Here is a 57,671-nt window from a genome sequence, read left to right as displayed (position 1 = left end):
TATACCTAAAGAATATCTTCCGTTTAAACTCATTTCTAAAGCAGATCTATATTTCTCCTTTTCCCTGACGAATGATTTCCGGCTCACCGGAAGTAAGATCTACAATCGTGGATGCTATGTTGTCTCCGTAACCGGAATCAATCACAATATCAACCAGATGATCGTACTTTTCAGCTATGAGTTCGGGATCAGTAGAATATTCGATGATTTCATCATCATCCTTAATGGATGTGGAAGCAATAGGATGTCCTAATTTTTCTACAATTAATTGCGGAATAGGATGATCCGGAACTCTTATCCCGATGGTTTTATGGTTTTTGTAAGCTAAAGGTAAACTTTTGTTAGCATCAAGAATAAAAGTAAACGGACCCGGAAGGTGACTCTTCAAAAATCTGAATATAGAAGTATCAATAGGTCTTGTAAAATCTGAAAGATGGCTCAGATCGTTACAGATGATAGAAAATTTTGCTTTTTCCAGCTTTTGTTTTTTCAGCTGGGCAAGTTTTTCCATTGCTTTAATGTCAAAAATATTACAGCCCAAAGCATACACCGTATCTGAAGGATAAATGATCAGTCCACCGTTGTTCAATGTTTTAATGACCTCATTAATAAGATTTTCCTGAGGATTGTCTGGATATATTTTTAAAATTTTTGCCATAAACAAATGTACGAATATTTACACCGAATCAAAGAATATGCCTTATTTAAAAGAAAAACTTGCAATTTTGAGAATTATTCGTATATTTGCAGTCCAATATCGCGGGGTAGAGCAGTAGGTAGCTCGTCGGGCTCATAACCCGGAGGTCGCACGTTCGAGTCGTGTCCCCGCTACAAAGGTCACTTTTAAAGTGCGAAAAATATATCGCGGGATGGAGCAGTAGGTAGCTCGTCGGGCTCATAACCCGAAGGTCATCGGTTCGAGTCCGGTTCCCGCTACTAAGCATAACGTTTTCGGTAGACGTTCAGAAAATATACCGCGGGGTAGAGCAGTAGGTAGCTCGTCGGGCTCATAACCCGGAGGTCGCACGTTCGAGTCGTGTCCCCGCTACCAACAGGAGAATCAGAAATGGTTCTCCTTTTTTGTTTGAAATAAAGACTTTTATAATAAGCAATAAGCTGGGGTTGCAATTTTCACGGATAGAATTTTCTTTATATCTTTAAAACCTTGATTTTATAACTTTAATTTCAGCATTCAACCAAAGAATTTTAAACTCAACTATGACTTTCAAAGAGCAAATACAGCAAGGTATTCCAAGCCAGCTGCCACAACCTAAACCATACGAAACCAATATCAATCACGCTCCGAAACGAAAAGAAATTTTATCGGAAGAAGAAAAAAAACTAGCGTTAAAGAATGCTTTACGTTATTTTGAATCCCAATTTCATACAGAATTAATTCAGGAGTTCAGAAAAGAGCTTGATGAATACGGAAGAATTTATATGTACCGTTTCCGTCCGGATTACGAGATGAAAGCAAGAGATATTGCAGAGTATCCTGGGAAATCGGAACAGGCAAAAGCAATTATGTTGATGATTCAGAACAATCTGGATTATGCGGTGGCACAACATCCGCACGAACTGATTACTTATGGCGGAAACGGAGCCGTTTTCTCTAACTGGGCGCAGTATCTTTTAACGATGAAATATCTGTCTGAGATGACGGATGAGCAGACTTTAGTGATGTATTCCGGACATCCGATGGGATTGTTTCCTTCGCATAAAGATGCACCAAGAGTGGTGGTGACAAACGGAATGGTGATTCCTAACTATTCTAAACCCGATGATTGGGAAAAATTTAATGCGTTGGGTGTTTCACAGTATGGACAAATGACAGCGGGAAGTTATATGTACATCGGTCCGCAGGGAATTGTGCATGGAACCACGATTACGGTTTTAAATGCTTTCAGAAAAATCAATAAAGAGCCAAAAGGCGGATTGTTTGTTACTTCAGGATTAGGCGGGATGTCCGGAGCGCAGCCAAAAGCAGGAAATATTGCAGGTTGTGTGACCGTTTGTGCAGAAGTGAATCCTAAAATTACCAAAATCCGTCACGATCAGAAATGGGTGAACGAAATCCACGAAAATCTGGATGAATTGGTAGAAAGAGTGAGAAAAGCGCAGGAAAATAAAGAATCGGTTTCTCTGGCGTTTCTTGGAAATATTGTGGAGGTTTGGGAAAAATTTGATCAGGAAAATTTAAGAATTGATATCGGTAGTGACCAGACTTCTCTTCATAATCCTTGGGCGGGAGGTTATTATCCTGCAGGACAAAGCTTTGAAGAATCCAACAAAATGATGGCGGAAAACCCTGAGCTGTTCAAAGAAAAAGTTCAGCAAAGTCTGAGAAGACACGCAGAAGCCATCAACAAACATACAGCAAAAGGAACCTATTTCTTCGATTACGGAAATGCCTTTTTACTGGAAGCTTCCAGAGCCGGAGCTGATGTAATGTCAGATCATCCTACATTGGGAAGAGAATTCAAATTCCCTTCTTATGTTCAGGATATTATGGGACCGATGTGTTTCGATTATGGTTTCGGACCGTTCCGTTGGGTTTGTGCCAGCGGAAAACCGGAAGATTTACAGAAAACAGACGAAATTGCCTGTCAGGTTTTAGAGGAAATGATTAAAACTTCTCCTGAAGAAATCCAGCAGCAGATGAAAGACAATATTCAGTGGATTAAAGGCGCACAGGAAAACAATCTGGTGGTCGGTTCGCAGGCAAGAATTTTATATGCCGATGCAGAAGGAAGAATGAAGATCGCTGAAGCTTTCAACAAAGCTATTGCCAACGGAGAAATCGGAGCGGTGGTTTTGGGAAGAGATCACCACGATGTTTCGGGGACAGATTCGCCGTACAGAGAGACTTCCAATATTTATGACGGTTCGAGATTTACGGCAGATATGGCGATCCATAATGTAATTGGCGACAGTTTCCGTGGGGCAACCTGGGTTTCTATTCACAATGGAGGTGGCGTTGGTTGGGGCGAAGTCATCAATGGTGGTTTCGGGATGTTATTGGACGGAAGCGATGATGCCGACACAAGATTAAAATCCATGCTGTTCTGGGATGTCAACAACGGAATCTCCCGAAGAAGCTGGGCAAGAAATGAAGGCGCTGTTTTCGCTATCAAAAGAGCCATGGAAGCAGAACCGAATTTGAAGGTGACGCTCCCGAATTTTGTGGATGAAAATCTCTTTGATTAAAAATTCCCCTCCAACGGAGGGGTGGCGATTCGCCAAAAGCGAAATTGACGGGGTGGTTATGTAAAAACGAATCAAATCACCCTTTTCATTCAAAGAAGTTTTAGCTATAATTTTCAATAATAAAACTCTCAAGTTCTTTTATGGCTGTAGACAAATTCTGCTTTACATCCCAATCGGTCATTCTAAAAACTTTCAGTCCAAGACTTTCCAGAAACCCGGTTCTTCGCAGATCATATTCCTGCTTAAAATCATGACTTGTCCCATCAATTTCAACGACCAAGCCCAATGTTTTTACGTAAAAATCAACAATGTAGTTTCCTATAATTCTTTGTCTGTCAAAATCAATATGGTGAAAAGTTTTATTTCGGACCTGTTTCCAAAACAAGACTTCTGATAAAATTCCCAGTTTTCTTTTTTCTTTTGCTAAAGGTATGAGTAGCGGATTGTAAGGCAGGTTTTCGACAAAGTTTCGGTAGATAATAATGCCGTTGATGTGTGTTAATATCTGCTTTTCTAACATTTGTGTTTTTATTTTGAACGAATTTACGTTTTTTTCTAAATGGAACTGACCACCCCGTCTTAATTTTCTTTTGAAAATTAATCCACCCCTCCGGAGGAGGGGAATTTCCACACGTCTTTTTTTTGTTTAAAGATAAAATGGCGAGATTAACTTTGTCAGAAATAAGGTGCTGTTTTCGCACAGGTTCCCCTCCATTGGAGGGGTGGCGATTCGCCAAAGGCGAATTGACGGGGTGGTTACAGTAAATGTCTGCAACAACACTCGTTTTTAATTTTTGCCTTGTCCATAGTAACTCAATAGAAAAACCTGCTGCGAGGCAGGTTTTTTTCCGATTTTTTTTTGTATAAAAACCAATTTTGCTTTCTAAAGGATTTAATTGCTACAGTCCTTAATTTGAAAAGTCGGAACTGTTCCTTTATTAAATAACTTTATACAAAGAATGTTTTTTTCGCTAACCCAATTATCAGACCCTACATTTGTATACCTTTCATTATAAAAATTAATAAATTCTTGAAGTGTTTCCTTATTTTTAACTAAAATTAAACTTGTACTACAAATATTATTTCGATCAAAAGTATACGTAACTCTATAATTCTGCCTTTCTAGTAACAAGGATTTTATTTCAGAACCACCTATCCAAATACTATTCATAGGTCTTAAATTTTCGTTACTATACTTATTAACGACTTCATTATAAGTGTAACCTACCATAGATTGACCAAAAAACATTGTACAAAATAAAAAACACATCACTAAATAAATTTTTCTATCCATAATAAATTGTTTGATTACTCTCTAATTAAATCATCTTTTAATATCCATCCAATACTGGTCTGCCCTAAAGTATTTGTAAACTCTATGTAAATAAAGTATTTTGATTCTGCAATGGCATAAATAACTGTGTCATAAATTAGATATGCTTTTCTAGCGTCTTTAATGTTTGGAGTATTGCAAAAATAAGTTTTATCAACGTTTACTCTAAAGTATTTTGAATCATTGCTTCTAGAGTTATTGTTGTAAGTATCTTCAGTTTTTACAGAAGGTGTCAGGTATCTACTGTTTATAAAACCATTTATTGTAGAATAGCTATTTGTATTGGGCAAATATCTTTTTACTTGAACCTTGTCCCAATATCCTACTTGTTTTATAGATATTACTTCATCTGAGAAAGCAAGTTCTTCAATAATATTGTCGGAAACCTTTGGTGCAGTTCTTAAATTCACATTAGTTGTATTTACGTATTTTTTCGTAGAACGGATATAATTATTTGAATTGTTATAATATTGGTAACTGGATGTAGGAGAACTTGTCGTTGTTGATCTTTTCGTACGATAATATCCACTTACATAAGTTCCATCATTTCGATAATAACCATTTACCAATTCTTTATCATAATTAGATGAAGAAGAATTATTATAATAATTATAAGTTGTTGGAGAAGAAGTTCTCGAAGAACTTGTAGTGTATTCTGTATTTGGGTTGTAATTACCCCTATAACTATAATTGTCCGTAATAGTTGAATTTGGTGCAGTTCTTACATGTGGCTGAACATAAGTGCCGTTCTTTCTGTAATAGCCTCTCACGACAACCTGAGAATAATTATAAATTGACAGTAAGATAACAAAGAGAGTAAATGTTTTTTTCATACTTTATTATTTAGTTTTCAAAGATAAATATTATAATGAAACTCCGATTACGTGTTCCCGTAAACAATAGAAAAAAAACAAAAAAAATCATTCCCAATCAAAACCACAGCATCTGCAATAACCTTAAAACCAACCTTATTCATCCGCATTTTATTAAAAACAATCTTGTTTGTAACCTCCTGCAATTGCGAGTAGTCTCCAACAAATTGCGGGAAACCTTCGGAGAACTTTTCTAGTTTAAAACAAACCTGTTTGTAACTTCCGGAGCAATCCGTTGGTTTAAAACAAGCTTGTTTGTAATCACAGAAGATTTCGTTAGTATTTCTTTGCTGAGTAGAACGCCATTGCGAACCTTAAAAGCATTTAGTAATGAAAAAATATTTGCGAACCTTGCGTTAAAAATCACTACAATCTTTAAAGCATATTCAAATTTTTATATATTTGATTCTTAAATTATTAATTAAAAACGCAAACGTATGAAAATTGCACTTACAAAGCTGAGCACGAAAGACCTTGCAACTTTGGCTCAGAGAATTATTTCCAACATTCAGTCAGGAAAATATCCTGTGATTACCAATCATCCGCTTACCGCAGCTTTGCAGGCTTCCTACATCGAGTATGATCAGGTCTACACCAAACAAATCTACAGCGGAAAAGGAAAAGACGTTGCCACGGCAGACCACGAAAGGGATGTCGCTTATACTGATCTGAAAGCTTTTCTTAACGGGTACCGAAAGCTCTCTTCCGCACCCAATTATCAGTTGGCGGAGGATTTGTACGGTATCTTCAAGACATTCGGGCTGAATCTGGATCGTTTAAGTTATTCTTCACAAACCGCACAGATGAAAAAGCTGATCGAAGAACTGGAAACTCCCGAAAACACACAGAAAATAACAGCTCTTTCCTTAACTACGGCTTTCGCAGATATGAAAACCAAGCACGAAGATTTTGAAGTACAGTTTGCAGATCAGGCAGAAGCCAATGCGGACCTCAGACAAATGACGAGTGCAAGTGCCATCCGGAAAGATCTTGAGAAAAACCTGAAAACGTACCTCGGTCTTTTAACGGCAATGAAAGATGTTACCGGTTGGCAAATGCTTTACAGCGATACCAACGAGCTGGTAAAAGCAGCAAAAAATTCGGAACTAAAGGAGGGTGAAAAACCATCGTAAATAATGACTCAGCAGACCGCTGAGTTTTTTTGTGAAATATAATGATTTACTGGAAATATTAATCTTTTGTAAGTGAAAAATATCATTGCCGATAGTTTAATTAAAAAAGGCCGGCAATTGCCGACCTTGTTACTTGAAACTTTATTCTATAACAAAATAACATTTTCAATTTTCGCCACTTCCTGATAAATAAATACTACCTGATCTGCATCCAGAACAAAAGCATTGATGTTGCAGGCGGTATATTTGCCGTTTTTGCTTTCACGGTTACTCATGGTGAATTTGATGCCGTCGAAAACTTTATAGATTTCTGTAATCTTTGCCTCATCGGTCGGAATGATGAATTTGAACAGATAATCTTCCGGAAAATCATGATTGTTTTCCAGTTTTTCCTTTAATGAATTATAAAAATCCTCAGGACTTGCGTGGTTATTTCCTTGTAATATTTCCATATTTAAAGATAGTAAAAATTATTTTTTTCCGAAAGGCCCTAGAAGGGTTGCGGAGTTCTGCTTTTCGTGGTCTTCAATAATGTTGAAAAGTCCGTTCACAATCTGTTCGGAAGCCAGGATGCTCAGTCCGCCTGCGTTGACATTATTTGTATTTCCTCCTAAAAGGCTTCCCAATAAATTACTTCCCGAAAGAGCCGTATTGATCGTTTTTACAATGCCATATTTATTGAGTTCCTGCTCAACTCTTGGTGCAATTGCCTGAATAAGCTGTGCTTGAGTTTTTTCTTTTAAAATTAAAGTGGCAGTCCCTTTTTCTCCCTGAATAATGCGGGTTACATCCTGTGCGTTGAGACTGTTAACAGCGTTTTCCAGAATAGGTTTTGATATCTGTACGGTGTAAGCTGCGGCTTCGGCAATATATTCTCTTTGTTTGGCAACAAGTGCAGGTGCAATTTTCTCAAGCGTTGAATTGATGTTTCTTAATTCGCTTGGTAAAGCTTTGTCTACAAGATTGTTTTGGAGAAAAGCTTGTTTGTTTCCGTAAATATTCGCTCCTTTATTGATGCCGCCCAGTAAAACTCTTTTGATAACTGCCAAACCTAAGTCTGTAGTAGCAAGCGTAGAACATGACTGAACGCTTGTAGTGATTACTGCTGCTGTACTAAAAGTGATGATTGCAGCAAAAATATATTTTTTCATAGTAAGTTTATTTTAGTTAAAATAAATGATAAGAGTTTACTGTTTTCTTTTAAATTCCAAAGTTAATATAATAAACCTCACAGTAAAAACTTGGGTAATGAGATTTTCAAGCTAAAATTTAAGACAAATTTAATGCCTTTTTGACTGAAAGTTCCAAAAAAGGGTTTTTGCTGTTGTTTTTGGATATTTTTATTGCTTCATTATGAAAAAATGAAAAAAAATATGATATGAAATTGATAAAATAATTATTATAAATTAAAAAATAAATAGTTAAAATGGCTTATAGGTTATCAATAACATAACGGAAATTGAATTATTAAATTTTTTTTAAGAAACATTAACATCTTTCGTAAATTTTTTTATTTTTGAGATAATGTCTTATTTTGAACATAACAAAGTGAATGACATTAAAGAAAACAAGATAAAATTAAACTATATGAAACAAACTAATTTAAAGTATTCCTGTCTTATTGCCGTTCTCTACTTCGGAATGAACGTTAATGGACAGACTACTCCTCAGGACACGCTCCCAAAAGAGCAGAAAATAGAGGAGGTGGTGATGATTGGATATGGTACAGCAAAGAAACGTGATCTAACAGGATCAATTGTTAAAGTAGAAGGTGGAGAAGTTGCGGATAAGCCAGCATCTAACCCATTGAACTCATTACAAGGTAAAGTTGCAGGTTTATCTATCGTAAACTCAGGACAACCGGGTTCACAAGCGGATGTAAGAATTAGAGGTACTGCTACAATTAATGGTGTAAATCCTATTTATATTGTTGACGGTGCTTTTGCAAATAATATTGATTTTGTAAATCCTGCAGATATAGAATCAATGGAGGTTTTGAAAGATCCATCATCTCTTGCGATTTTTGGTAGTAGAGCAGCTAACGGAGCCATTATTATTACTACTAAAAGAGGAAAAACCGGAAGAACTAGTATAAGCTTAAACTCTTCAATTGGAGTAAAATCTTTTGATAACAGACCTGACTTAACAGATGCGCAAGGTTTCAGAACTTTATATAATGAAGATCTTACGAATCAAGGATCAGCTCCATACAATTTTTCACCATTTACTGCAAATACTAACTGGATAGATGAGATTGCTAAAAAGGGAGGTATTATAAATCAGCACAATATTACAATTTCAAATGGTAGTGAGAAAAACAGAATGAGTTTCTCCTTTGGTTATCAATCTGAAGATGGTTCTATCAAAAACGAGAAATATGATAGAATGACTTTTAAGTTTAATGATGACTTGAAAATTTCAAATTCTGTAAGGGCAGGTTTTGGCTTAACAGGTTCTTATGCAAATCTCCCTCAGCTTCGCAGTTTCGGTTCTGCTTTAAATGCTACTCCTGTTGTTAGTCCTATCAATTTAATACCGGGTGAATTTTATGGATTATACAATTCTTTACCTCAACAATTAGGGGCAGCACAAATTGGTAATCCTCTAGCTGTTGTAGAAGGGATGAGAAATACCCAAATCAATAAAGACATTCAGTTTAACCCAAATATGTATTTTGAATTTGATTTCTTTAAAAACTTTACTTTCAGATCCAGTTATTTCGTAAATTACAGAAATGGTTACGGAAGAGGGTATACTCCTGTTTTTAATGTGTATATTACAGAAACAAATACTGCAGCTCCCTATTCTGGTAATTTATTAACTGGAATTAGACAATTTGAAAATCGTGACATGAGTTTTCAGCAAAATCAATTACTTACCTATAAAAAGAAATTCGGAAGTCATGACCTAACTTTAATGGCTGGTTTTGAAACAATAAACCGTGAAATTAGAGGCATGAATGGTTCTGCAAGAGGAAGTTTGTCTAATCCGTTTGGTCAGATTCCTAACGACCCGAGATTTTGGTATCTAAATTCGGACTTTGTAGATACTGCTACCAAAACGGTTAATACGACAGGATATACAGAGAAACAAGCTTCATATTTCGGTAGAATGTTGTATAGTTTTGCTAATAAATATATGCTTAATGCATCAATCAGGAGAGATGGCTCTGCATATCTTTCTCCTGGAAACAGATTTGATAATTTCTGGTCTGTAGGTGCAGCTTGGGAAGTCACCAAAGAAGATTTTATGAAAGATATAAGTTTCCTAAATTATTTAAAACTTAAGGGATCTTATGGAGATTTGGGTAACCAGTTTGTTGCTGGTGGTAGATACTATGGATATCCTACGTATATTGAAGGAGGAACTGGGGTTTTTAATGGTAATATATATCCTGCCTATATTCCTGAATTTGTTACAAATCCTAATTTATCTTGGGAACATTTAAAATCTTATGAATTTGGTTTTGAATCAATGCTATTAAACAGAAAGTTATCTTTAGATGCTAACTACTATAATAAGAAGACAGATGGTATAATTACAAGAACAGATGGTGGATCTGGAAATATATTTTATTCTAATGCTGGTTCCATGGAAGCTAAAGGTTTCGAATTTTCAGCAGGATGGAAAGATAATATTTCTGAGAATTTCAGTTATTATATTAATGGTAATTTAACTACGACAAAAACAAAAGTTCTTTCAACATTATCTGAAGGCTATACAACATTTGACGGACCCTCTATATTTCGTGCAGGTTTACCAGCAGGTGCGTTTTACGGGTATGTTGTTGAAGGATTATATCAATCGTATGCAGATATTTTAGGGTCTCCAGCTTCAACAATAGGAGATGTAGGACCAGGTGATTTTAAATATAAGGATATTAATGGTGACGGGAAAATTACTCCAGATGATAGAACAATGATAGGTAATCCTACACCAGACTTTACATATGGTTTTAGTGTGGGTGCGGAATATAAAGGGATTTACATGAATGCTGATTTTTACGGAGTGTATGGTAATGAAGTGTTTAGAAGCTGGGGTAATGGAAACTCATTTGCACCTTTCAATTATCGAGAAGAAAGACTCGATCGTTGGACGGGTCCAGGGACATCTAACTGGGAGCCAAGGAGTTTTTCAGGTACAGCATACAACCGTGAAAATTCTACCTATATGATAGAAGATGGAAGTTTTTTTAGAATAAGAAATGTACAATTGGGATACAATTTTAATAAAGATCTAATTTCACAATTTAAATTAGAAGGTTTAAAATTGTATGTAAATATTCAAAATCTTAAAACATGGGATCGTGTAAATGGATTTACACCAGAATTTGGAGGATCTGCAACTCAGTTTGGGGTGAATTCTAGCGGATATCCAAACCCAAGAATTGTTAGTTTCGGACTTAATGCAAATTTTTAAACAAGTTAAAATGAAAAAAATTAAATTTAAACATATTGTAATTGCAGCATTTTTAGGAACAACTGCAACAACTATTCAAAGCTGTGGAGAAGACTGGCTTGATGTTAAACCATTAGGAAGACCTGTAGGTGATGAAGTAACATTAGGTGGATTTGAAACTAAAGCTTTTGGTCTTTATGCAAGTTTGAGAGAACAGAGCGGTGTAAGTGATTTTTCGTATGTCTGGACTCATTGCATCAGAGCAGACGATAATGAAAAAGGAAGTACAGCTACTGATGCAGCAGCAGACGGAACTGTTTTTAATAATTTTGGCTATGTAGCAACAAACGGTCATATTAAAAACAACTGGACGGGCCATTATAAGATTATTTTTGATGCAAATAGTCTGATTAGCGTAGCAGTTGCATCTGGTGATACATCTAGTGGAACATTAGCTAATATTGCAGAAGCAAAAGCAATCAGAGGATTTTGTTTTTTTGAATTAAGAAGAGATTATGGTGAAGTGCCTGTAAATCTTAAAACAATTGTAAATCCGATAGATGAGATTGCACCTAAAAAAACAATAGCAGAAGTTGATGCTCAAATTATCAAAGATCTTACAGAAGCAGCTGTAGATCTACCTAATCAATGGCCAACCGCATATTTGGGTAGAGTAACGAAGGGTACGGCAAATGCTGTATTAGCAAAATTATATCTTTACCAAGGGAATTATGTTAAAGCATTGGAACACGCAGAGCTTGTTATCAATTCTGGAGTGTATCAGTTAAATAATTCTTACGACGCAGAATTTACTAAAGCTGGCAATAATTCTAAAGAATCTATTTTAGAAGTTCAAAAAACATACGACTTTCCAACAAAGTATACTAACAACTTTTATGAATCTCAAGGGGTTAGAGGTTCAGGAACTTGGGATTTAGGATGGGGATTCAATGTACCTTCCACAGATCTTATTGCAGCTTATGAAACCGGAGATTTGAGGAAGAAAACAACAATCCTTACTTCTGGAGGTCCGGATATTTATAATACTGCAACACTTCCTGCGGGACCTAATAATCCTAATCCGGTTCTTGCTCAGCAATATTGGAATGGTAAAGCCTATACTTTACCCTCAGAAAGAACATTTTATGCCCAAAACAAAAATCACTGGGAAAATATTAAACTCATAAGATATGCAGATGTTATCCTAATTGCTGCTGAAGCTGCTTTACAATCTGGAAATGCTGGAAAAGCAACTACATATCTTAACATGATCCGAACCAGAGCTGGTTTGCCAAACACAACAGCCACTTTAGCTGCCATTAAACAAGAAAGAAGAGTAGAATTTGCAATGGAATTCGAGAGATTTTACGATTTAGTAAGATGGGGTGATGCTATTACTGTTTTATCTTCTAAAGGATATCAGGATAAGCATAAATATTTCCCAATTCCTCAGGATGCTATTGATAAAGCTCAAGGTGTATTAGTTCAAAATCCTAATTATTAATCAAATAAAAATGAAAAATATATTTAAAATTTTTAGTATCTTTTCGATAGGAATTTTAGTATTTTCTTGTCAGGATCTTGATAGACCAGATATTTCAAATGATTATCCTAAAGACACAAATATTCCTGGGGGGCCTCTCAAATTTTATACAGCATTTGATGGTACTACAAATAATCCGTTAATGAATGCAGTAGATAGTATTCGTGCCAAATTTCCTTCGGATAATCCTTTAATATCAATTGACGGGATAAAAGGGAAAGCTTTACAAGGAGCTAAGTACAAATATGTGAAATATTCTAGTGCCAATGATTTTGCTCAAAACGCGAGAAGTTTTAGTATCTCGGTATGGGCTAAAAAAGGTACATTGGCAACTGATCATATTTTCAGTCTTCCTGCATCATATACAGGCAATGCTGCCGCAATGTTTTTGTTAACAGAAGGAAGTGTAGCAACACCGCTTATCAAGTTATATGTTAAAGATTCTACAGGTGATAAATGGTTTGAGTGGGTTGGTGCCAATTCAGTACAGGGGTTTTATGATGGTAACTGGCATCATCTTGTATTTGTATATGATGGGCTGACATCTAAAATGACTCTATATTATGATGGAGTTGCTCGATCTCATACACCGGAATGGAATGGTCATGGAAACATAATTTTAGAACCAAGTAAAATTACTGGACTGAAAATTGGGGCTGGTCCTCAGGAGTTTACTGCTCAACAAATTCAAAATGGAGCTAGTGATTGGTTGAAAAACTCATGGACTGGAAGTATAGATCAATTTAGAATGTATACTAAAGCCTTAAGCTCAGCTGAAGTTACAGATCTTTACAGTAATAAAAAATAATTGATGCACAAAAATTCAATATTAACAATAGCAACTGCCATATTTCTATGTGGCAGTTGTTCTTCAGATTCTGTTGTAGAAGGAACAAATGAACCTCCTATTGTTACACCGCCTAATAGCAATACCTACACCGACACCCAACTCGTCGAAATGGTGCAGAAAGATGCGCTTAAATATTTTTGGGATTATGCAGAGAGCAACTCTAAATTAGCCAGAGAAAGATACCATACCGATAATCCGGGACAAGATGCTCACGTTGTTTCAGCGGGAGGATCTGGTTTTGGACTGATGACAATTCTGGTAGGTATTAAGAATGGTTACGTTACAAAAGCTGAAGCAGTCTCAAGATTATCAACCGCATTGAATTTTCTTCAAAATGCCGACCGTTTTCACGGAGCATGGCCCCACTGGATGAACGGAAATAATGGTCAGGTAATTCCATTCAGTCAAAAAGATAACGGCGGAGATTTAGTAGAAACAGCTTTTTTAGCTCAGGGGTTAATTTGTGTAAGAGAATATTTTAAAAACTCTACAGATCCTTCGGAGATTGCATTATCACAAAAAGCCGACACCCTTTTCAAAGGAATTGAGTGGAACTGGTACACCAAAGGAGAAAATACTTTGTACTGGCATTGGTCACCTAACTATAATTTCGAAATGAATATGCCGCTCAAAGGTTTCGATGAAGTTTTAATTACGTACGTACTTGCAGCTGCATCACCAACTCATACCATAAATAAGCCGGTTTACACAAACGGGTGGGCGAGAAATGGAGCTATTGCAAGTCCGGCATCGCAATATGGTTTACCTTTGGTAGTTAATCATAATACAGCACCCGGGAATGTAGGACCTATGTTTTGGTCACACTATTCTTTTTTAGGGCTTGATCCACGAGGATTAACAGATGATTACGTTAATTATGGCAATGCTACTACAAATCATGCAAAAATCATGTACCAGTATTGTGTGGCAAATCCGAAAGGCTGGCTAGGTTACAACTCAAAAAGTTGGGGACTTACCGCAAGCTATTCCCGAAATCCAAGCACAGGAGGAGATGATTATGCTGCACATCAGCCAAGCAATGATTTAGGAATCATCACGCCTACGGCAGCATTGTCAAACATGCCTTACACACCAGTGGAAAGTATGAACATGCTCAGATTTCTTTACAACGAGAATTACAGTAAGTACATTGGTGTTGCAGGTCCTTATGATGCATATTCGGTACATTACAACTGGGTAACGCCAAGATATTTAGCCATAGATCAGGGAACCATTGCTCCTATGATAGAAAACCATAAAACTCAGTTTTTATGGCAGTTATTTATGAATGCACCGGATGTAAAACAAGGTTTAATCAAACTTGGTTTTCATTCTACGCAATACGGATTTTAATAAATCAAAAATTTTGCTTAGCTGAAGTTTAAAATCTTCTGTTAAGTTTCAACTATAAAATTTAAAAATGAAAAAGATACTATTGACAGGAGTTTTAGCATTAGCTGTAATTTCCTGCAAAAACAACCAGATCAATCAGAATATTTCAAAGGCAACTACCGTCAAAAACAATATCGCTGACGAGCAGCTGATGGACAAAGTTCAAAAAGATGCACTCAAATACTTCTGGGATTATGCAGAACCCAATTCGTTTTTGGGGAGAGAGCGTTATCATGAAGATAATGTTTACCCTGACAAAGACAAGCACGTTATTACAACAGGAGGTTCAGGATTTGGTTTGGCAACAATATTAGTCGGAGTCGAAAGAGGTTTTGTGCCAAGAAAGGAAGCTGTAAAAAGGCTCACAACCATGATGGACTTTCTGGCGAAAGCTGACCGTCACAAAGGAGCCTGGTCACACTGGATTAATGGTGAGACAGGCAAAACCGTTCCTTTCGGAAAAAAAGATAACGGTGGAGATTTGGTAGAAACAGCATTTCTAACTTCAGGTATTTTGATGGTTCGCGAATATTTCAAAAACGGAAACGCCGAAGAAAAAGCTTTAGCCAAAAAATGTGACGAACTTTGGAAAGGAATTCAATGGAACTGGTACACCAAAGGCGGAGAAAAAGTTTTGTATTGGCACTGGTCACCAGAATATCAGTGGGATATGAATTTTCCTTTGCAGGGATATAACGAATGCCTGATTACTTACATTTTGGCAGCTTCATCACCTACCTATTCTATTGATGCAGAAACCTATTACAAAGGTTGGACAAGAAACGGAACTTACCTTTCTGATAAAGAAAAATACGGACTTCCGATGTACGTGAAGCACAACGGAGCCGAAGAATATGGCGGACCTCTATTCTGGGCGCATTATTCGTATATCGGTTTAGATCCTACGAATTTATCAGATAAACTCATCAAAAATTATTTTGATTTAAACAAAAATCAAGTACTCATTGATTACAAGTACTGCTTAGAAAACCCGAAGCAATGGAAAGGTTACGGACCCAATTATTGGGGACTTACCGCAAGTTATACACGCAATAAAAACGGCGGAACCGGTTACAATGCACATTTTCCGCAGAATGATCATGGAGTAATCACTCCTACAGCAGCATTGAGCAGTTTTCCGTATACTCCCAAAGAATCAATGGATTTTCTGAAGTTTTTATATAATCACAAACCCGAGTTTATAGGAACTGCAGGTCCTTACGATGCAACTTCTATTCATTATGATAACTGGTTTACGCCAAGGTATTTAGCGATAGATCAGGGAACAATTGCGCCGATGATCGAAAATTACCGAACCGGATTTCTCTGGAAATTGTTCATGAATGCACCGGAAATTCAACAAGGATTAAAGAAATTAAGTTTCAAATCAGAAAAGTATAACATCAAATAATTTTTTATTAGGAGCTATTTCCCGCTATCCGCTGTATCTTTTTTGTTGCAGTCTCCGCTTTGCTCCGCCTGCAACAAAAAAGGATGCCGCTTCTATCGGGGCTATTAATAACAAACTGAAAAAAAAGCCTTATCAAGGCTGACAAAACAGAATTTCTGATAATAATTAAAGCTCCGTAGGAGCGACCAGTTAATAGCAAAATAAGAATAGTTAAGAGAGCTCCGTAGGAGCGAACTGTTAATTAAAACATCGATTTAAAATGAAATTAAACTTAAAATTACTTCCTGTTTTATTCTTCGGACTTACCACACTTACCTCAGCTCAGGAGATAAAAACAGAACTTAATAAAGAAATCAAAAGACAGGAAAAAATTTCCTACATTTTAGATTATCCGAAAAATGCGAAAGGAAATGTTCCTTTGATGGTGTTTTTACACGGTTCCGGCGAAAGAGGCAATGATCTGGAAAAAGTAAAAGCACACAGTCCGTTTACATACAAAAATCTTATCAAAGAACCGGTTGCCATCTTGGCACCGCAATGTCCTGCTGATACATGGTGGGATACAGTAACCGTGTATCATTTAATCAAAGAAATTCAGGCAAAATATAAGATAGACGATTCCAGAATTTATCTTACCGGACTTTCCATGGGAGGGTGGGGAACATTAAAATTAGCAATGGAGCATCCTGAAATGTTTGCTGCGGTAGTTTCTGTTTGTGCGCCTACAGATAGAGTAATGTATGCCAATATTCATCAGTACAAAAATTTAAACATGAAAATTTTCCATGGCGGAATGGATGATGTGGTTTTACCGGAAAATGCTTTTAATTTTTACCAAAAACTTCATCCCATCAATCCAACAGCGGAATTGACGATTTTCCCAAATGACAATCATAATTCGTGGGATTCCACCTATTCCAATCCTAAGCTATATGAATGGATGTTAAGTAAAAAGAAAGAAAAATAATTAGTTGTCTTGGCTAATAAAACAGTTTTAGAGATTAAAAAAAATGAATATCCGCAATAAGTTATAGTAAAAATCTTTGCGATAAAAAACTCTATATGATTAAAAGCGGCTAATCATTAAAAAAAAATTGATTGTCCATAATTTGTCATAATAGAAAAACCTTTGAGTTCTTTGATGAGTGAAATCGAAGATTCAACGAAGTCAAAGGCTTTTGCGAACTTAAAAACAGCGGGTATATAAAAGAATCTTAGCGATCCTTTGCGTTAAAAAAGTATTATAATTTATAACGGATAATCATTAAAAAATTAGAAAAAAATAAATAAAAGAAGATAGATTTATGAGAAAGTTTATTGTAATAGCCACTTTGGCACTTGCACCTATGTTTTCGGCGCAGGAGATCGTCACGAAACCCGTTCAGTCTTTTCAGACCGCACAATATCAGGCTAAAAAGAAAGCTTTCGTAGAAAGTCTTTTAGCAAAAATGACTTTAGACGAGAAAATCGGACAGCTCAATTTACCAAGTTCAGGAGATTTTACCACAGGTCTGGCTAAAAGTTCAGATATCGGGAAAAAGGTAGAGCAAGGTTTAGTAGGCGGATTATTTAATATAAAAGGTGCTGATAAAATCCGTGCAGTGCAAAAAGTTGCTGTTGAAAACAGCCGACTGAAAATTCCTTTGATCTTCGGAATGGACGTTATTCATGGTTACGAAACTACTTTTCCTATTCCTTTAGGTTTAGCAGCTTCATGGGATATGAATCTTATTCAGCAGTCAGCAAGAGTAGCAGCAAAAGAAGCTTCTGCAGACGGAATCAACTGGACTTTTTCGCCAATGACAGATATTTCCCGCGAACCAAGATGGGGAAGAGTTTCTGAAGGTTCCGGTGAAGACCCTTATTTGGGAAGCGAAATTGCAAAACACATGGTGTATGGTTATCAGGGAAAAGATTTGTCTGTTAGCAATACCATTTTAGCTTGTGTAAAGCATTTTGCACTGTATGGAGCAGGTGAAGCAGGACGAGATTACAATACCGTAGACATGAGTCATGTAAGAATGTTCAACGAGTATTTTCCACCTTATAAAGCTGCGGTAGATGCAGGGGTAGCTTCTGTGATGGCTTCTTTTAATGAAGTAGACGGAGTTCCGGCAACGGGAAGCAGATGGTTGCAGACAGAAGTTTTGAGAAACCAGTGGAAGTTTAAAGGTTTTGTAGTAACGGATTACACAGGGATCAACGAAATGGTAGATCACGGAATGGGTGATCTTCAGCAGGTTTCGGCCTTAGCTTTAAAGGCAGGAGTTGATATGGATATGGTAGGTGAAGGATTTTTAACAACGCTTAAAAAATCTCTGCAGGAAGGAAAAGTTACTCAAGCTGAAATTGATATGGCAGCCAAAAGAATTTTGGAAGCGAAATATGATTTGGGATTATTTGATAATCCTTACCGTTACGGAGATGCAAAATTGGCAGCAAAAGAGGTTTACAATTTAGAAAACCGAAATATTGCAAGAAATGCAGCAGCGCAATCAATGGTTTTAATGAAAAATGATAATCAGGTTTTGCCTTTGAAAAAATCAGGAACTGTTGCCGTTATAGGACCATTGGTTAACAACTCAATGAATATGGCAGGAACGTGGAGCGTTGCCGCAAAACATGCGAATGCTGTTAATTTAATGCAAGGTTTGCAGGCTAATTTCGGAAAAGAAGTGAAATTTATTTCTGCTAAAGGAGCCAATATTGATTATGATGCAAAATTGGAAGACATTTATGCAGCTCATGGTAAAAAGACCGACAGAGATAATCGCCCTAAAGAAGTTTTACTAAAAGAAGCAGTGGATGTTGCCAAAAAATCTGATGTTATAGTTTTGGCAATTGGTGAATCTGCGGAGATGAGCGGTGAGTCTTCTTCAAGAACTGAAATTACGATTCCACAGTCTCAGATTGATTTACTAAACGAATTAAAGAAAACAGGAAAACCAATTGCGGTGGTACTTTTCACGGGTCGTCCTTTGGCTTTGACGAATATGAAAGATGCTCCTGATGCCATTCTGAATGTTTGGTTTGCGGGTTCAGAAGCCGGAAATGCAATTTCTGATGTCCTTTTCGGAAAAGTAAATCCTTCGGGTAAACTGCCAATGACTTTTCCAAGAAGTTTAGGTCAGGTTCCTATCTACTACAATTCAAAAAATACGGGACGACCTTTGGCGCAGGATAAGGTAGATAAATGTCAGTACGAAAGGTTCCGTTCCAATTATATGGATGAGTGCAATACGCCGTTATATCCGTTTGGTTTCGGTTTAAGCTATACTAAATTTAATTATTCTGATATTACCGTATCGAATGCAAACCCTAAAGGCAATCAGACGATTCAGGCTTCAGTTACGGTTACAAACTCCGGAAATTATGATGGAGCTGAGGTTGTTCAATTATATATCAGGGATATGGTGGGAAGCATCACAAGACCGGTAAAAGAGTTGAAAGGCTTTCAGAAAGTTATGTTGAAAAAAGGAGAATCTAAAAAAATCACTTTTGATATTTCTCCTGAACAGCTGAAATTCTATAACGGTGAACTGAAATATGATTGGGAACCGGGTGAGTTTGATATCATGATCGGAACCAATTCCGAGGATGTAAAACACTCAAAAATTAACTGGTCAAAATAAAGTTTTCAAAGCCGGCTTCAGAAAGAGCCGGCTTTTTTTTATTAGATTTTCCGTCAATTAATTCAGATTAAAGATTTTCATTTATTAAAGAAATTCTATTTTTTATATTAATGATTTTCCGCAATATGCCATTAATTAAAAACCATTTGCTGTAATGATTATTTTCCAAAACGGAAACAATGGTTATTCACAAAGCTCACAAGATTATGTTTTTGGTGAAATCTTTAGTGCACTTCGTGGCTAAAACCGGAGTATGATCAAAAACCAATATTCAATTTATATTAAAAAAATGGTGAGTATCTTTTCCATCAAATCATCAATTTTCTCAATCATCATCATTAATATTCCACTTTCCACTTTCTAATCCGTAAATTTGTAAGCTTTCTGAATAATCAGAATTCATCTTTTTTGTTATGATGCATAAGAAATATATTGAACAGACACAATTTGATAAAAATAATTATGAGTACATTACCGTAGAGCATGATGAAAATAAGGTAAGAATTTATACCATAAAAAATGGGCTTAAAATTTTCCTTGCCCAAAACTTTGATGCTCCCAGAATACAGACTTTTATCCCCGTAAAAACGGGAAGCAATAATGATCCTTCAGATAATACCGGTCTCGCTCATTATCTGGAACATATGATGTTCAAAGGAACATCAAAACTAGGAACAAAAGATTGGGAAAAAGAAAAGGTTTTGCTTAATCAAATATCAGACTTGTTTGAAAAGCATAAAGCTGAATCTGACCCTGAAAAAAAGAAGGAAATTTACAAAGAAATAGACGAGCTCTCTCAGGAAGCAAGTCAGTATGCTATTCCAAACGAGTATGATAAAGCTATTTCGTCTTTAGGAGCAACAGGAACCAATGCGCACACCTGGTTTGACGAAACGGTTTATAAAAATAATATTCCTAAAAATGAGCTTGAAAAATGGCTCAAGATTGAGAAAGAAAGATTTTCTGAAATGGTTTTGAGACTTTTTCATACAGAGCTGGAATCTGTTTATGAAGAGTTCAACCGCGCTCAGGATAACGATTCAAGATTGGTAAATTATGAGTTGATGGATGCCTTGTTTCCAAACCATCCCAACGGAAAGCAAACCACACTCGGAGATCCTGAACATCTGAAAAATCCTTCTATGAAGGCAATCCACAAATATTTTGATGAATATTATGTACCTAATAATTACGCTATTGTTTTAGTTGGAGATCTTGATTTTGAAGAAACAATTTTCTTGGTTGAAAAATATTTTGGTGCAATTCCTTATAAAGAATTACCAAAGAAAGATCATATTGTTGAAAAACCATTGACAAAAATTGTTGAGAGAGTTGTAAAAAGCCCGACCACGCCAAGAGTTCAGTTAGCCTGGAGAACAGATAGTTATGGCACCCGCGAAGCAATGCTTGCGGATATTACCGCCAATATTTTAAGCAATAGAGGAGAGGCAGGACTGCTGGATCTGAATATCAATCAAACTCAAAAGATGCTTTGGGCACAGGCATTTTCTTTAGGTTTAAAACAATACGGATATTTCTCTGTTGTAGCCGTTCCCAAAGAAAACCAATCTTTGGTTGAGGCAAAAGCAATGATACTGGAGCAGATTGAATTAGTAAAGCAGGGAAACTTTCCGGACTGGATGCTTCCTGCAATTATTAATGACTTTAAAATACAGCGTCAGAAAGGGCTGGAAACAGCAGAGGGTTTGGCAACCAATCTGTATGATACTTACATCAAAGGAAAAACATGGGCTGAAGAATTAAATGAAATGGATGTTTATGCTTCATTCACAAAAGAAGATATAGTAAGTTTTGCGAATGATTTCTTCATAGATAATTATGTAGTGATCAACAAAGAAAAAGGGGTTAACGATAAACTTTTAAGGGTTGAGAATCCCGGAATTACACCTGTAAAAATTAATCGTGAGGTACAATCTGATTTTTTACTGGAAATTTTGAATGATAAGAAAGATGATATTCAGCCAGAATATATTGATTATCAAAAAGAAATTTCTACGGATGTTATCAAAAATAAGAAGCTGAGTTTTGTGAAAAATAAATACAACGATATTGCTCAGGTACATTTCATTTTTCCGATGGGAAGCGACCATGATCGGAAACTGGGAATTTCAACTCAGCTAATACAATATTTAGGAACAGAAAAATTTTCGCCGGACGATTTAAAGAAAGAGTTTTTTAAAATTGGGATCACCAATGATTTTAAAACCACTCCAGACCAGCTTACAATTTCTTTGAGCGGATTGGAATCTAATATCGAAAAGGGCATAGAATTGCTTCTTCATTGGCTTTCTGACTTAATGCCTGATCAAAAAATCTACCAACAGTTTGTGTCCACTGTTCTTGAAAGCCGGGAAGCTGGAAAAAAAGATAAAAACCGGATCATGACTGCTCTTACTACGTATACGAAGCTCGGGAAAACGTCAAGATTTTTGGATGTGATTTCTAAAGATGAGCTTCAAAATACAGAGGTAAAAGATTTTACTGACAGAATGAAAAAGCTTTTTAGCTACCCCTATCAGGTTTTCTTCTACGGGAAAGATTTTGAAAGCTTCAAGAGCTATATTCCGAAATATATTACAAATGAGACTTTGAAGGTTTCTCAACCTAAAAAATATCCCGAACCTGAAACTTCAGGGATGGTCTATTTTACCAATTACGATATGGTACAGATGGAAATGAGTAAAATTGGAAAAGGAAATTTTGTAAATCCTGAAAACTTTGGGAAAATCAATGTTTTTAACGAATATTTTGGTCGTGGTTTGTCTTCTATTGTGTTTCAGGAAATAAGAGAAAGTAAAAGTCTGGCATATTCTGCCTATGTTTCTTACGCTCCCAATTCCGAACTGAAGCATCCTGATTATATAAGTACGTACATTGGGACACAACCCGATAAACTTCAGCTTGCGGTAGAGACGATGGCAGGTCTGATGTCGGAACTTCCGGAATTTTCTGTTCAGTTTGAAAATGCCAAAAAATCTGCTCTTAAACAGATTGCTTCAACAAGAATTACCAGAACCAATATATTCTTTAATACTTTACGACTCCGGAAACTAGGAATTATGCATGATTTCAGAAAAGATATCTATCACCAGATTGAAAATCTGAAATTTGAGGATTTAAGATATTTTTACAATCAGGAAATAAAATCTATCCAGTTTAATACTGCAATTATTGGGAAAAAAGAAAACCTGGAAATGAGTGCAGTTAACGAAATGGGAAGTTTTAAGGAGCTTAGTCTGGAAGAGATTTTTGGGTATTAATATAGATGAGTTTTTAATAAATTTTAGCTGAGGATTATCAATTAAAAAGGTCGGAAGAATTTTCTTCCGACCTTTATTGATAATTGAACTTGATATACTATTTTTTAATAGCTTTCAATGTCTGTTTCGTACCGTCGTTCATGTGAAGAACTACCATATACATTCCTGAATTTAAATCTCTTAATTGGAGTGTAGAAGAAGGTTGGTCAAAAGTTTTTACTAATCTGCCTGTAATATCCATTACAGAAATTGATTTTACATTCTTGATGTCTGAAATATTCAATACATCAGAGAAAGGATTTGGATAAACTTTAATATTATTTTTAGTAATATCGGTCTCTGACGTTCCAAGACAAGCAGAAGAGTCTGCAGTTGCAGTAACCTGTTGTCTTGCTGATTCACATCCTGTTACAACTTTCCAGTCATAGAAATAATAATAGCTGGTTGAGGTAGCATTTCCTGAACAACAGTTTCCACTGGTAATAGATAATGCGCCTGGTACTGTAAGTGGATAAGATCCCCAAGATGTTCCGGATTCTCTTATTAATCCTGTTACAAGACCGGTTCTAGTCATCATCATTAATTTGTAACCAGTACCCACAGGAACTGTAAAATTAAGAGGAACATAAGTTTTTACAGGCGTTGAACTACCAGTTAAATTTACCGTGATAGATTGTATAGTCGTTGCCGGAGATACGCTTCCATCCTGTAAAGCAATAGTTACAGTTCCAGCACCGGTTCCGGTAGGATAAACATATACTCCCTCTAATATGAAACTATTTGTTGCATTGAAAAATAAACCTGCTTCCAAAGTATAACCGCTTGTTGAAATAGCATTCGTTAAACCTGCCGAATTGGTAGATCCGGTTGTAGCAGAAGCCCAGTAATTTGTTGTTGATGTAATAGCTGGAGTAGTGAAAGAATTACCTGTTGCTATTGCAGTTCCTCCTGTTGCAGAATTATACCAATTAACTGTTGCTCCTGTATCTGCAGTAGCAGAAAGAGTTGCTGTATTCCCAGGGCATACAGTAGCTCCTGTTGTTGATAGAAGCACAGGTGGTTGACACAATGTGGTGAAAGAAGTTACACTTGTCCAAACACTTCTGTCTGTGCCTACACATACCGATCTTACCCAAACATAATATTGTGTAGATGGCGTCAACCCGCCGATGGGTGCTGTAGTTGTTGTAGAAGTTACGGAATTTGTTGCATCTAAAACTGTACTTGATGTAGGTGCAGTACTTGAAGTACTGTAATAAATCTCATAGCCATTAGAAGGTGCTGTTGAAGGAGCTGTCCAAGATGCGGTACCACTGTTTGGTGTTATAGTCGTACTGTCGACAGTTAAAGCGGTAGGTTCTATACAAGTGGCTAAAGTAGTAAATGAAGCAGAAGTTGTCCATGCACTTTTGTCGGTACCTGTACAAGCAGATCTTACCCAAACATAGTAGGTTGTAAAAGGTATTAATCCGTTGATAGTGGCTGAAGTACTTGTAGAAGTAGTAGAATTTGTAGGGTCTAAAACAGTGCTTGCTGTAGGGGCAGTGTTGGAAGTACTGTAGTAAATTTCATATCCATTTGTTGGAGCTGAAGGTGAAGGATTCCATGATACGACAGCGTCATTTGCTGTTATTGTAGCACTTGCAACAGTCACCGCAGCTGGAGCAACACAACTTGGAGGAGACCAAGTAAAAGTTAATCCCGAAGCAGGAAAATTCGTATTATCTCTTGAAACAGTAGCATTGTTTGCTGTTCCTGCAGATGTATTGTCCCAAGGATTTCCTACAGCTCCTGATCTGTTATTAAAATCAGTATTTGTAGCACCTCTTAAGCCGATCTGATTGGTTCTGGATGTCGCATTAACATTATAGGAAGGTCCATATACTGTAGAAACTGTGTTTGCAGTTTCAGATAACCTTAGTTGAAAATTGAGATGGTTACTTCCAGACACAGCAGAATTGAAATCATTATATCCTATCCATTCAATCACAAAAACTCTGTTGGGAGCTGTACCTTCAACAGAAGTTAAAACTTTACCGGATCCGTACCTCACAACAGCAGCAGAAGAACTAGAAGTAGCAGGCGCAGACATTGTAATGGTTCCCGCTGTTTCATCAAATGCTGTAATTGTAGCTCCTGCAGGTATTCCATTTGCATTATTCAAAGCTTTTCCTACTTCAATTCCTTTAAATGAAGCGACATTAGTAATCACATTTGAGCCACTTGTAGTAACTCCTGATGTAATAAATACTCCCCACAAGTCTCTGTTCATCACACCCACAGCTCCATTGTAAGCAGTTGAAGAAGATATAACACCGGAGCTTGTGCTTGTTGTTGCACCAAATACTGCACCTCCGTTAGAATTTACATAAATTGAGGTGTAATCTGTTGCGTTAAAATTGAAATTGAAAGGAAGTGTGACAGTCCATCCAGTAGTGTCATTGGTGGTGGAAGTTGTTGCTTCACTTCCGGTAACAATAGTACCTGTTGCTGCAATACTATTAAAGGTTCCGTTGTTTTGTGAAAAAGTGTAATCACTTACTTGGGCATTTAAGCTCTGGATTGCCCCAAATAACGCAAGAATTGAAATTCCTGTCTTTTTTAAACCGTTACTGTTCCACAGTGACGGACATTTGTAGTGTTTTCTCATATTCAGTTTAATTTATATAACTATCGCAAAAGTAATCAATATGTGAATATAAATAAGATATAATGGTATTTTTTTATAAATATTTTAATTATATCTTATTTATTGTATTTATTTATAAATTAAAAATTGTTCTTAACATAGTGTAATTTTAAAACTTGTGGTATAATTTTATAGAAATTTTAAAATAAATAGAAAGAATAAATATAAATTTTTACTTACAAATTAAAAAATAAAAGTCCCGAAATTACTTTCAGGACTTTATCATGTAAACTTGCTATTTTTATTTTACAATCTTCATTTCATTAATCAGCCATTTAGAATCGGCAAACTTATCAATGATAAAAAGAATGTATTTCGTATCAACCATAATATTTCTACTGAAACGAGGGTCATAATTGATGTCACTCATAGTGCCTTCCCATTGCCTGTCAAAATTCAACCCAATTAAGTTTCCTTTTGCATCCAGAGCAGGACTTCCGGAATTTCCTCCCGTTGTATGATTGGTTGCCGTAAAACCAACAGGAACATCACCTGTTTTATCCTTATAAATTCCGTAATCTTTTTTGTTGTAGAGATCAATCAGTTTTTTTGGGACATCAAACTCATAATCTCCGGGAACATATTTTTCCATTACTCCCGCTAGATGCGTTTGATAATCGTAGGAAACGGCATCTCTTGGAGTAGAACCCTTTACCTGTCCGTATGTTACACGAAGCGTAGAATTGGCATCAGGAAAGAATTTTCTGTCCTTATCAGTTTCCATTTGCTGCGCCATATATTTTTTCTGTAAAGCATCAATCTGAGTCTGTAAAGAAGTGAATTGAGGATCTACAGATTTCATATAAGTATTTTTCATATTCATAAATAACTCATAAACAGGATCTTTTTTAATAGTTTTAATTAAATTATCCTGATCAGAAAAAGCTTTATCAATATTTTCGCTTAATGAAGCTCCGTTTACATATTTTCTTCCCGTAATCACAGAATTCTTTGAAAGCTTTTCAAAACTGATGATGTTTTGGTTTTCATCTTTAAACTCTGCAAAGCCGTCTGGTAAAAACTGTGGCGCAGTTTTGTTTGCGTAAAGTGCTAAAAGTTTGGCAGTTACTTTAGCATCAAGCTCTGCATTATAATTTTTGTAGAACGAACTGAGTCTGCTCTTGAATGACGTAATTCCTTTTTCATCAAGTTTTCCGGATTCATAAGCAGAAATAAAGTTAGAAAAAAGATTACCAAGCATTAGTGTCTCTGCATTTCTTACAACTTCGCTGTAGTAAGCATTGTTCAGTGCAAAAGGAGCTTGGTTTGCATACAGTTGATTGATCTGGTCAATTGTTGATTTTATTGCAGGATTTTTGGCAGCCAAAGAATTTTCGTAATTTTTTTTCTTCTGAACGGCATTAGATTTTTTCAGACCTTCTACCTCACCGATCCATTTTTTCCAATAGTTGGCTACAGAAGCATATTTTGATGCGTATTGTATTCTTGTGGCATCATCGGCACGCATTTTTTCATCTAAAGTTTTCAGAGCGACGTCGCGTACTGCAATTCTTGCAGGATCTATTTCGGTCATAATTTTTTCTACGGCGATGGCAGGAAGATATTCTGTTGTTCTTCCCGGAAATCCGAAAACAAAAGTGAAATCATTTTCATTTTTATCTTTGATGGAAACGGGAAGATAGTGTTTGGGTATATACGGAACATTATCTTTAGAATATTCTGCAGGTTTATTGTTTTTATCAGCGTAAATTCTGAACATAGAAAAATCTCCCGTATGTCTTGGCCAAACCCAGTTGTCTGTATCACTTCCAAATTTCCCGATACTTTGCGGAGGGGCACCAACTAAGCGTACATCTTTATAAGTTTCAATCACGTAGGCATAAAATTTATTGCCGTAGTACATCGACTTTACAGAAATTGACTGGTAATCTTCAATTTTTTGAGATTTTTTGTAAGCATCAATATTTGCGGTAATTTTTTTTGACAACTCAGGCTCCTGAAGGTTTTCTGTTCCCTGAAGAATCTGTGTTGTTACTTCCTTTATATCAACAATAAAATCTACGGTAACTCCCGGATTTGGCAGTTCGGAATTCATGTTTTTAGCCCAGAAACCATTGGAAAGAAGGTCGTTTTGTACTGTTGAATGTGACTGAATCTGCCCGTAACCACAGTGGTGATTGGTAAGTAATAATCCTTTAGGAGAAATAATTTCTGCTGTACAACCGCCGTTGAACTGTACTACTGCATCTTTAATACTCGGTTTTTTGGTGTTGAAAATATCTTTTGCAGAAATTTTCATTCCGAGATCTTTCATTTCCTTTTCATTAAGCTCGGTCGGAATCCACATTCCACCGTATTGCTGTGCAATTCCAAGAGAAAAACTGAAAAATGCAGAAGCAATAAGAATATTACGTTTTATCATTATTAAAAATTTTGTCTAAAATAAGCATTTTAGTTTTTTTATTAAAGTAAAACTCAGGTTTTAGATTTATGATTTATAAATTTGTGGAAATATGATTGCTTTTTTTAACAAAAGCAATGAAAAGTTATTAAAACTCGTAGGAAAAGATTTTCTCATCCTTCATCAGGTGTTTTATCAAAGCTTCGTGGTTTTCATTTTTTCCTGCAACAACCCAAGACGTAGTCATGGTTCCCTGATTGTATTTCTGTTTGGCAATTTTAGATTTCAGCTGGTATTTTTTAAATAGGTTTTCGCAGTAAGACACCGATTGAAAATCGGTTACAGCAATACTGTACTCACGGATTTTATGATAACTGTCGATAAATTTTTCAAAAAAATTGAGCGAACTGAGAACCAGAAGAATAAGGAATGTTCCCAGAATGGATAAATAAACATAACCGGAGCCTACTGCCATTCCTACAGAAGCCGCTGCCCAGATTGTTGTGGCAGTTGTAATTCCGTCTATTTTTGTGTCGCCTTTAAAAATTACACCGGCTCCCAAAAATCCAATTCCGGTAATGATATTGGCAGCAATTCTGTCCGGATCATCAACTCCAATTTTAATGGATAAAATAGTAAAAAGACAAGACCCGAAACAAATCAGAATAAAGGTACGCAAACCCGCAGATTTGTTTCTGTATTCACGCTCTGCTCCGATTAAAATTCCCAGTAAAACGGAGATAAATATCAATAAAAGTTCGTTCTGAATAGAGTGATCTTTAAGGAAATCCATTTCTTATATTTGAATAAAATTACGATAATTATCAATTGATTAAAATAAATTTAAAAATTTCCTCACACAAATTATTTTTCAAACATCAAATCCATTTCAGCTTTGCGGCCATTGTACAAGCTTCTGTTGTATTTCCTACGCGCATTTTTTCTAAAATATTTTGTCGGTGACGGTTTACGGTATTGATGCTGATAAACAAAAGTTCTGCAATTTCTTTACTTCTTTTTCCAGTCTGAATCATTTTTAAAATTTCCTTTTCACGAATTGATAAGAATGCGGAATTTCCATCTTCTGTCTGATGAATTATTGAGTTATCTGCAGTATTGATAATCATCCCGTGATGGAGTGGCGAATTCAGAAAATCAAAATGGTAAAGACAAAGCGCCAGTTCTATATTTTTATCACTGGCATTTGTGAAATAAAACATTTTGTGCAAAAGTGCTTTTTGAGAGGGATTATCGGCAATTCTCAATCTGCTCACCACATAATAATCTTTATGCTGTTCTACAGGAATTGTTTTGATAAACTGGAAAAACTGGAGTTCAAGCAAGTGTTTCTGCAAAAGACCTTCAGAATCTAATTTTGCAAAAAGTTCTTCTTCCCAAATGCTTTCAATCTCCTGAATGTTTTTATCCCGAAAAATATTGAGTTGGTCTGCCAATTTTCCTGAATAAACATAGCTTTTATTATGTTGAAGGTCACTTAAAACAGCAATGCCATTTTCCAATTTAACAAAGTTTTGAGCAATCTCCCGGCATTCTTTTAATTGAATGTTTTCGTTGCCTGTGATTGAAAAGTTCTGTTGCAAGAGTTTTTCGTTGAGGTCAGATTGGATGGGTTTCATTTTAAATGGTTATAAATCAGTATTGATTTCGCTGTCTTAAGTTTGTAGATTTGCTCATTATCAACGTAAAAATACAATGAATAATCTGAACGAAAAAGAAAAAATGCTAAACGGGGAAATCTATGATGCTTCTGACAAACTTCTCGTACAAGAAAGAGAAAATGCAAAAGATCTCTGTTTTGAGTATAATCATCTCCAGCCTTCAAAGATTGATGAGAGACAAATTTTAATCAAAAAACTCTTAGGAAAGACTACAGAAAACTTTCATATCGAACAGCCATTTTACTGCGACTACGGTTACAATATTGAGGTCGGCGAAAATTTTTACACCAACGTCAATGTCGTGATTTTGGATTGTGCAAAAGTGACTTTCGGAGACAATGTTTTCATCGCTCCCAACTGCGGATTTTACACAGCGGGACATCCTTTTGACGTAGAACAGCGAAACAAAGCTTTAGAATATGCTTATCCTATCACGGTAGGAAATAATGTCTGGATCGGAGCAGGTTGTAGTATTCTTCGGGGTGTTACGATTGGTGATAATACTGTGATAGGAGCGGGAAGTGTAGTCACAAAAGATATTCCTGCCAATGTTCTGGCGTTCGGTAATCCCTGTAAAGTGATACGAGAAATTTAATGTACATCTATTAAAATCAGTTAATTCTGCGAAAACAAAAAAATATATGAAAAAATTAATACTGTCATCAATTATAATTTTAAACTTTTTTCAAGTAGTAAAGCACAGTCTCTTGAGAAAATGATTTGGTTCAACGAGCCTCAACAATGGGAAATCAAAGACAAAAAACTGATAATGAGTGTCACTCCGCAAAGTGATTATTGGAGAATTTCACATTATGGCTTTACAGTAGATGATGCTCCATTTTATTACTCAACTTATGGCGGAGAATTCGAAGCAAAAGTAAAAATCACCGGAGATTACAAAGTCCGTTTTGATCAGATGGGGTTGATGCTGAGAATTGATGAACAAAACTACATAAAAGCCGGAGTAGAATTTGTTGACGGAAAATTCAATCTAAGCACCGTTGTAACCCATAAAACCAGCGACTGGAGCGTTATTGTTCTTGAGAAAACACCACCTTTTGTATGGATAAAAGCTGTCAGAAGATTAGATGCCGTTGAGATTTTCTATTCATTCGATGACAAAGAATACGTAATGATGCGAAATGCTTATATGCAGGACAATACACCCGTGAAAGTCGGGGTTATGGCGGCAAGTCCCGATGGGAATGGCTTTAAAGCAATATTTGAAAATTTTTCTGTGAAACATCTTCCGGATCAGCGTCGTTTAGAATGGCTGAAGAAAAATAAATAAAATAATACTGCATAAAAAACTCTCAGAAAGCTAAATCTGAGAGTTTTGTTTTTTAGAAGCCGGGAACCTGCTTTCCGCTGTATCTTTTGTTCTGCTTTGCTCCACAAAAGGATGTCGCTGCAATCAGGGCTAGGTAATTCAGTCTATTTTCAAGTTTTCATATTAATTCAGGGACTCTCCGTTCCAAAAACTTTCAACTTAACCAATCAAATCCAGAAACTGCTGTTCATCCAGAATCTCGATTGTTCCAATATCCTGTGCTTTTTTCAATTTACTTCCGGCTTTTTCACCTACAACAAGATAATTCAGATTTTTAGAAACAGCCGAAATATTTTTTCCGCCGTGTTTTTCTACCATTTCTTCGGCCGCTTCTCTGGTGAAAAGAGAGAGTTTTCCTGTGAAGAGAAAAGTTTTTCCTTCCAGTACATTCGATAAAACTTCATTAGTGTTTTCTCCTTTTTCCAGCTGAACACCGTAGGACTTGAGTCTTTCCAGCATTAAGATGTTTTCAGAATTATTGAAGAAGTCAGCAATGCTTTCTGCGATTTTTACACCAATATCTTCCACCTGACAAAGCTCTTCCACTGTTGCTTTTTTTAGGTCATCAATCGTTGGGAAATTTTTCACCAGTTTCTTGGCAACGGTTTCTCCAACATGTTTTATGCCTATTCCGTACAACACTTTTTCAAAAGGGATTTCTTTTGATTTTTCGATTCCTGAAATAATATTCTGTGCAGATTTTTCCGCCATTCTTTCCAACGGAAGCAGCTGTTCTTTGGTCAATGCATAAAAATCAGCAGGATTTTCAATCAGTTTTTCTCTGTAAAGCTGTTCAATGGTTTCACTTCCGAGATTTTCGATGTTTAAGGCTTTTCGGGAAACATAATGAATCATTCTTCCCACAACCTGTGGCGGACAGTGTAAGTCGTTCGGACAAAAATGAATAGCCTGATCTTCTACTTTTACCAATTCGGTTCCGCACTCCGGACAGTTTTTGATGTATTTAATTTCCTCACTGTCTGAATTTCGTTTTTCTGTGTTGACACCAACAATTTTTGGGATAATTTCACCGCCTTTTTCCACGTACACAAAATCATGCTCGTGAAGATCCAGTTTTTTGATGATATCCTCGTTGTGCAGAGATGCTCTTTTTACGGTAGTACCTGCCAATAAAACAGGTTTCAGATTAGCAACAGGAGTGATGGCTCCGGTTCTTCCGACCTGATACGAAACACTTTGCAGTTCTGTTTCTACTTTTTCGGCTTTAAATTTATATGCCATTGCCCACCTTGGAGATTTTGCAGTGTAACCAAGCTGGCTTTGTTGCTTCAGAGAATTTACTTTTAAAACAATTCCGTCAATTTCAAAAGGCAGATTGTGTCGTTCGGTATCCCAGAAATTGATAAACTCTTTTATTTCATCCAAATTTTTACACAATTTTGCCTGATCAGAAGTTTTGAAACCCCAGTTCTGGGCTTTATGCAGCAATTCCCAATGGGTTTCTGCGGGAACTTCGGCAGATACAAACTGATAAAGAACAGAAGACAGTCTGCGCTTTCTTACTTCACCGCTGTCCTGCATTTTCAGACTTCCGCTGGCTGTATTTCGGGGATTCATGAAAGGATCCAGACCTTCTTCCTCACGAAGCTTATTGATTTTATCGAAATTTTTTCTTGTTAAATAAATTTCACCTCTCATAAAAAATCTTTCAGGAAAATCTCCCGTGAGTTTCAGGGGAATATCTGAAATAGTACGAACATTGGAGGTAATCTCATCACCCTGAAAGCCGTCACCTCTTGTTATAGCTTCTGTAAGTTTTCCGTTCTCGTATAGAATTGAGATAGAAGCTCCGTCATATTTTAGTTCTGCTACAAATTCTACCGGGTCATCAATGGTTTTAATGATCCGTTTTTCCCAATCTGCAAGATCATCAAAATCATAAGAATTATCTAATGAATACATTCTGAACTGATGCTGCACCGTTGGGAAAATTTTTGTAACACCGCCGCCAACACGAATCGTAGGAGAGTTGTCATCATGAAATTCCGGATATTTCGCTTCCAGATCCTGAAGATTTTTCAGGAGCAGGTCAAATTCCATATCTGAAATGCTTGGCTCATCTAAAAGATAATAATTTTCATTATGCTGATGAAGTTCTTTTCTCAGTTGTTCGATTGTATGTTGAATATTTTCAGACATCAGATTTTTTTACTTTGCAACAAAAATAATAAGTATTGAGGAGATTTTCAGATTAAAATTAATATTCCATTAAAACTAATATTCATTCTTTTTAACAGTTGATATAAAATGTCTTTATAACTTTGCATGATTGTATGTTTTCTTCTGTTTCTTGAAATACAAAGAAGAAATTTCAGTAATAAGTAATTTAATATGAAAAAAGTAATTTTAGGACTAGCTATTGCAGGGACGGTTTTTATGAATGCTCAAACAAAGATCATTGCACACAGAGGGTATTGGCAGACACAGCCAAAAACAACAGAAAACTCCATCAAAGCTTTGAAAAATGCCCAAAATCTAAAGATTTATGGTTCTGAATTTGATGTTAGAATGACAAAAGATGGCGTTTTGGTGGTGAATCATGATGAGCATCACGACAAGATGGAAATTTCTGAAACGGGTTTTAAAGAACTAAAAAAAGTAAAACTTTCCAATGGTGAAAACTTTCCGACCTTGAAGGCTTATTTAAAGCAAGGTAAAAAAGACAAATCTTTGAAGCTTATCGTTGAAATCAAGCCGGATAAAACCAAAGAAAAAGAAGATGAAATGACCGCAAAAACAATCCAAATGATTAAAGCTATGAAGCTGGATAATCAATGCGAATTCATTTCTTTTAGTCTGAATATTTGCAAGGAAATTAAAAGATTGGAGCCTCAATTTAAAGTTCAGTACCTGAAAGGCGAACTTTCACCTCAGGAGATAAAAAAGCAGGGTCTTGATGGTCTTGATTATCATTACAGTGTTTTTCAGAAAAACCCGACATGGATTTCTGAAGCCAATAATTTAGGATTGATTACTAATGCATGGACTGTAAATGATAAAAAAATTGCTGATGAACTGAAGGCACAAAACATTGGTTTTATCACAACTAATATTCCGGATCAGCTTAAAGATTAAGAACCTAAAAATTTTAAAGATATAATCTGCTTCTTTGAGGAGCAGATTTTTTTATTTTTCAAATTGAAATTTTTTCTAAACTGAAAATTTTTTGAGAGAAAACTCTCAAAATTACTTTAAATAAAGGGAAAGTATATATTAATAATACTTAATTTCTTTAAATACCTGCAATACAAAAGATTATGTGAATCTGTTAAATATAAATTAATATGATGTTCAAAAATTCTTTAAAAAATGTTAAAATCTTATTAAAGTCCTCGTCATAATGCCTTTATAATTTTGCGCAAACAAAAAATTAATGCGTAGAGAGATTCAAAAAGTACTGATGTTATCTGTTCTGGGATTGGTAAGCCTCAATCTGACAGCACAGCAGAAAGTAAAGAAAGACTCCATCAAAGAAATTGATGAGGTAGTAGTAACCGCTTTAGGAATTAAAAGACAGGATAAGTCTTTGGGTTATGTAGCGGAAAAGGTAAATTCTGAAGTATTTGAAAATATTCAGAACAATAACTGGGTTCAGGGTCTGGAAGGACGCGTTTCCGGCTTGAAAGTTCAGACAGCAGGAGCGGGACCTTTGGGTTCGGCGAGAATTACTTTGAGGGGAGAAAAATCTTTTTCATTAGATAATAATTATGCTCTTATTGTGGTAGATGGTGTTCCGTTGAGTAATTCTACTACGGGAACAGGCACGGCAGCTTATGGAGCCGGAACGGGAGGAGATTTGCCGATTGATTTAGGAAATGGTTTAAACAGTATCAATCCGGATGATATTGAATCGGTTACAGTACTGAAAGGTGCTTCTGCAGCGGCTTTGTACGGTTCAAGAGCTGCGAATGGAGCTTTGATGATCACCACAAAATCCGGGAAAAGCAAAAATGGGAAACTTAGAGTTTCATTCAATTCTTCTTTGAGTTTTGATTCTGTTTTAAAATGGCCGGATTATCAACATGAATACGGACAGGGAACATTGGCGAAAAACTCGGCAGGAGAATTTTTCTATTCCTACGGAGCTTCTGCAGATGGGGTGAGTACAGGTGGGACAAGTAGTGCTTTCGGACCGAAATTTAACGGACAGTATTATTTTCAGTATGATCCTACAGTTTTGGGACAGAGCAAAGAAAGACAACTTTGGAGACCATATCGTGATAATGTAAAGGGCTTTTGGGAAACAGGAGTTACTTCGTCTAATAATGTTTCTTTGGAAAGCAGCAATGGCAAGTCGGGTTTCAGGGCTTCATTAACGTATCTGGACAATAAATGGATGATGCCCAATACAGGTTTTGACCGTTTTAATGCCGCATTTTCATTCGATCATAAACTGACAGATAAATTTAAAATTTCAACAAAATTCAATTACGCCAATACAAAGAGTGATAATCTTCCGGCAACAGGATACAACAACCAGTCGATTTCTTACTTTATGATTTTCCAGAATCCGAATGTAGATTTGGCATGGTACAGACCCGTCTGGAAGCCGGGGCAGGAAGAGATAGATCAGATTCACCCATTCAGCTCGTTTATTGATAATCCTTATCTTATTGCTTATCATATGCTGAACGGAGTAGAGAAGAAAATGATTACCGGAAATATTTCGGCAACGTATGATTTCAATAAAAATTTCAGCATGATGCTGAGATCAGGTATTGAGATGCTTAATGAAGAGAGAACAACGAAAAGGCCTTACAGTTCAGCTAATTATGTGAAAGGATTTTACAGAGAGCAGTATATCAAAAATAATGAGTTTAATAATGATGTGCTTTTCACTTATAAAAAAGATTTTGGCAAATTTAATCTGAATGCCAATGCCGGTGCCAGTATACGATACAACGAATATGTAATGAATGATTACCGTGCAGAAGGGCTTAAGATTCCTGGCGATTATAGTCTGAATAATGCTATTTCATTGATTACCAAAGTTCCGAGACCCAATGACCAGCAAACCAATTCGGTTTATGGATTGGTAAGTGCAAATTATGACAATCTTGTATTTTTGGATGTGACCGGACGAAATGACTGGAGCAGTACACTTCCTGTACAATACAGATCTTTCTTTTATCCTTCAGTAAGTACCAGTTTTATTCTTTCGGATATTTTTAATTTATCATCTCCAAGTTTCAATTATTGGAAGTTGAGAGCTTCATGGGCGAAAGTTGGGGTTGCAGGACTTCCTTATCAGCTTGATAAATATTATACGCCAAGTGATTTTGTGGGTTCTGTTCTTACACCGGGAACATATCCTAATCCTTTGCTAAAGCCTGAAGATAATACCAATATTGAAGCAGGGATGGATTTTTCAGCATTGAAAAACAGATTGGGTTACAATATCACGCTTTACCAAAACGATACCGAAAATCAAATCATTACCGTACCTACATTATGGGAATCAGGTTATTCAAGCAGAATTATTAATGCAGGTAAAGTAAGAAACAGGGGTATTGAAATGAGCCTGAACGGACTTCCATTCAAATCTCAAAACTTCACCTGGAATATTTCCGCAAACTGGTCGATGAACAGAAACAAAATTCTTACCCTACCTGCGGAATTTGCAGGAGAAAGTTTCTATACTATTTCTACCGTTGCAGGAGTTCTGTATTACAATGCTGTTGTTGGCGGATCTTTAGGTGATTTGTATGGATTTAAATTGGTGAGAAATCCGAACGGAGAAGTAGTATACAATCCGTCAACCGGACTTCCGGAGAGACCTGATCGTGTAGAAAAAGTTGGAAATGCATTCCCGAAATGGAGAGCAGGTCTTCAGAATGATTTTAAAATTAAAAACTGGCAGATCAGCTTCTCATTTGACGGTCAGTATGGTGGAGTAGCCTATTCTCAGACGCATCATAAAATGTCTGAACAAGGAAAACTGCAGCATACTTTGGTTGGCAGAGATAATCCGGGAGGAACCATTGTAGGACAAGGGGTAATCTTAAATCCGGACGGAACGTATAGTCCAAATACAAAAGCTGTAGGTCTATCAGCTTATTATGGTGATTATTACAGAAGAGCCAATGTAGAAACCAACACTTTTGATACGTCATTTATTAAGTTGAGAGATGCAAGAATCGCTTATTCTTTTTCAAAAGATGTCATTGCTCCTTTAAAGCTTACAGAACTTACTTTAGCTATTTTCGGAAAAAATCTCTGGATGTGGACTAAATTCCCAATGTTTGATTCTGAAGTTGCCGCTCTCAACGATTCTACCATTACTCCCGGAGCCGAAATAGGACAGCTTCCAACAGCAAGAACAGTCGGTTTTCAAGTTAATCTAAAATTTTAATCAAAATGAAAAAAATATTTTTATCTACTGCAATAGTATTGTCTGTTTTGAGTTTAAACTCATGCGACAGAAATTTTGAAGAAATCAATACCGATACAAGCCGTATAAAAAATCCTTCGGTAGGAAGTTTTCTGGTTCCTATTCAGTACGAAATGGGATCATACGGATACAACCGTGCTGATGATTTTACATTTGATATTATGCAGATTGCTTTAGATTTTCCCAACGAAGGAAATACAATCAGCAGATATTATCTTACCGAAAGCACCGGAAACGGATTCTGGAATACAAGTTACAAATGGCTGAAACAAGTAAAAGAACTGAATGAAGCTGCTAAAAAAGAAGATAATAAAAATTATCTTGCCATCTCTAAAGTTTTGAACGCATGGATTATGGCTAATCTTACCGATGCATTTGGTGATGTTCCCATGACCGAAGCATTAAGGCTTGAAGAAGATATTATGCGACCGAAATATGACAAGCAGAAAGATATTTATTTGTTTTTGCTGAATGATCTGAAGGAAGCTAATACACTTTTTGATACGACAAAAACATTATCGGAAGGCGATTTGTTTTTTCAGGCACATTCAAGTACGGCAGGAATCGTAAAATGGAAAAAATTCTGTAATTCTCTTTCATTAAGACTTTTGACAAGGATTTTAAACCGAAACGGAGAAGTAAATGTTCATCAGAGAATTGCTGAAATTGTTAATGATCCTGTGAATTATCCGATTTTTCAGAATAATGCTGATGGAGCAGTTTTGGATATCTCGGGAGTTGCACCTCTGCTTCCGCCAATCGCAAGACCGCAGGATTTTACGGCTTACCGGGCTTCGGGAGAGTTTTTTACCAAAACTTTGGTAGACAACAACGATCCAAGATTGAGTATGTTTTTCACACAGGCTAAATCAATTCCGGGAAATACCAATATTGGATATAAAGGAGCTCCTTCAGGGTATGCTTTAGGATCTACGTTTAATTATCAGCCTTCCAATCTTAATCAGAATCTGGCAAAAGCACCATTGAAAATTTTGATTATGCCGTATGCAGAGCTTCAGTTTATTTTATCAGAATTAGCCTTTAAAGGAATTATTCCGGGAAATGCACAAACTTTTTACGAAAACGCTGTAAAAGCTACCCTGGAACAGTGGGGCACTACAATGCCGGCGAATTATTTTGCGAACCCGAAAGTAGCATATAACGGAACTTTAGAAAGAATTATGCTTCAGAAATATGTGGGATTATTTTTTGTAGATCACCAGCAATGGTACGAACAAAGAAGAACAGGTTTTCCGGTTTTACCAAACAATGGCGGACTTTTCAACGATGGAAAAATGCCTCAGAGAATGATGTATCCTACGGTAACAAAGGTTCAGAATTACGATAATTATGTCATCGCATCACAAAATATGGGCGGAGACAACATCAACACCAAAATGTGGTGGAATCAATAATTCCAATAATTAATCAAATTAAAAATGAAGATAAAATTCTTAATGCCATGCATGCTGATTGCAGCAATGGCATTTTCACAGACTTCTGTATCAGGATATGTTTTTGAAGATTCAAATAAAAATCAGAAAAAAGAAAACCGCGAAAAAGGAATAGAAGGTGTTGCCGTTTCTAACGGAGTTCAGGTTGTTCTGACGGATAAAAACGGAAAGTACAGTTTGCCGATTCAGGAAAACCAGACCATTTTTGTGGTAAAGCCTTCCGGTTTTATGACACCGGTAAATCAAAACAATCTTCCGCAATATTATTATCAGTACAAACCAAAAGGTTCGCCTGCTGATTTTAAGTATAAAGGAACAGCTCCGACCGGAACATTACCGAAAGAACTCAATTTTGCTTTGTACAAACAAAACGAAGATAAAAATTTTGACATTCTGGTATTCGGAGATCCGCAACCATATACGGAAAAACAGCTTGATTACTTTAAAAGATCTATTGTAAATGAAGTGAAAAGTACCAAAAAAAATGCAGTGTTGGGAATCAGTTTGGGAGATTTGGTGGGTGATGATCTTAGTCTGCAAAAGCCTTATGCAGATGTAATGCGGGAGATCGGATTGCCTTGGTACAATGTAATGGGAAATCATGACATGAATTATGATGCGAAAGAAGATCAGTTCTCAGACGAAACTTTTGAAGCCAACTTTGGTCCTGCCAATTATTCTTTCAATTACGGAAATGTTCATTTTATGATCTTGGATGACATTCTTTATCCGGATCCAAGAGACGCAAAAGGCTATTGGGGCGGATTCCGTGAGGATCAGCTGAAGTTTATAGAAAACGATTTGAAGTTGGTTGACAAAAATAAATTGGTTGTTGTTTCGCTTCACATTCCTTTGGAACATACCAATGAAGATAATTTCAGAAATGCTGACCGTCAGAAATTATTTGATTATCTGGCACCGTTTCAAAATGCATTGGTTCTGTCAGCTCATACCCATATTCAGCAGCAGATTTTTTACGGCAAACAGGCAGGTTGGAATGGTTCTAAAAATTTGCATGAATATAATGTAGGAACTACTTGCGGAGATTGGTATTCAGGAACAGCAGATGATGCCGGTTTGCCGACTTCTACCATGAGAGATGGTACAGCCAAAGGGTATTCTTTTATCAGTTTCAGTGATAATCAATACAAAGTAAAATATAAAACAGCAGGAAAACCTGAAGATTATCAGATTCAGCTCTACGTTCCGAAGGTGATTCCTCATCCGTCTAAAACTTCTGCAAAAATTTTGGCTAATTTCTTTATGGGAAGCAAAAAAGACAAGGTAGAATACAGAATTGACGGCGGAAAATGGGAAGAAATGGATTATAATGAAACCATTGATCCCAACTTTGCTCTGTCTGTTTTCAAATGGGATATGGCTCCTTCAATCCTTACAGGGCGAAGACCTTCCAATCCTGAAGCTTCCAAGCATATCTGGACGGCAGATTTTCCGAGAAAACTTTCTTTGGGAAAACATAAAGTGGAAGTAAAAGCAGTAGATATGTATGGCAACGAATCTGGTTCATCAGCAGAATTTGATGTGCAAAACGCTGTCCTTATTCCTTAAATTTCAATTTTTTACTATACTTTCAACGAAACCGGTTCTGTTTTTAGAACCGGTTTCTATTGTAATATTTTAAATTTTGTTTAGTATTGTGCTTAGAGACCCACTGCTAAAAATTTATTATCTAAAAATAAGCTAAAATTTTATCCAGAACAAGTTCATCATAATCAGACACTACAACATCTGCCAAATCATAGGTTTGATTCACAGAATGCAGACTCTTATAAGCGGCACAAAAAATCTCTGCTCGTTTTGCTGCCAAAATTCCGTTGGTAGAATCTTCAATGACCATGCAGTTTTCTATAGATTGATTTGCCATTTCAGCAGCTTTCATAAAAATTTCAGGATGAGGTTTAGATTCTTTTAAGTCGGCACCGCTTATTTTTCCGCTGAAATATTTTTCCAGACCAAATTTTTCAAAAACCATATTGATGGTCGTCATGGTTGCGGAAGAAGCTAAAATTAATGTGATTCCGTTTTCATGATAATGCTTGATCAATTGTCTTACACCGGGAATCAGATCAAATTCTTCATCATTGTAAAAATAATCTTTAAAATGACTTCTTTTAATGGCAGCGATATCTTCATGCGAATGAGAAAGATCAAATTCACTGATTAAAGTTTCGCAAACTCTCTTGGTAGAAGCTCCTGTGAAAGAGGTATACAATTTTTCAGAAACATTGACTTCCAATTGATCGAATGTTTTGAAATACGCTTTTCTGTGCAGTGGTTCTGTATCTACAATAACGCCATCCATATCGAACAGCACAGCTTTTAATGACATAGAATTTTAATTTGTGCAAAAATAATGTTTTAAAATTTAAGGATTGGTGATTTGGGAAATTGAAATATGGCATTTTATCTTGTATGAAGCTTTGCACAATGTTTTATAGAAGCACTTCAGCCGCCATATTGCTAAACCGATGCTGTATGTTCAGCTTTGTTCTTTATGTTTGCCAATCTTTTCTAAATATTTAATTGGATCTTTCAAAAAACTGTATGTGTTTGAATTCCTAATACTATTTTTAATTTCTTCATAGTTTGGTTTCATAAGTCCTCCTTTTCTGTCAAAGAATAACCATTCATTTTCTTCACATAACACTATCATATTCTTTAAAAAGATTAAATTTTTTTCTCTCAAATCTGCTCGAAAATAAAACTCTCTGATTGTCAAAGAATTTTCATCCAAATAAATTGAAGCGTCATTGTCAACTTCGTCAGAGTAAGTTTTCCAATTAATACTTGTTTTATCGTTTCCCCAATTTGCTCGTTTAATAATGAAGTCAATTTTTGAAACAATTTCGTCTGCTTTTATTTCGACTTCTTTCCAATAGATTTCTGCGTCAGATTCGAAATATCCCGTTTCTGTGTTAACTCCAATGGTTTCAGGTATGTATCCGTGCTTCTTTTCAATTCCTTTTTTTGGAACAACTGCTAAATAATATTGATAGGTTGCCATTTTGTTTCTTTTTTTAAACTGACTTACAATTTTGCACTAACCTGTTGCTACAAAAAATGCACAAACTTTCTATGTTTCCTTTAACCTGCCATTTCATAAAGCCGCTGTTTATTTAAAGTAATCTATAATTTCGTAGTTTCCGTCGTAATATTTCTCTAATAATTCTAGTAAATAATATTTATGCTGAACACCTGTTAACACAACTATTTTTTTTCCTTTGTGTCGGAAAGCAGTTCTAATAATATTAATTGCCATTGAATTATTTCTTAAATCCCAAAAATTACACCATAGTTTAAATCCATCTTTATAGGAAATTTTTTGTCCGTTTGGTTTAGTAACAAATCGATTAGAAAAAACATTTTCCGTTTCACAAATTTTTAACAATTCTTTATGTTGAATGTTTTGGCGAATTTTGTTTATCGAATCAAATTGTTTAGAGTTCATAGCTCTGAAACCTTTTTTTGAAAATTCAATCAACGATTTATTAGCATCAATATAATTTTGATAAATTCTTTCATTTTGAGGAGATAGCATTTTTTTGTTATATAAACTATCAATAAGTTTTACGGTTAAGTTATCTGTTGGAGTCATTCCATTATAATCTCTATAAGAATTTCTTCCTTCAAACTCAAACGGTAAATTCAACGTATTCGGATATTTCTTTAAATACTGCAAAGAAGCATTTTGTTCATTCGAATTTGGACGAATATCCTCGAAATATGTTGTAATTTGCTCACTGTCGTTTTCTTGTAGTAAAATATCAGGTCTTATATTATCCAATATTTCAAATAACATTTGAGGGTTTAATATCTCAGAACTTTGATGAACAGTTCCAATAATATATAATTTCGTTTTATCAGTAGTTTGACTAAATAATATATTAAATACTAAACTTAGTAAAATTGTAAATATATATTTCATTTAAGCGGTTTTTCTTTATAAGCTTACAGCTAACAATCGGATCGGCTTTGCGAAGTAGATGTTAGCGGGATCGGCTTTTTATGTCAATATTGTTTTTTCATCGTCCAATTGTTTTGTGTCGCCAGACGGCAATTATATTTGTGTCTGCGTGATGTTCATTTGGGTTGTTTTCTAAAAGTCGTTTCTTTATATCATAAGCTTTTACAAAGTCGGCAATTAGTCCTTTATCGTTAAGGTCAGTCGGCAAAAATGTTTCGTCAAAACCTCCACAATTTGTCAAAGCACTAATGCTGAAATCTTGGTCTAGTAAGTCGTAACCGACAAATTCATAACCTTCAATGTCTATGTTCTTACAGTCTTGGTTTGGATCTAATACAATAGTCAAAAGGTTAAATTTATCTTTTGCTTTTAGTCGTTTAAATACAAAGTCAAGTGTCGTAAAGAAGCCTGTTTGATACTGTTCTACTACGTGAATAAAATTCCAATCATCTGCATTTTCATAATCTGGCTCAACTAAAATCTCATTCAGCATCCCATCAAGCGAAACAAGTTCTGTCAAGTGTGTCAATTTAGACCACTCAACATATTTGTCCCACGACATTCCGTCTTCGTCATAAGTCTTGTTGTATGTGCCTCTTGCTGTGTATAAAAATGTCATTTGTTTGGTTCTTAAGGTTGTTTGATAAGCTGACCGCAAACGGATTAGGGCTTGCGAAGGCGGGGTTTTTAGCACAAAAAGTTCAATAGAATTACTAATGTTGAACCTTGCACAAATACTCAATAAAAGCACTTTAGCCCGCATTATGCTTATACAATGTTGTGGCTAGTTTTTCTTTCTCAATATTTTGACTATTCGATCATACATAATTTCTGACATATTCCAATTATAACCTTCAAAGTTTACCGTATTCGTAAATTGAATGACTACAGCGTCTATATCCTTATGATATTTAGCAATGGTTTGGTATCCGGGTATCAATCCTGTATGTTCATACTTGTAAATAGAGGAATAGATTTCTTGTTCTTTTTTATCTCTAAAGACGGAGCCATCGTTTAATGCTCGAATAAATCTGCTCAAATCTTCCGCTGTCGCCAGTATTGAGCCTACATTTTCCGTTTTTAAGTCCCTATTGTAACCTACATAGTAACCGCTCATTACATCATTAATATTCACATCTTGAATGGAGCGGAAAGTATGCTTTAAATTCAGTGGGTTTAATATCTCTTTTTGAATATATTCAAATTTGTCGTAACCAAGAACTTGGTTCATTATTCTGCCAAGTAATAAGTAATTCGTGTTGGAATATTCATATTTTTTATCGGGTTTAGAGTTAGCTGGTTTATCCAAAACCAAAGCAAGTTGTTCATCTGCTGTTTCTTTTGGATGTGCCCAATAATTAGGAGTACGAACATAATCGGGAATGCCACTACGGTGTTTAACCAACATACGCAACGTGATTTTATCAGCATATTCTATTCTTCCGTTTAAATCAGGTAGATAGTCTGCAAGTGTTTTGTCTAATGATAATTTTCCATCCCGAGTCAATTTAGCAATGGCAACAGCATTATATAATTTACTAACACTTGCAATTTTAAATAATGCATTGGAGTCGGCTGGAATTTTATTTTCTCTGTTTTTGTAGCCTGAAGTATAAAATTCTGATTGATTTCCCGTTTTGTTCACACAAACAACAATACCATCAAATCCGTAATCCGCAGCTTTATCGACTTGTTCCTGAACGGTATTTGGAAATGGTTTTATCCAAGCGGTTATAATAGACCACGGAACAAAATACAATGAGATTACTGTTCCCAAGAACAATAAAATTCTAATAACTCGTTTTGATTTTGTTTTAGTCATTTTGTTTTTTGTACGAAGCTGTTTTTAAATTAATCACAACTCAAATATTGACGCATTGCGTCAATCCCAATTACAATTTCAAATATAAAAAAAACAAGTCTAACAACAATTACGGTTTCCCATAATTGAGAATTTTTATTTTATCAACCAATTTCTTTGCTTCTGTATTTTTGGAATCAGATATTCAACTTCCGCCAATCTCCCAACTTCTTTGTATCTTTGGCGAAAATCTTTCAATCGTTAAATCATTTAATTTTTTAATTATAAATTATGAAATCGCCATGACTAATGTTGAAACACAAACACCAATGAAGATTAGGCGATACCATATGACCTTAAAAAAACAATAAATATCTACATATGAAAACATACGCAGGAATTCCTGAAGAAAATGCTTCGTTAGAAAATTCAAAAGTAGTTTTGGTAACCGTTCCTTATGACGGAACTTCAACCTGGGGAAAAGGAGCCGACAAAGGTCCTGAATTGTTCCTGGATGCTTCTGAAAATATGGAGTTGTACGACATCGAAACAGGAACAGAGCCTTACCTTGAAGGAGTTTACATGGCGGGAGAAGTTGCTGAAAATTCTTCACCGGAAGCCATGACGGAAGCCGTTTATCAGAAAACAAAAGAACTTTTGGAAACAGATAAATTGTTTACGCTTTTCGGGGGAGAGCATTCGGTTTCTATCGGTTCAATTCGTGCGATAGGAGAGAAGTATGATAATTTGACGGTTCTTCAGCTGGATGCACATACAGATTTGCGTCCTGATTTTCATGGATCTACTTCCAATCACGCTTGTGCCGTTTTTGAAGCCAACCAGAAACATAATCTGGTTCAGGTGGGAATCCGTTCGATGGATGTGGAAGAAAATCAGTATTTACCGGAAGGAAGAGTCTTTTTTGCGCACGAAATCGCAAACAACGAAAACTGGGTAAACGATGTATTGGAAAAAGTTTCAGGTAACGTTTATATTACTATTGATTTAGATGCTTTTGATCCTTCTATTGCTCCGTCAACAGGAACTCCGGAACCGGGTGGTTTGCAATGGTACCCAACTTTGGAATTGTTGAGAAAAGTTTTTGAAAAATGTAATGTTGTTGCATTTGATATTGTTGAATTGATGGATTCTCCGTATTCTAAACCAACAGCGTTTTTAGCGGCAAAATTATATTATAAAATGTTGGCGTATTACCACATCAACAGAGATTAAAATTCCGCAGGAAACGGATTTTTCCTCTCATTTTTTCTTTGGAAATTTGTGATGTAAAACAAAATGAAATGTCTGCACAGGATCAAATAGATTACCAGAGAATTGCCAAAGCGATAGAATACATCCAAAGCAACTTTAAACTTCAGCCCAATTTGGATGAAGTGGCGGAGAAAGTTCATCTGAGTCCGGCTCATTTTCAGAAAATATTTACAGATTGGGCGGGAACAAGTCCGAAAAAATTTTTACAGTTCATCAGTCTGGAACACGCAAAAAGTTTATTGAAAGAAGAAAAAACGACCCTGTTTGATGCAGCATTAGAAACCGGACTTTCAAGTACAAGCAGATTGCACGATTTGTTTGTGAAAATTGAGGGAATGACACCTGCCGAATATAAGAACGGCGGAAAAAATCTGAATATTAATTACAGTTTTTCCGAAAGTCCTTTTGGTGAAATCATGACAGCTTCTACAGAAAAGGGAGTCTGCTTCATGGCTTTCACCGAAAATAAAGAAAATGCATTGAGAGATTTAGTAAATAAATTTCCCAATGCATCTTTTTTTGAAAAACAGGATGATTTTCAAAGAAATGCATTATCAATTTTTAATAAAGATTGGTCGAAGCTTAATACGATTAAACTTCACTTAAAAGGAACAGATTTTCAGCTCAAAGTGTGGGAAAGCTTATTAACGATTCCCATGGGAAAGCTTTCAACCTACGGAAATTTAGCCAAAGAAATCGGAAGTCCGAAAGCTTCAAGAGCAGTAGGAACGGCAATTGGCAGTAATCCTGTTGCGTTTTTAATTCCATGTCACAGAGTGATACAGTCTTCCGGAAAAATTGGCGGTTATATGTGGGGAAGCGACAGAAAACAACTGATGATTGGCTGGGAAAGTGCAAAAGTTTTTTCTGATTAATTAATTTAATCCTTCAGTCGATTATTTAGTTTTCAAAATTAATATTTCACACAATGAATAATTTATTCGACGAAACACAAAATTTTCCCATTAATATTCTCCCAAAAGAAGGAATAGCAGAATATTATGGAAAGATTTTTTCTGATAAAGAGTGCGAAAAATATTACCAGTATTTATTCACCCAAATTCCGTGGGAAAATGATGAAGCGGTGATTTTCGGAAAGCTTATTTATACCAAAAGAAAAGTTGCATGGTTTGGCGAAAAAGAATTTGAATATACCTATTCAAACCGTACAAAATATGCTAAAATCTGGACTCCTGAATTATTAGAATTAAAGCAAAAATGTGAAGACATTTCGGGTGAAACGTACAACTCCTGCCTTCTCAATTTGTACCATGACGGAAGCGAAGGAATGGCATATCACAGCGATGGTGAAAAAGATCTGAAGAAAAACGGAGCTATTGCGTCATTAACTTTTGGAGCAGAAAGAAAATTCTCTTTTAAACATAAACAAACAAAAGAACGAATAGATATTTCGCTCGAAAACGGCAGTTTACTGATTATGAAAGGAAAAACACAGGAAAATTGGCTTCATCGGCTTCCTCCCACCACAAAAGTAAAAACGCCGAGAGTCAATCTAACTTTCAGAACGATTGAAGAATAAGATCTGGTTTAAATAAATTCTAAAAGGCTTGGACACTTATTCGCTTTATCTGAAAATTGCTAATTTTACCTGATGAAAAAGATTTTTTTCCTTTTTGCTCTAACGATTTCGGCCAGTGTATTCTCTCAACAGGCAACAATTTTCAAAATCAAAAAATACAGAGTTGCTGAATTAAACGAAAAGATTCAGGAAACTTCAGGATTAAATATTTTCAACACAAAATTATATACCTTCAACGACAGCGGAAATACTTCAGAAATCTATGAATTAGATCCTAAAACGGGTGAAATTGTTGGCAGTTTCAAAATTAATGCTGAAAATAAAGACTGGGAAGCTCTTACCAATGATGGGAAAAACATCTACATCGGAGATTTTGGCAACAACGCAGGAACAAGAAAAGATCTGAAAATTTATCAGATACCTTTTTCTGATAATACCCTTCAGAACGATTCCCTCAAGATTATTTCTTTTGAATATCCCGAACAAAACGATTTTTCCTCCAAAAATGGCTCAACCGATTTTGATGCGGAAGCGATGATTTATCTCAACGGAAATATCCATCTTTTTACCAAAGAATGGTCGGCTAAAGCTACATCTCACTATACCATTGATCCGGAAAATTCAGAAAGACAAAAAGCGATAAAACATGAAGCTTTTAAAACGAATTTTATGGTAACGGATGCGGCTTATTTTGATAAAAAACTATATTTAGTTGGATATACCAAAAAAACGGAAGTTTTTCTGGAGATCTTCAATGAAACAGAACCTGGAGTTTTTTTTAATGAAAATCCCAAGCGTTATTTTCTCGGGAGCGCTTTGTCAATCGGTCAGATAGAAGGTATTGCTGTTGATTCAGACGGTATTTACATTTCCGGAGAAAAGTTCAACTCTCCAATTGGTGGTGAAAAACAAAGCCTGTATTTTGTTCCGAAAAATAAGCTGAAAGACTGATTGATGATAATGAAGCTTGGCAATAACGAACTATTAATTAAATTTAGCCTGGCCAATTTTGAGCATTAAAACAGGACTTTCAAATTAATTGTATGTTAAAATTGCCCGAAAACAATTATCTTTGTGGGAATTAATCAACAACCACCCATCATTCTTACTTCGTGGCAAACATTGTAGAAGAAATCAAGCAACCGATCAATGAGGAAATGAAACTTTTCGAGCAGAAGTTTTATGAATCTATGCAAAGCAAAGTCCCTTTGTTGGATAAAGTGACCCGTTTTATTGTGACAACTAAAGGGAAACAGATGCGTCCGATGTTTGTTTTTCTTTGTGCTAAACTTATTGGTGATGTTAATGAAAAAACCTATCGCGGAGCTTCGATGATTGAGCTGATTCATACAGCAACTCTGGTGCATGATGATGTGGTGGATGAAAGTTTTAAACGACGTAATTTCTTTTCTATTAATGCGTTGTGGAAGAATAAAATAGCCGTTTTAGTAGGAGATTTTCTTCTTTCAAAAGCGGTTTTATTGTCTACTGATCATAAAGATTACGATTTACTTTCTGTAATTTCCAGAACGATCAGAGAAATGTCTGAAGGTGAGCTTCTTCAGTTAGAAAAAGCCAGAAAACTGGATATTACGGAAGACGTTTATTATGAAATTATCCGTCAGAAAACAGCAACTTTAATTGCCGCTTGCTGCGAAATCGGAGCCTTGTCCAACGGCGTTGATGAAAATTTAGCAAAAAAAATGATGGATTTCGGGACTTATACCGGAATGGCATTCCAGATTAAAGATGACCTTTTTGATTATTTAAGTTCAAATGTGATCGGAAAACCTGTGGGAATTGACATCAAAGAACAGAAAATGACTTTACCGCTGATTCACACTTTGAAAATTGCTAATGAAACCGACCGAAAGTATTATTTTAATACAATAAAAAGGTACAACAACGACCAGAAAAGAGTAAAAGAGCTGATTGCTTTTGTGAAAAGTTCCGGAGGTTTGGATTATGCTATTAAAGTGATGAAAGACTTTCAGCAGAAAGCAAAAAATATTCTGGATGAATTTCCTGATTCCGAACCTAAAAAATCTTTACATCTAATGTTGGATTATGTAATTGAAAGAAAATTTTAGATTAAATAATTTTCATTGTAACGATAATAACCGCCAGAACTATGCAAAATAAAGCGGTTAAAAATAAATAATCCGCAATAGTTTCAAATCTGTTTCTAAGCTGGTCTTTGGTTGTCCGTATAGACAGAAAGGAGAAAAAACAACTGAATGCAAAAAGCAGGCACGCAATTCCTGCAAATTCATCAAGATGAGTGCTGTAACTGATTTTTGATATTTTAAGGGATGTAATAATTACTAAGGAAAACCCTAAAAGATTACTTGATGCATTCAGAATATGACCCGATTTCTTTTCCATGTTACAATTTTATTCTAAGATAATCACAATAATTTTTATTATCAAATTTTTAAAAAATATTATTGAAAATTAAAATTAATTTAAAAATTGTATATTAGCAAAATACTTCAAAATAAAATTTATTTAATATTTGGCTATGCAGACAACCTATATTGAAACTCAGCAAATTTCCTTTCAGGACTTTAAAAATCAGATACTTGAAGATTATAAATTAGGTAGGATTTCTCGTGAGATGTCTTACCTCGGAAGAAGAGAAGTACTTACCGGAAAGGCTAAATTTGGAATTTTCGGGGATGGTAAAGAGCTTCCGCAGCTTGCGATGGCAAAAGTTTTTAAAAACGGAGATTTCCGTTCAGGGTATTACAGAGATCAGACTTTTGCTTTGGCTGTAGATGCATTATCAGTTGAAAGTTTCTTTGCACAGTTGTATGCAGATACCAGCGTAGAGAGAGAGCCTGCTTCTGCAGGTAGACAGATGAATGGTCACTTTGCAACAAGAAGTCTGAACGAAGACGGAAGCTGGAAAGATTTAACTGCTCAAAAGAATATTTCATCAGATATTTCTCCTACTGCAGGACAAATGCCGAGACTGTTAGGTTTAGCGCAGGCTTCAAAAATATATAAATCCGTAAAATTTGACGGCTCTCAAAAATTCTCAAAAGAGGGTAATGAGATTGCTTTTGGAACTATTGGTGATGCCTCTACCGCAGAAGGGCATTTTTGGGAAACACTGAATGCCGCTTGTGCGCTTCAGGTTCCGATGATTGTTTCTGTTTGGGATGATGGTTACGGAATTTCGGTTCCGACGATGAAGCAGAGAGCAAAAGCAGATATTGCTGAGATGCTGAGTGGTTTCCAAAGAAAGGAAGGAGAATTTCAGGGTTGCGAAATTATTCAGGTAAAAGCGTGGGATTACCCATCTTTATTGGATGCTTATGCAAGAGCAGAGCAGTTTGCAAGAGTAGAAAGTGTTCCTGTTGTAATACATGTGATTGAAGTGACTCAGCCTCAAGGTCACTCTACTTCAGGCTCACACGAAAGATATAAAAATGAAGAGCGTTTAGCTTGGGAATCTCAGTTTGACGGATTATTGAAGTTCAAAGAGTGGATTTTAAATTATTCTATTGAAATTGAAGGCGAGGAAAAAGTTTTAGCAACCGCAGAAGAGCTGGACGCGATTGATGAGGATGCTAAAAAAATGGTAAAAGCCGGACAAAAAAAGGCTTGGGAAAACTATCAGAAAACAATCACAGATTTAATAAATTCAGTTTTACCTTTAGTTGAAAATCTGAAAACGCAGAATGCTGAGATCGAAAATTATATCAGTCAGTTTAGCAAATTGGTTTCAAAAGCGAAGAAAGATGTTTTCCACCTGGTGAGAAAATCTTTGCTCGCAACAAGAGGAACAAATTCTGCGGAAAGAAATCAGTTGATGCAGAAGTATAACGAGATTTTTGAAGTTGAAAAAGATAATTATTCTTCTCACCTATATTCTCAGTCTCAATGGAAAGCTGAAAATGTGAAAGAAATAAGACCTGTTTTTTCAGATAATTCTGAAACAGTGGATGGTAGAGTAGTTATCAGAAATAATTTTGATAAAATTTTCGAGAAATATCCTGAAACTTTGGTGTTTGGTGAAGATGCAGGTAATATCGGTGATGTCAACCAGGGACTGGAAGGAATGCAGGAAAAATACGGTGAAATTCGCATTGCCGATACAGGAATCCGTGAAGCTACTATTTTAGGTCAGGGAATCGGGATGGCAATGAGAGGTTTAAGACCGATCGCTGAAATTCAGTATCTTGACTATATTTTATACTGTTTACAAGGGATGAGTGATGATTTGGCAACGGTTCAGTACAGAACAAAAGGCGGTCAGAAAGCTCCGGTAATCATTAGAACAAGAGGACACAGATTAGAAGGAGTTTGGCATTCTGGTTCACCAATGGCAGGAATCTTAAATCTTTCTAAAGGGATTTTGGTATTGGTTCCTAGAAACTTAACGAAAGCTGCCGGATTCTACAACACAATGCTTCAAAGTGACGAGCCTGCTGTAATTGTTGAATGTCTAAACGGTTACAGATTAAAAGAAAAGCAACCGGATAATATAGGTGAATTTACTGTTCCTGTCGGGAAAATTGAGGTAACTAAAGAGGGAAATGATGTTACTTTGGTTACTTACGGTTCAACCTGGAGAATTGTCATGGAAGCTGCGGAAGAACTGGAAAAATTAGGGATTTCTGCTGAAGTGATTGATGTTCAGTCATTAATTCCTTTCGATTTAACTCACGAAATTGCTGAATCTGTGAAGAAAACCAACAGATTGGTTGTCATTGATGAAGATGTGGAAGGCGGAACTTCTGCGTTTATTTTACAGCAAATTTTAGAAAAACAAAAAGCATTTAGATTCTTAGATTCGGATCCGCAAACAATTTCTGCCAACGACCACAGACCTGCCTATGCAAGTGATGGAGATTATTTCTCTAAACCTTCTGCAGATGATATGGTTGAAAAAATCTATGCGATGTTTAACGAAACAAATCCTCAGAAATATCCTGCGATATTTTAAGAAGAAGTTAAAATAAATTTTAGAAACCGCTTTCTTAAGAGAGCGGTTTTGCATATTTTAGTTTAAGATAATTAAATGAAAAATAAGTTTTTAATTTTAATAATTCTATTGTTGGTAAATTGTCAGGATAAGAAAGAAATCTTTTCAGCTGACCGAGAAGCTCCTTTAGGCTGGATATATTTAAAAATGTATAACGACGAAAGTTTTGAATTCATATCAAGAGGAATGATGAGAGAAAGTGATGTATATTCGGGAAAGTATAAAATGATGAATGATACAATTGATTTTGAATATGAAAACAAAATTCCTGCAGCAGGATCGAAAGCTCTTATGAAAGATGGTTTTTTATATTATTTAAACGGAGAATATCCGGAAACACTTAAAATTAAATTAAATCAACTAAAAACAAAAAAATGATGAACAGTAAAATTCGTTCTGTTTTATTTGCCTGTCTCGGATTGCTTTTCGGGATGTCTGTGATGTTTGTGTATAATAACTTTATTGCAGAAAAAAAACAGAATCAAGAATATAAGAAAGGAAATACTGTTGAAAATAGCGGGGAAATTTATTCAATAACCGAAGAAAATACTGTCATTTCTTATATAAAACAAAATCATCGTCTCCCCGATTATTACATTACAAAATCAGAAGCTAAAAAACAGGGGTGGATTCCTTCTCAGGGAAATTTGTGCGAAGTTTTACCAGGTAAAGCAATTGGTGGTGATCATTTTGGAAACAGGGAAGGGAAGCTGCCAAGAGGCGAAAAATATTTTGAGGCAGATGTCAATTACAATTGCGGAAACCGTAATGCAGACCGTATTGTTTTTACTAAAAACGGCGATGTTTATTTAACTAAAGATCATTACACGAGTTTTCAAAAAAAATAAACATAAAGCAAATATAATCACTTAATTTTGCGAAAAATTTTATTCAGATAATTATGAATACAGTATATATTGATTTTATCGAGGTCGGAGATTACGAAGATTTCTATGCTCAGCTTAAAGAAAAAATGAAGCTTCCCGATCATTTTGGTGATAATCTGGATGCACTCGCTGATGTAATTACGGGCGATCTAGAAATGCCATTGCATCTGGAATTCGTAAATATGAGTGTGGATCAGCTTGAAACTTTTGAAGATCTTCTGACAACTCTCGAAGATATGGAAGAAGAAACAGAAGGCTTTTCTTTTGCGTATTATCTTGAGCAGTACGAAGATGATGAAGATGAAAATAAAACCAAATAAAAGAACAATCCCGCAAAATTTTGCGGGATTGATTGCCTATAATTCTTTATTATTTTCCTAAAACTTCCATCAATGGCTGTCCTACATTTCCGCTTGGATTTTCAATTCTTAAAAACTGAGCAAGAGTAGGAGCAATATCCGTCATATAGTGTGGAGCATTGCTTTCGCCGGGAGAAATCTTCCAACCCATGAAAATAAGCGGTATGTGTGCATCGTAAGAATTCCAGACACTGTGTGTTGTTCCTTTTTTTGCGTAATTAGGAAGCATACCATCATGCGAAATAATCTGAATATCACCGCTTCTCTGCCAATTGTAACCATTGATTACCCTTGATTTAATCGGTTCAGGAATCGGGGCAGAACCCACTTCTTTCAAATCTACCGCATACAAAACCCTAGGATCTTTATTTAGATTTTCAATAATGCTTCTTTTGATAGCATCCTCTTCAAGCTTTTTTTCTTTAATAAGCTCATGATTCAGGTAAATCTGGTAATTATCAATCCCAAGAATCAGTTTGCTTGTCGCGTATTTGGCTTCAAGTTCTGCTCCCAGGTTTTTTTCCAGTCCGTCATCAAAAAAACCGGTCATCATTTTATTTTCTTTCATATAGCCTTCAGCGTGAGCTCCACCATGATCAGCAGAAAGAAAAATCAGGTAATTTCCTTCTCCCACTTTTTTGTCGAGAAGTTTAAAGAAATTGGCGAGTTCGATATCAAGACGAAGATAAGTGTCTTCCACTTCAATCGCATTAGGTCCGAAAGAGTGTCCTACATAATCTGTCGAAGCGATATTAATGGCAAGAAAATCAGTAATCGGATCTTCTCCTAACTCATAACCATCAATGGCAGCTTCTGCAAATCTTAAAGTGTAAGAATTTCCGAAAGGAGTAGTTCTTAAAACGCCTTTATTTTCGGCATAATCTTTAGCCAGATTAGAGTAAGGGAAAACAGGTTTTTCTGCTTTTCCTACGGGTCTTTCCCACGGAACATCATCTCTTGTGCTTTCGGTGTACTGTTCAATGGGAAGAAGGGTATTCCATCCGTTGGCAACAAGTTTTTCTGCCAGTTTTTTATCGTTAAATTTATTTACCCAATCTGGCAGGCTGCTCATGTAGTATGAACTTGTTACAAAATTTCCGGTGTTTTCATCAAACCAGAAAGCTCCTGTAGGATTGTGTCCTGCCGGTAAAATAGAAGCGCGGTCTTTTAACGAAACACCCACTACTTTAGACTGGAAATTGCTTGCCATTCTCAGCTGATCGGTAATGGTGGTACTCCAGAGGTTTTTTGGAGAATGCCCGCCAACTTTCTGGCTGCTGGTTCCTATTCCCTTTACTTCAGGATCCTCGGTACAGTACACGTTTTTACCCGTTTTTTTATCTGTCCAGTCATTTCCGGCTATGCCGTGAATAGATGGTACGGAACCGGTGTAAATAGATGTGTGACCAATTGCTGTTACGGTAGGAACGTAAGGAATCATAACGTTATTAAATGAGAAACCTTTATTGAGTAGCCTTTTGAAGCCATCATTTCCGTATTTGTCATAATATCTGTACAAATAGTCCCATCTCATTTGGTCAATAACGAGACCCACAACCAATTTTGGTCTTTCTATTGGTGATTTTTTATTTTTCTGAGCACTGACATTCGCTACCGATAAAAATAGTATCGCAGCAATGGTGATTTTCCTTAACATTACAATAACTTTTGAGACCACAAATGTAAAGGTTTTGAATTTTTTATGAATGAAATTTTGGTTAAATTAAATTCATATACGTAAGAAAATAGTTTTAACGAGCAGATTGAATATATTTGCATTCCAATATAAATCAAGAAAATGTTTTCAAAAATAGTAGTACACAGAGTAGGAAATAAAATTAACGGAGAATCTCTCATTCTTTCACAGGAAGAGCTTCAGCTGGATGAAGGAACGGTAGAAATGCTTGAAAATTATTTTTTAGGCTCATTTAAGACAGAGGAAACCTATCAGTTTTACAGCGACACTTATCTGGTTAATAATCCTGTTTTCAGTTCAGTTTCAGAAATTTTTGAAGATAAATCTAAGTTTTTGTGGGAATCTGAGAATATAGCCAAACATCTTTTTGATGCTGCCGAAAATCCGAGAGTTCAGGGTGGTGAATTGTTTATCATATTTTTTGAAGATGAACGAGAAGGAACTGAAAAAGTTGATAAAATAGGAATTTTCAAAACCGAAAAAAGAGAATCTTTCCTGAAAATATTTCCTCAGAACGAATCTTTTGAAATCGAAAAAGATCAGGGAATTAGTCTTTCTAAAATAGATAAAGCAGCCTTAATTTACAACAACAATAAAGAAAGCGGCTATGTACTTTCGGTAGTTGATAATAACAAAAACGGCGATATGTATTACTGGTTTGAAGATTTTCTAAAAGTAAAACAGCGAGATGATGAATATTTTCATACACAGGAAGCTTTAATGGTGTATAAAGATTATATTACCAAACAGCTTCCACAGGAGTTTGAGGTTTCTAAAGCAGATCAGGCGGATTTTCTGAACAAATCTATTCAATTCTTTAAGGAAAAAGAAGAGTTTAAGCTGGATGATTTTACCACAGAAGTTTTGGGAGACGAACACGTAATCGAAAGTTTTAACAATTTTAAAACAGATTACGAACAGGATATGCAGATTAATATTGCAGAAGAATTTCCGATCAGTGAAGCTGCAGTAAAGAAAACACAGAGACACTTTAAAAGTATTATCAAATTAGATAAAAACTTCCACATTTATATTCACGGTGACCGCAAAATGCTGGAGCAGGGACAGGATGAAAAAGGGAAGTATTATATGCTTTATTTTGAGAAGGAAGTTTAAGAATCGCAAAATATTACATAAAAAAGACAGGATTTATTTAAGTCCTGTCTTTTTTCCAATTCAGTAATTGCAATTGTAGTTTGGACTTTAGTTTTGTAAACAAGTTTTTCGAAAAACACGGGAGTATAAATAATTAAATTTAAACAAATGAAATAATCATTTTATTGGAGTTGCCGGATTAGCAAGTGCTAAAAACACTGAACAAAAAGAAACAAAAAATGTTAAAGTAAAAACTATCTTTGTAGAGAATAAGTGTAGTAAGCAGCAATATATTTTAAAATATTATAATCCAATAAGATTAGAATAATCTTGCGGATATGTTGAGTATATTACTTTAACTCCAGAAGATCATCCTTCTTGTTTATTAGTGGAATTGGCTCAGATGGAAGAATTTTGTTATGCATCTGTAGATGGAGAGTGGTTAGTTTAAAAAAGCAAAATGAAAATAATTAATATCTTTTTACTGTTTATCCCAATCGTGTTTTTTTGTCAGTCTCAAAAAAATCTATCAGATTTAATAATTAAATATAGTTATGATTCTGTAAAAGATACAGCACAAATCAACAATAAAAATAACGAAATTATGGTGCTGGCTATGAATGGAAGTTCTTCTATTTATTATAGTGATAAGTATCAACAAGCTTTGGATTTAATGAAGAAAAAAATGGAGATGGCTCTAAGCTCAAATACAACTGTTGAGGTAAATGGAAAAGATTTTTCTATGCCTAAAGTTAAACATTCTGTTTTTCGATTAAATAGCGATATTTTTGTTTCTGCTCAATTAGGAAGAGATTTATTTACATTTAAATCAAATTTTCTAAAGTGGAATGTTGATTTTATTGAGTCAATAGATATTTTAGGATATAAATGTAACAAAGCTACTATAATGTTTAATAATAGACTGTATACAGCTTGGTATACTAAAGAAATTCCTTTTTTTGAGGGACCTTATAGATTTAAAGGATTACCTGGTTTGATTTTACATATAGAAGATGAAAAAGGCTTTGATAAATTTAAAGCTGTTTCAATCGAAAAAAAACAAAT

Annotated in this window: 46 protein-coding genes and 3 tRNA genes (2 of these 49 running past the window's edge); 30 read left to right on the top strand and 19 right to left on the bottom strand. The window is 35.6% G+C overall.

What is annotated here, in order from left to right; genetic code table 11:
* Together FOL89_RS08240 and FOL89_RS08235 are read right to left on the bottom strand one after the other, a co-directional pair.
* Positions 1-33, bottom strand: partial view of a CPBP family intramembrane glutamic endopeptidase gene (locus FOL89_RS08240; RefSeq protein ID WP_144282346.1) — the beginning only. 675 nt of this gene lie to the left of the window's left edge; only the first 33 of its 708 coding nucleotides appear in the window; the start codon lies at positions 31-33; its stop codon lies beyond the left edge, outside the window.
* 13 nt (positions 34-46) lie between these two features.
* Positions 47-658: an L-threonylcarbamoyladenylate synthase gene (locus FOL89_RS08235; protein WP_144282345.1), complete on the bottom strand. Its 612-nt coding sequence runs from the start codon at positions 656-658 to the stop codon at positions 47-49.
* Positions 659-758: 100 nt separating this feature from the next.
* Between FOL89_RS08235 and FOL89_RS08230 the strand changes: the two genes are divergently transcribed.
* The 4 genes from FOL89_RS08230 (at position 759) to FOL89_RS08215 (ending at position 3,207) form a co-directional block, all read left to right on the top strand.
* Positions 759-831, top strand: a tRNA-Met gene (locus FOL89_RS08230).
* A gap of 32 nt (positions 832-863) precedes the next feature.
* A tRNA-Met gene (locus tag FOL89_RS08225) sits at positions 864-936 on the top strand.
* A 39-nt stretch (positions 937-975) separates the two neighbouring features.
* Positions 976-1,051: transfer RNA gene (locus tag FOL89_RS08220), tRNA-Met, on the top strand.
* A gap of 167 nt (positions 1,052-1,218) precedes the next feature.
* Positions 1,219-3,207 (top strand): urocanate hydratase, encoded by a 1,989-nt coding sequence (locus FOL89_RS08215; protein ID WP_144282344.1) that lies wholly within the window; start codon positions 1,219-1,221, stop codon positions 3,205-3,207.
* A gap of 100 nt (positions 3,208-3,307) precedes the next feature.
* Here the strand turns inward: FOL89_RS08215 and FOL89_RS08210 are convergent, their stop codons facing one another.
* From FOL89_RS08210 to FOL89_RS08200, 3 genes are all read right to left on the bottom strand, one after another.
* Positions 3,308-3,727 carry an endonuclease domain-containing protein gene (locus FOL89_RS08210; protein ID WP_144282343.1) on the bottom strand — a complete coding sequence of 140 codons (420 nt, stop codon included), beginning with the start codon at positions 3,725-3,727 and terminating at the stop codon, positions 3,308-3,310.
* A gap of 372 nt (positions 3,728-4,099) precedes the next feature.
* On the bottom strand, positions 4,100-4,501 hold the full coding sequence (locus FOL89_RS08205; RefSeq protein ID WP_144282342.1) for a hypothetical protein: 402 nt from the start codon (positions 4,499-4,501) through the stop codon (positions 4,100-4,102).
* 14 nt (positions 4,502-4,515) lie between these two features.
* Complete coding sequence (locus tag FOL89_RS08200) at positions 4,516-5,373, bottom strand: SH3 domain-containing protein (RefSeq protein ID WP_144282341.1); 858 nt, start codon at positions 5,371-5,373, stop codon at positions 4,516-4,518.
* Between the two features lie 476 nt (positions 5,374-5,849).
* On the opposite strand from FOL89_RS08200, the gene FOL89_RS08195 reads away from it, so the two are divergent.
* Positions 5,850-6,545, top strand: a complete 696-nt coding sequence (locus tag FOL89_RS08195; protein ID WP_144282340.1) for a DUF6261 family protein — start codon at positions 5,850-5,852, stop codon at positions 6,543-6,545.
* A gap of 146 nt (positions 6,546-6,691) precedes the next feature.
* Here the strand turns inward: FOL89_RS08195 and FOL89_RS08190 are convergent, their stop codons facing one another.
* Together FOL89_RS08190 and FOL89_RS08185 are read right to left on the bottom strand one after the other, a co-directional pair.
* A complete protein-coding gene (locus FOL89_RS08190; RefSeq protein WP_130913624.1) occupies positions 6,692-6,997 on the bottom strand; it encodes a DUF493 family protein in 306 nt (101 codons plus the stop codon).
* Positions 6,998-7,015: 18 nt separating this feature from the next.
* A complete protein-coding gene (locus FOL89_RS08185) occupies positions 7,016-7,696 on the bottom strand; it encodes a DUF4197 family protein (RefSeq protein ID WP_144282339.1) in 681 nt (226 codons plus the stop codon).
* 436 nt (positions 7,697-8,132) lie between these two features.
* Between FOL89_RS08185 and FOL89_RS08180 the strand changes: the two genes are divergently transcribed.
* From FOL89_RS08180 to FOL89_RS08145, 8 genes are all read left to right on the top strand, one after another.
* Complete coding sequence (locus tag FOL89_RS08180) at positions 8,133-10,964, top strand: SusC/RagA family TonB-linked outer membrane protein (RefSeq protein ID WP_144282338.1); 2,832 nt, start codon at positions 8,133-8,135, stop codon at positions 10,962-10,964.
* A gap of 10 nt (positions 10,965-10,974) precedes the next feature.
* Positions 10,975-12,447, top strand: coding sequence for a RagB/SusD family nutrient uptake outer membrane protein (locus FOL89_RS08175; protein ID WP_144282337.1), 1,473 nt, complete (start codon positions 10,975-10,977; stop codon positions 12,445-12,447).
* Positions 12,448-12,457: 10 nt separating this feature from the next.
* The gene (locus FOL89_RS08170) at positions 12,458-13,294 is read left to right on the top strand and encodes a LamG domain-containing protein (protein WP_144282336.1); all 837 of its coding nucleotides are present in this window, start codon (positions 12,458-12,460) and stop codon (positions 13,292-13,294) included.
* A gap of 3 nt (positions 13,295-13,297) precedes the next feature.
* On the top strand, positions 13,298-14,689 hold the full coding sequence (locus FOL89_RS08165) for a glucoamylase family protein (RefSeq protein WP_144282335.1): 1,392 nt from the start codon (positions 13,298-13,300) through the stop codon (positions 14,687-14,689).
* A gap of 67 nt (positions 14,690-14,756) precedes the next feature.
* The gene (locus tag FOL89_RS08160; protein ID WP_144282334.1) at positions 14,757-16,139 is read left to right on the top strand and encodes a glucoamylase family protein; all 1,383 of its coding nucleotides are present in this window, start codon (positions 14,757-14,759) and stop codon (positions 16,137-16,139) included.
* A 259-nt stretch (positions 16,140-16,398) separates the two neighbouring features.
* On the top strand, positions 16,399-17,106 hold the full coding sequence (locus FOL89_RS08155) for a carboxylesterase family protein (protein WP_144282333.1): 708 nt from the start codon (positions 16,399-16,401) through the stop codon (positions 17,104-17,106).
* Between the two features lie 337 nt (positions 17,107-17,443).
* Positions 17,444-19,771 carry a beta-glucosidase BglX gene (gene bglX, locus FOL89_RS08150; RefSeq protein WP_144282332.1) on the top strand — a complete coding sequence of 776 codons (2,328 nt, stop codon included), beginning with the start codon at positions 17,444-17,446 and terminating at the stop codon, positions 19,769-19,771.
* A gap of 413 nt (positions 19,772-20,184) precedes the next feature.
* On the top strand, positions 20,185-23,052 hold the full coding sequence (locus FOL89_RS08145; RefSeq protein WP_144282331.1) for a M16 family metallopeptidase: 2,868 nt from the start codon (positions 20,185-20,187) through the stop codon (positions 23,050-23,052).
* A 97-nt stretch (positions 23,053-23,149) separates the two neighbouring features.
* Here the strand turns inward: FOL89_RS08145 and FOL89_RS08140 are convergent, their stop codons facing one another.
* The 4 genes from FOL89_RS08140 to FOL89_RS08125 all read right to left on the bottom strand — a co-directional run bounded on the left by FOL89_RS08140 (position 23,150) and on the right by FOL89_RS08125 (position 29,740).
* Positions 23,150-25,702, bottom strand: coding sequence for a fibronectin type III domain-containing protein (locus FOL89_RS08140; RefSeq protein WP_144282330.1), 2,553 nt, complete (start codon positions 25,700-25,702; stop codon positions 23,150-23,152).
* Between the two features lie 280 nt (positions 25,703-25,982).
* Positions 25,983-28,124, bottom strand: a complete 2,142-nt coding sequence (locus FOL89_RS08135; RefSeq protein ID WP_144282329.1) for a S46 family peptidase — start codon at positions 28,122-28,124, stop codon at positions 25,983-25,985.
* 127 nt (positions 28,125-28,251) lie between these two features.
* A complete protein-coding gene (locus tag FOL89_RS08130; RefSeq protein ID WP_144282328.1) occupies positions 28,252-28,896 on the bottom strand; it encodes an MgtC/SapB family protein in 645 nt (214 codons plus the stop codon).
* Positions 28,897-28,981: 85 nt separating this feature from the next.
* The gene (locus FOL89_RS08125; RefSeq protein WP_144282327.1) at positions 28,982-29,740 is read right to left on the bottom strand and encodes a response regulator transcription factor; all 759 of its coding nucleotides are present in this window, start codon (positions 29,738-29,740) and stop codon (positions 28,982-28,984) included.
* A 76-nt stretch (positions 29,741-29,816) separates the two neighbouring features.
* Between FOL89_RS08125 and FOL89_RS08120 the strand changes: the two genes are divergently transcribed.
* Positions 29,817-30,377 (top strand): sugar O-acetyltransferase, encoded by a 561-nt coding sequence (locus tag FOL89_RS08120; RefSeq protein ID WP_144282326.1) that lies wholly within the window; start codon positions 29,817-29,819, stop codon positions 30,375-30,377.
* A gap of 120 nt (positions 30,378-30,497) precedes the next feature.
* Positions 30,498-31,073, top strand: coding sequence for a DUF1349 domain-containing protein (locus FOL89_RS08115; protein WP_144282325.1), 576 nt, complete (start codon positions 30,498-30,500; stop codon positions 31,071-31,073).
* 198 nt (positions 31,074-31,271) lie between these two features.
* On the opposite strand, the gene ligA is transcribed toward FOL89_RS08115, so the two are convergent.
* Complete coding sequence (ligA, locus tag FOL89_RS08110) at positions 31,272-33,272, bottom strand: NAD-dependent DNA ligase LigA (protein ID WP_144282324.1); 2,001 nt, start codon at positions 33,270-33,272, stop codon at positions 31,272-31,274.
* A gap of 192 nt (positions 33,273-33,464) precedes the next feature.
* Here ligA and FOL89_RS08105 point away from each other — a divergent pair, with 192 nt between their 5' ends.
* The 4 genes from FOL89_RS08105 to FOL89_RS08090 all read left to right on the top strand — a co-directional run bounded on the left by FOL89_RS08105 (position 33,465) and on the right by FOL89_RS08090 (position 40,547).
* A complete protein-coding gene (locus tag FOL89_RS08105) occupies positions 33,465-34,208 on the top strand; it encodes a glycerophosphodiester phosphodiesterase family protein (RefSeq protein WP_144282323.1) in 744 nt (247 codons plus the stop codon).
* A 298-nt stretch (positions 34,209-34,506) separates the two neighbouring features.
* The gene (locus tag FOL89_RS08100; protein ID WP_144282322.1) at positions 34,507-37,485 is read left to right on the top strand and encodes a SusC/RagA family TonB-linked outer membrane protein; all 2,979 of its coding nucleotides are present in this window, start codon (positions 34,507-34,509) and stop codon (positions 37,483-37,485) included.
* A 5-nt stretch (positions 37,486-37,490) separates the two neighbouring features.
* Entirely contained in the window at positions 37,491-38,939 is a 1,449-nt protein-coding gene (locus FOL89_RS08095; protein WP_144282321.1) for a SusD/RagB family nutrient-binding outer membrane lipoprotein, read from the top strand.
* Between the two features lie 24 nt (positions 38,940-38,963).
* On the top strand, positions 38,964-40,547 hold the full coding sequence (locus FOL89_RS08090; RefSeq protein WP_144282320.1) for a calcineurin-like phosphoesterase C-terminal domain-containing protein: 1,584 nt from the start codon (positions 38,964-38,966) through the stop codon (positions 40,545-40,547).
* 121 nt (positions 40,548-40,668) lie between these two features.
* Here FOL89_RS08090 and FOL89_RS08085 read toward each other — a convergent pair whose 3' ends face one another.
* The 5 genes from FOL89_RS08085 to FOL89_RS08065 all read right to left on the bottom strand — a co-directional run bounded on the left by FOL89_RS08085 (position 40,669) and on the right by FOL89_RS08065 (position 44,785).
* Positions 40,669-41,328, bottom strand: a complete 660-nt coding sequence (locus tag FOL89_RS08085; RefSeq protein ID WP_144282319.1) for an HAD family hydrolase — start codon at positions 41,326-41,328, stop codon at positions 40,669-40,671.
* A 150-nt stretch (positions 41,329-41,478) separates the two neighbouring features.
* Positions 41,479-42,003 carry a hypothetical protein gene (locus tag FOL89_RS08080; RefSeq protein ID WP_144282318.1) on the bottom strand — a complete coding sequence of 175 codons (525 nt, stop codon included), beginning with the start codon at positions 42,001-42,003 and terminating at the stop codon, positions 41,479-41,481.
* Between the two features lie 108 nt (positions 42,004-42,111).
* Complete coding sequence (locus FOL89_RS08075) at positions 42,112-42,924, bottom strand: hypothetical protein (RefSeq protein WP_144282317.1); 813 nt, start codon at positions 42,922-42,924, stop codon at positions 42,112-42,114.
* A gap of 97 nt (positions 42,925-43,021) precedes the next feature.
* Positions 43,022-43,582, bottom strand: coding sequence for a hypothetical protein (locus FOL89_RS08070; protein ID WP_144282316.1), 561 nt, complete (start codon positions 43,580-43,582; stop codon positions 43,022-43,024).
* Positions 43,583-43,747: 165 nt separating this feature from the next.
* Positions 43,748-44,785: a serine hydrolase domain-containing protein gene (locus FOL89_RS08065; protein ID WP_144282315.1), complete on the bottom strand. Its 1,038-nt coding sequence runs from the start codon at positions 44,783-44,785 to the stop codon at positions 43,748-43,750.
* A gap of 360 nt (positions 44,786-45,145) precedes the next feature.
* Between FOL89_RS08065 and speB the strand changes: the two genes are divergently transcribed.
* From speB to FOL89_RS08040, 5 genes are all read left to right on the top strand, one after another.
* The gene (gene speB, locus FOL89_RS08060) at positions 45,146-45,997 is read left to right on the top strand and encodes an agmatinase (protein WP_144282314.1); all 852 of its coding nucleotides are present in this window, start codon (positions 45,146-45,148) and stop codon (positions 45,995-45,997) included.
* A gap of 68 nt (positions 45,998-46,065) precedes the next feature.
* Entirely contained in the window at positions 46,066-46,911 is an 846-nt protein-coding gene (locus FOL89_RS08055) for a bifunctional helix-turn-helix domain-containing protein/methylated-DNA--[protein]-cysteine S-methyltransferase (protein WP_144282313.1), read from the top strand.
* Between the two features lie 53 nt (positions 46,912-46,964).
* Entirely contained in the window at positions 46,965-47,576 is a 612-nt protein-coding gene (locus FOL89_RS08050) for an alpha-ketoglutarate-dependent dioxygenase AlkB family protein (RefSeq protein WP_144282312.1), read from the top strand.
* 72 nt (positions 47,577-47,648) lie between these two features.
* The gene (locus tag FOL89_RS08045; RefSeq protein ID WP_144282311.1) at positions 47,649-48,527 is read left to right on the top strand and encodes a hypothetical protein; all 879 of its coding nucleotides are present in this window, start codon (positions 47,649-47,651) and stop codon (positions 48,525-48,527) included.
* Between the two features lie 161 nt (positions 48,528-48,688).
* On the top strand, positions 48,689-49,666 hold the full coding sequence (locus tag FOL89_RS08040) for a polyprenyl synthetase family protein (protein WP_144282310.1): 978 nt from the start codon (positions 48,689-48,691) through the stop codon (positions 49,664-49,666).
* Between the two features lies 1 nt (position 49,667).
* Here FOL89_RS08040 and FOL89_RS08035 read toward each other — a convergent pair whose 3' ends face one another.
* Entirely contained in the window at positions 49,668-49,961 is a 294-nt protein-coding gene (locus tag FOL89_RS08035) for a hypothetical protein (RefSeq protein ID WP_144282309.1), read from the bottom strand.
* Positions 49,962-50,097: 136 nt separating this feature from the next.
* Between FOL89_RS08035 and FOL89_RS08030 the strand changes: the two genes are divergently transcribed.
* From FOL89_RS08030 to FOL89_RS08015, 4 genes are all read left to right on the top strand, one after another.
* Positions 50,098-52,530: an alpha-ketoacid dehydrogenase subunit alpha/beta gene (locus tag FOL89_RS08030; RefSeq protein WP_144282308.1), complete on the top strand. Its 2,433-nt coding sequence runs from the start codon at positions 50,098-50,100 to the stop codon at positions 52,528-52,530.
* A 75-nt stretch (positions 52,531-52,605) separates the two neighbouring features.
* Positions 52,606-52,947, top strand: a complete 342-nt coding sequence (locus FOL89_RS08025) for a hypothetical protein (protein WP_144282307.1) — start codon at positions 52,606-52,608, stop codon at positions 52,945-52,947.
* Entirely contained in the window at positions 52,947-53,417 is a 471-nt protein-coding gene (locus FOL89_RS08020; RefSeq protein WP_144282472.1) for a ribonuclease domain-containing protein, read from the top strand. Before FOL89_RS08025 ends, FOL89_RS08020 begins: the two co-directional genes overlap by 1 nt.
* 53 nt (positions 53,418-53,470) lie before the next feature.
* The gene (locus FOL89_RS08015) at positions 53,471-53,776 is read left to right on the top strand and encodes a barstar family protein (RefSeq protein WP_144282306.1); all 306 of its coding nucleotides are present in this window, start codon (positions 53,471-53,473) and stop codon (positions 53,774-53,776) included.
* A 49-nt stretch (positions 53,777-53,825) separates the two neighbouring features.
* On the opposite strand, the gene pafA is transcribed toward FOL89_RS08015, so the two are convergent.
* Complete coding sequence (gene pafA, locus FOL89_RS08010) at positions 53,826-55,472, bottom strand: alkaline phosphatase PafA (RefSeq protein ID WP_144282305.1); 1,647 nt, start codon at positions 55,470-55,472, stop codon at positions 53,826-53,828.
* Positions 55,473-55,613: 141 nt separating this feature from the next.
* Here pafA and FOL89_RS08005 point away from each other — a divergent pair, with 141 nt between their 5' ends.
* Positions 55,614-56,627 (top strand): nucleoid-associated protein, encoded by a 1,014-nt coding sequence (locus tag FOL89_RS08005; protein WP_144282304.1) that lies wholly within the window; start codon positions 55,614-55,616, stop codon positions 56,625-56,627.
* Positions 56,628-57,066: 439 nt separating this feature from the next.
* A protein-coding gene (locus tag FOL89_RS08000) for a GLPGLI family protein (RefSeq protein ID WP_144282303.1) crosses the window boundary here: on the top strand, positions 57,067-57,671 show its 5' portion. The gene runs 166 nt beyond the window's last position; only the first 605 of its 771 coding nucleotides appear in the window; it begins with the start codon at positions 57,067-57,069; the stop codon falls past the right edge of the window.

The organism is Chryseobacterium echinoideorum (assembly GCF_007474535.1).
Classification (GTDB): domain Bacteria; phylum Bacteroidota; class Bacteroidia; order Flavobacteriales; family Weeksellaceae; genus Chryseobacterium; species Chryseobacterium echinoideorum.
The sequence above is the reverse complement of the archived record's forward strand: the minus strand, read 5'-3'. Positions and strand labels throughout refer to the sequence as shown.

What these genes read in the sequence shown, in the direction of transcription:
- FOL89_RS08210 (WP_144282343.1), bottom strand. Translation starts at nt 3,727, where the DNA reads ATGTTAGAAAAGCAGATATTAACACACATCAACGGCATTATTATCTAC.
- FOL89_RS08025 (WP_144282307.1), top strand. Translation starts at nt 52,606, where the DNA reads ATGAAAAATAAGTTTTTAATTTTAATAATTCTATTGTTGGTAAATTGT.
- FOL89_RS08140 (WP_144282330.1), bottom strand. Translation starts at nt 25,702, where the DNA reads ATGAGAAAACACTACAAATGTCCGTCACTGTGGAACAGTAACGGTTTA.
- FOL89_RS08235 (WP_144282345.1), bottom strand. Translation starts at nt 658, where the DNA reads ATGGCAAAAATTTTAAAAATATATCCAGACAATCCTCAGGAAAATCTT.
- FOL89_RS08075 (WP_144282317.1), bottom strand. Translation starts at nt 42,924, where the DNA reads ATGAAATATATATTTACAATTTTACTAAGTTTAGTATTTAATATATTA.
- FOL89_RS08065 (WP_144282315.1), bottom strand. Translation starts at nt 44,785, where the DNA reads ATGACTAAAACAAAATCAAAACGAGTTATTAGAATTTTATTGTTCTTG.
- FOL89_RS08215 (WP_144282344.1), top strand. Translation starts at nt 1,219, where the DNA reads ATGACTTTCAAAGAGCAAATACAGCAAGGTATTCCAAGCCAGCTGCCA.
- FOL89_RS08085 (WP_144282319.1), bottom strand. Translation starts at nt 41,328, where the DNA reads ATGTCATTAAAAGCTGTGCTGTTCGATATGGATGGCGTTATTGTAGAT.
- FOL89_RS08205 (WP_144282342.1), bottom strand. Translation starts at nt 4,501, where the DNA reads ATGGATAGAAAAATTTATTTAGTGATGTGTTTTTTATTTTGTACAATG.
- FOL89_RS08135 (WP_144282329.1), bottom strand. Translation starts at nt 28,124, where the DNA reads ATGATAAAACGTAATATTCTTATTGCTTCTGCATTTTTCAGTTTTTCT.
- bglX (WP_144282332.1), top strand. Translation starts at nt 17,444, where the DNA reads ATGAGAAAGTTTATTGTAATAGCCACTTTGGCACTTGCACCTATGTTT.
- FOL89_RS08030 (WP_144282308.1), top strand. Translation starts at nt 50,098, where the DNA reads ATGCAGACAACCTATATTGAAACTCAGCAAATTTCCTTTCAGGACTTT.
- FOL89_RS08100 (WP_144282322.1), top strand. Translation starts at nt 34,507, where the DNA reads ATGCGTAGAGAGATTCAAAAAGTACTGATGTTATCTGTTCTGGGATTG.
- speB (WP_144282314.1), top strand. Translation starts at nt 45,146, where the DNA reads ATGAAAACATACGCAGGAATTCCTGAAGAAAATGCTTCGTTAGAAAAT.
- FOL89_RS08035 (WP_144282309.1), bottom strand. Translation starts at nt 49,961, where the DNA reads ATGGAAAAGAAATCGGGTCATATTCTGAATGCATCAAGTAATCTTTTA.
- FOL89_RS08005 (WP_144282304.1), top strand. Translation starts at nt 55,614, where the DNA reads ATGTTTTCAAAAATAGTAGTACACAGAGTAGGAAATAAAATTAACGGA.
- pafA (WP_144282305.1), bottom strand. Translation starts at nt 55,472, where the DNA reads ATGTTAAGGAAAATCACCATTGCTGCGATACTATTTTTATCGGTAGCG.
- FOL89_RS08195 (WP_144282340.1), top strand. Translation starts at nt 5,850, where the DNA reads ATGAAAATTGCACTTACAAAGCTGAGCACGAAAGACCTTGCAACTTTG.
- FOL89_RS08120 (WP_144282326.1), top strand. Translation starts at nt 29,817, where the DNA reads ATGAATAATCTGAACGAAAAAGAAAAAATGCTAAACGGGGAAATCTAT.
- FOL89_RS08185 (WP_144282339.1), bottom strand. Translation starts at nt 7,696, where the DNA reads ATGAAAAAATATATTTTTGCTGCAATCATCACTTTTAGTACAGCAGCA.
- FOL89_RS08155 (WP_144282333.1), top strand. Translation starts at nt 16,399, where the DNA reads ATGAAATTAAACTTAAAATTACTTCCTGTTTTATTCTTCGGACTTACC.
- ligA (WP_144282324.1), bottom strand. Translation starts at nt 33,272, where the DNA reads ATGTCTGAAAATATTCAACATACAATCGAACAACTGAGAAAAGAACTT.
- FOL89_RS08055 (WP_144282313.1), top strand. Translation starts at nt 46,066, where the DNA reads ATGTCTGCACAGGATCAAATAGATTACCAGAGAATTGCCAAAGCGATA.
- FOL89_RS08015 (WP_144282306.1), top strand. Translation starts at nt 53,471, where the DNA reads ATGAATACAGTATATATTGATTTTATCGAGGTCGGAGATTACGAAGAT.
- FOL89_RS08070 (WP_144282316.1), bottom strand. Translation starts at nt 43,582, where the DNA reads ATGACATTTTTATACACAGCAAGAGGCACATACAACAAGACTTATGAC.
- FOL89_RS08095 (WP_144282321.1), top strand. Translation starts at nt 37,491, where the DNA reads ATGAAAAAAATATTTTTATCTACTGCAATAGTATTGTCTGTTTTGAGT.
- FOL89_RS08020 (WP_144282472.1), top strand. Translation starts at nt 52,947, where the DNA reads ATGAACAGTAAAATTCGTTCTGTTTTATTTGCCTGTCTCGGATTGCTT.
- FOL89_RS08045 (WP_144282311.1), top strand. Translation starts at nt 47,649, where the DNA reads ATGAAAAAGATTTTTTTCCTTTTTGCTCTAACGATTTCGGCCAGTGTA.
- FOL89_RS08170 (WP_144282336.1), top strand. Translation starts at nt 12,458, where the DNA reads ATGAAAAATATATTTAAAATTTTTAGTATCTTTTCGATAGGAATTTTA.
- FOL89_RS08175 (WP_144282337.1), top strand. Translation starts at nt 10,975, where the DNA reads ATGAAAAAAATTAAATTTAAACATATTGTAATTGCAGCATTTTTAGGA.
- FOL89_RS08080 (WP_144282318.1), bottom strand. Translation starts at nt 42,003, where the DNA reads ATGGCAACCTATCAATATTATTTAGCAGTTGTTCCAAAAAAAGGAATT.
- FOL89_RS08130 (WP_144282328.1), bottom strand. Translation starts at nt 28,896, where the DNA reads ATGGATTTCCTTAAAGATCACTCTATTCAGAACGAACTTTTATTGATA.
- FOL89_RS08160 (WP_144282334.1), top strand. Translation starts at nt 14,757, where the DNA reads ATGAAAAAGATACTATTGACAGGAGTTTTAGCATTAGCTGTAATTTCC.
- FOL89_RS08090 (WP_144282320.1), top strand. Translation starts at nt 38,964, where the DNA reads ATGAAGATAAAATTCTTAATGCCATGCATGCTGATTGCAGCAATGGCA.
- FOL89_RS08050 (WP_144282312.1), top strand. Translation starts at nt 46,965, where the DNA reads ATGAATAATTTATTCGACGAAACACAAAATTTTCCCATTAATATTCTC.
- FOL89_RS08145 (WP_144282331.1), top strand. Translation starts at nt 20,185, where the DNA reads ATGATGCATAAGAAATATATTGAACAGACACAATTTGATAAAAATAAT.
- FOL89_RS08115 (WP_144282325.1), top strand. Translation starts at nt 30,498, where the DNA reads ATGATTTGGTTCAACGAGCCTCAACAATGGGAAATCAAAGACAAAAAA.
- FOL89_RS08105 (WP_144282323.1), top strand. Translation starts at nt 33,465, where the DNA reads ATGAAAAAAGTAATTTTAGGACTAGCTATTGCAGGGACGGTTTTTATG.
- FOL89_RS08165 (WP_144282335.1), top strand. Translation starts at nt 13,298, where the DNA reads ATGCACAAAAATTCAATATTAACAATAGCAACTGCCATATTTCTATGT.
- FOL89_RS08200 (WP_144282341.1), bottom strand. Translation starts at nt 5,373, where the DNA reads ATGAAAAAAACATTTACTCTCTTTGTTATCTTACTGTCAATTTATAAT.
- FOL89_RS08125 (WP_144282327.1), bottom strand. Translation starts at nt 29,740, where the DNA reads ATGAAACCCATCCAATCTGACCTCAACGAAAAACTCTTGCAACAGAAC.
- FOL89_RS08180 (WP_144282338.1), top strand. Translation starts at nt 8,133, where the DNA reads ATGAAACAAACTAATTTAAAGTATTCCTGTCTTATTGCCGTTCTCTAC.
- FOL89_RS08190 (WP_130913624.1), bottom strand. Translation starts at nt 6,997, where the DNA reads ATGGAAATATTACAAGGAAATAACCACGCAAGTCCTGAGGATTTTTAT.